Origin of the sequence: Muricoccus roseus (assembly GCF_900141905.1) — a bacterium.
Lineage (GTDB): Bacteria > Pseudomonadota > Alphaproteobacteria > Acetobacterales > Acetobacteraceae > Roseomonas > Roseomonas rosea.
The window spans coordinates 1-55,174 of sequence record NZ_FQZF01000023.1 but is presented as its reverse complement, the minus strand read 5'-3'; the positions used below and the strand labels follow the sequence as shown (position 1 = coordinate 55,174).

Annotated in this window: 53 protein-coding genes and 1 pseudogene (1 of these 54 cut by a window edge); 33 read left to right on the top strand and 21 right to left on the bottom strand. The window is 72.0% G+C overall.

The genetic code is table 11. The features are described from left to right. The 5 genes from BUB97_RS17945 to BUB97_RS17920 form a co-directional block, all read left to right on the top strand. A protein-coding gene (locus BUB97_RS17945) for a mechanosensitive ion channel domain-containing protein (RefSeq protein WP_073137255.1) crosses the window boundary here: on the top strand, positions 1–478 show its end. 1,880 nt of this gene lie to the left of the window's left edge; only the last 478 of its 2,358 coding nucleotides appear in the window; the start codon falls outside the window, past its left edge; its stop codon occupies positions 476–478. Positions 479–737: 259 nt separating this feature from the next. Further along, positions 738–1,064, top strand: coding sequence for a hypothetical protein (locus BUB97_RS17940; RefSeq protein ID WP_245818353.1), 327 nt, complete (start codon positions 738–740; stop codon positions 1,062–1,064). Positions 1,065–1,699: 635 nt separating this feature from the next. Continuing rightward, positions 1,700–3,289: a cytochrome ubiquinol oxidase subunit I gene (locus tag BUB97_RS26935; protein WP_245818352.1), complete on the top strand. Its 1,590-nt coding sequence runs from the start codon at positions 1,700–1,702 to the stop codon at positions 3,287–3,289. A 5-nt stretch (positions 3,290–3,294) separates the two neighbouring features. Continuing rightward, a complete protein-coding gene (gene cydB, locus BUB97_RS17925) occupies positions 3,295–4,350 on the top strand; it encodes a cytochrome d ubiquinol oxidase subunit II (RefSeq protein WP_245818351.1) in 1,056 nt (351 codons plus the stop codon). Position 4,351: 1 nt separating this feature from the next. Beyond that, positions 4,352–4,456, top strand: coding sequence for a DUF2474 family protein (locus tag BUB97_RS17920; protein WP_073137253.1), 105 nt, complete (start codon positions 4,352–4,354; stop codon positions 4,454–4,456). 258 nt (positions 4,457–4,714) lie between these two features. On the opposite strand, the gene BUB97_RS17915 is transcribed toward BUB97_RS17920, so the two are convergent. Both BUB97_RS17915 and BUB97_RS17910 read right to left on the bottom strand, forming a co-directional pair. After that, entirely contained in the window at positions 4,715–6,808 is a 2,094-nt protein-coding gene (locus BUB97_RS17915; protein WP_073137251.1) for a DUF4214 domain-containing protein, read from the bottom strand. 101 nt (positions 6,809–6,909) lie between these two features. After that, positions 6,910–7,137, bottom strand: coding sequence for a DUF4170 domain-containing protein (locus tag BUB97_RS17910; protein ID WP_073137249.1), 228 nt, complete (start codon positions 7,135–7,137; stop codon positions 6,910–6,912). A gap of 158 nt (positions 7,138–7,295) precedes the next feature. On the opposite strand from BUB97_RS17910, the gene BUB97_RS17905 reads away from it, so the two are divergent. Then, complete coding sequence (locus BUB97_RS17905; protein ID WP_217659703.1) at positions 7,296–8,639, top strand: putative DNA modification/repair radical SAM protein; 1,344 nt, start codon at positions 7,296–7,298, stop codon at positions 8,637–8,639. A 59-nt stretch (positions 8,640–8,698) separates the two neighbouring features. On the opposite strand, the gene BUB97_RS17900 is transcribed toward BUB97_RS17905, so the two are convergent. Then, positions 8,699–8,980: a glycine zipper domain-containing protein gene (locus BUB97_RS17900; protein WP_086062311.1), complete on the bottom strand. Its 282-nt coding sequence runs from the start codon at positions 8,978–8,980 to the stop codon at positions 8,699–8,701. A gap of 13 nt (positions 8,981–8,993) precedes the next feature. After that, positions 8,994–9,446 carry a Rap1a/Tai family immunity protein gene (locus tag BUB97_RS17895; protein ID WP_073137243.1) on the bottom strand — a complete coding sequence of 151 codons (453 nt, stop codon included), beginning with the start codon at positions 9,444–9,446 and terminating at the stop codon, positions 8,994–8,996. 198 nt (positions 9,447–9,644) lie between these two features. On the opposite strand from BUB97_RS17895, the gene BUB97_RS17890 reads away from it, so the two are divergent. Beyond that, the gene (locus tag BUB97_RS17890; RefSeq protein WP_245818350.1) at positions 9,645–11,339 is read left to right on the top strand and encodes a UdgX family uracil-DNA binding protein; all 1,695 of its coding nucleotides are present in this window, start codon (positions 9,645–9,647) and stop codon (positions 11,337–11,339) included. A 37-nt stretch (positions 11,340–11,376) separates the two neighbouring features. Here BUB97_RS17890 and BUB97_RS17885 read toward each other — a convergent pair whose 3' ends face one another. Genes BUB97_RS17885 through BUB97_RS17875 form a run of 3 tightly spaced genes read right to left on the bottom strand, consistent with a single transcriptional unit; the run spans position 11,377 to position 14,003 of the window. Beyond that, a complete protein-coding gene (locus tag BUB97_RS17885) occupies positions 11,377–12,186 on the bottom strand; it encodes an alpha/beta fold hydrolase (RefSeq protein ID WP_073137239.1) in 810 nt (269 codons plus the stop codon). A gap of 9 nt (positions 12,187–12,195) precedes the next feature. Continuing rightward, entirely contained in the window at positions 12,196–13,158 is a 963-nt protein-coding gene (locus BUB97_RS17880; RefSeq protein ID WP_073137237.1) for a Bug family tripartite tricarboxylate transporter substrate binding protein, read from the bottom strand. Next, positions 13,158–14,003 (bottom strand): alpha/beta fold hydrolase, encoded by an 846-nt coding sequence (locus BUB97_RS17875; RefSeq protein WP_073137235.1) that lies wholly within the window; start codon positions 14,001–14,003, stop codon positions 13,158–13,160. Before BUB97_RS17875 ends, BUB97_RS17880 begins: the two co-directional genes overlap by 1 nt. A 226-nt stretch (positions 14,004–14,229) precedes the next feature. On the opposite strand from BUB97_RS17875, the gene BUB97_RS27275 reads away from it, so the two are divergent. The 14 genes from BUB97_RS27275 to BUB97_RS17810 all read left to right on the top strand — a co-directional run bounded on the left by BUB97_RS27275 (position 14,230) and on the right by BUB97_RS17810 (position 27,612). Then, positions 14,230–14,352 carry a hypothetical protein gene (locus BUB97_RS27275; RefSeq protein WP_277614039.1) on the top strand — a complete coding sequence of 41 codons (123 nt, stop codon included), beginning with the start codon at positions 14,230–14,232 and terminating at the stop codon, positions 14,350–14,352. Positions 14,353–14,374: 22 nt separating this feature from the next. Beyond that, positions 14,375–15,244, top strand: a complete 870-nt coding sequence (locus tag BUB97_RS17870) for a fumarate hydratase (protein WP_175562675.1) — start codon at positions 14,375–14,377, stop codon at positions 15,242–15,244. 8 nt (positions 15,245–15,252) lie between these two features. Beyond that, a complete protein-coding gene (locus tag BUB97_RS17865) occupies positions 15,253–15,897 on the top strand; it encodes a fumarate hydratase C-terminal domain-containing protein (protein WP_086062310.1) in 645 nt (214 codons plus the stop codon). After that, a complete protein-coding gene (locus BUB97_RS17860) occupies positions 15,894–16,808 on the top strand; it encodes an NAD(P)-dependent oxidoreductase (protein ID WP_073137233.1) in 915 nt (304 codons plus the stop codon). The genes BUB97_RS17865 and BUB97_RS17860 overlap by 4 nt, the downstream gene beginning before the upstream one ends. Before the next feature lie 63 nt (positions 16,809–16,871). After that, complete coding sequence (locus BUB97_RS17855; protein ID WP_086062309.1) at positions 16,872–17,612, top strand: GntR family transcriptional regulator; 741 nt, start codon at positions 16,872–16,874, stop codon at positions 17,610–17,612. Positions 17,613–17,725: 113 nt separating this feature from the next. Further along, a complete protein-coding gene (locus BUB97_RS17850) occupies positions 17,726–18,334 on the top strand; it encodes a glutathione S-transferase family protein (RefSeq protein ID WP_073137231.1) in 609 nt (202 codons plus the stop codon). Continuing rightward, on the top strand, positions 18,327–19,565 hold the full coding sequence (locus BUB97_RS17845) for a CaiB/BaiF CoA transferase family protein (RefSeq protein WP_073137229.1): 1,239 nt from the start codon (positions 18,327–18,329) through the stop codon (positions 19,563–19,565). The genes BUB97_RS17850 and BUB97_RS17845 overlap by 8 nt, the downstream gene beginning before the upstream one ends. Positions 19,566–19,576: 11 nt before the next feature. Further along, the gene (locus tag BUB97_RS17840; protein ID WP_073137227.1) at positions 19,577–20,185 is read left to right on the top strand and encodes a carboxymuconolactone decarboxylase family protein; all 609 of its coding nucleotides are present in this window, start codon (positions 19,577–19,579) and stop codon (positions 20,183–20,185) included. Positions 20,186–20,197: 12 nt separating this feature from the next. After that, the gene (locus tag BUB97_RS17835; RefSeq protein ID WP_073137225.1) at positions 20,198–20,986 is read left to right on the top strand and encodes an enoyl-CoA hydratase/isomerase family protein; all 789 of its coding nucleotides are present in this window, start codon (positions 20,198–20,200) and stop codon (positions 20,984–20,986) included. A 2-nt stretch (positions 20,987–20,988) separates the two neighbouring features. Then, a complete protein-coding gene (locus tag BUB97_RS17830; protein ID WP_073137223.1) occupies positions 20,989–22,152 on the top strand; it encodes an acyl-CoA dehydrogenase family protein in 1,164 nt (387 codons plus the stop codon). After that, positions 22,149–23,348 (top strand): CaiB/BaiF CoA transferase family protein, encoded by a 1,200-nt coding sequence (locus BUB97_RS17825; RefSeq protein WP_073137221.1) that lies wholly within the window; start codon positions 22,149–22,151, stop codon positions 23,346–23,348. The genes BUB97_RS17830 and BUB97_RS17825 overlap by 4 nt, the downstream gene beginning before the upstream one ends. Next, positions 23,315–25,501, top strand: a complete 2,187-nt coding sequence (locus BUB97_RS17820) for an acetate--CoA ligase family protein (protein WP_073137219.1) — start codon at positions 23,315–23,317, stop codon at positions 25,499–25,501. Before BUB97_RS17825 ends, BUB97_RS17820 begins: the two co-directional genes overlap by 34 nt. 67 nt (positions 25,502–25,568) lie before the next feature. Continuing rightward, the gene (locus BUB97_RS17815; protein WP_073137217.1) at positions 25,569–26,546 is read left to right on the top strand and encodes a Bug family tripartite tricarboxylate transporter substrate binding protein; all 978 of its coding nucleotides are present in this window, start codon (positions 25,569–25,571) and stop codon (positions 26,544–26,546) included. Positions 26,547–26,550: 4 nt separating this feature from the next. Continuing rightward, positions 26,551–27,612 carry an acyl-CoA dehydrogenase family protein gene (locus tag BUB97_RS17810; protein ID WP_073137215.1) on the top strand — a complete coding sequence of 354 codons (1,062 nt, stop codon included), beginning with the start codon at positions 26,551–26,553 and terminating at the stop codon, positions 27,610–27,612. 60 nt (positions 27,613–27,672) lie between these two features. Here the strand turns inward: BUB97_RS17810 and hslV are convergent, their stop codons facing one another. After that, the gene (hslV, locus tag BUB97_RS17805) at positions 27,673–28,236 is read right to left on the bottom strand and encodes an ATP-dependent protease subunit HslV (RefSeq protein WP_086062314.1); all 564 of its coding nucleotides are present in this window, start codon (positions 28,234–28,236) and stop codon (positions 27,673–27,675) included. Between the two features lie 118 nt (positions 28,237–28,354). Here hslV and BUB97_RS17800 point away from each other — a divergent pair, with 118 nt between their 5' ends. After that, entirely contained in the window at positions 28,355–29,542 is a 1,188-nt protein-coding gene (locus BUB97_RS17800) for an energy transducer TonB (RefSeq protein ID WP_073137213.1), read from the top strand. Between the two features lie 267 nt (positions 29,543–29,809). Here BUB97_RS17800 and BUB97_RS17795 read toward each other — a convergent pair whose 3' ends face one another. The 3 genes from BUB97_RS17795 to BUB97_RS17785 form a co-directional block, all read right to left on the bottom strand. Continuing rightward, complete coding sequence (locus BUB97_RS17795) at positions 29,810–31,495, bottom strand: stimulus-sensing domain-containing protein (protein ID WP_073137211.1); 1,686 nt, start codon at positions 31,493–31,495, stop codon at positions 29,810–29,812. A gap of 190 nt (positions 31,496–31,685) precedes the next feature. Beyond that, complete coding sequence (locus tag BUB97_RS17790; RefSeq protein ID WP_073137209.1) at positions 31,686–31,910, bottom strand: hypothetical protein; 225 nt, start codon at positions 31,908–31,910, stop codon at positions 31,686–31,688. Between the two features lie 160 nt (positions 31,911–32,070). After that, positions 32,071–32,772: a response regulator transcription factor gene (locus BUB97_RS17785; protein ID WP_073137207.1), complete on the bottom strand. Its 702-nt coding sequence runs from the start codon at positions 32,770–32,772 to the stop codon at positions 32,071–32,073. 69 nt (positions 32,773–32,841) lie between these two features. Between BUB97_RS17785 and BUB97_RS17780 the strand changes: the two genes are divergently transcribed. Together BUB97_RS17780 and BUB97_RS17775 are read left to right on the top strand one after the other, a co-directional pair. Then, positions 32,842–33,417, top strand: a complete 576-nt coding sequence (locus BUB97_RS17780; protein ID WP_073137205.1) for a HugZ family pyridoxamine 5'-phosphate oxidase — start codon at positions 32,842–32,844, stop codon at positions 33,415–33,417. Next, positions 33,414–33,869 carry a DUF3237 domain-containing protein gene (locus tag BUB97_RS17775; protein ID WP_073137203.1) on the top strand — a complete coding sequence of 152 codons (456 nt, stop codon included), beginning with the start codon at positions 33,414–33,416 and terminating at the stop codon, positions 33,867–33,869. Before BUB97_RS17780 ends, BUB97_RS17775 begins: the two co-directional genes overlap by 4 nt. A gap of 39 nt (positions 33,870–33,908) precedes the next feature. On the opposite strand, the gene BUB97_RS17770 is transcribed toward BUB97_RS17775, so the two are convergent. Further along, positions 33,909–34,874, bottom strand: coding sequence for a Bug family tripartite tricarboxylate transporter substrate binding protein (locus BUB97_RS17770; RefSeq protein ID WP_086062307.1), 966 nt, complete (start codon positions 34,872–34,874; stop codon positions 33,909–33,911). A gap of 227 nt (positions 34,875–35,101) precedes the next feature. On the opposite strand from BUB97_RS17770, the gene pckA reads away from it, so the two are divergent. Together pckA and BUB97_RS17760 are read left to right on the top strand one after the other, a co-directional pair. Beyond that, positions 35,102–36,706: a phosphoenolpyruvate carboxykinase (ATP) gene (gene pckA, locus BUB97_RS17765; protein ID WP_073137201.1), complete on the top strand. Its 1,605-nt coding sequence runs from the start codon at positions 35,102–35,104 to the stop codon at positions 36,704–36,706. 227 nt (positions 36,707–36,933) lie between these two features. Continuing rightward, on the top strand, positions 36,934–37,830 hold the full coding sequence (locus BUB97_RS17760; protein ID WP_073137199.1) for a phytanoyl-CoA dioxygenase family protein: 897 nt from the start codon (positions 36,934–36,936) through the stop codon (positions 37,828–37,830). A 280-nt stretch (positions 37,831–38,110) separates the two neighbouring features. Here BUB97_RS17760 and BUB97_RS17755 read toward each other — a convergent pair whose 3' ends face one another. Then, positions 38,111–39,070, bottom strand: a complete 960-nt coding sequence (locus BUB97_RS17755; protein WP_073137197.1) for a Bug family tripartite tricarboxylate transporter substrate binding protein — start codon at positions 39,068–39,070, stop codon at positions 38,111–38,113. 161 nt (positions 39,071–39,231) lie between these two features. On the opposite strand from BUB97_RS17755, the gene guaD reads away from it, so the two are divergent. After that, positions 39,232–40,539, top strand: a complete 1,308-nt coding sequence (gene guaD / locus BUB97_RS17750; protein ID WP_073137195.1) for a guanine deaminase — start codon at positions 39,232–39,234, stop codon at positions 40,537–40,539. Between the two features lie 41 nt (positions 40,540–40,580). On the opposite strand, the gene BUB97_RS17745 is transcribed toward guaD, so the two are convergent. From BUB97_RS17745 to BUB97_RS17730, 4 genes are all read right to left on the bottom strand, one after another. Further along, positions 40,581–40,871 carry a hypothetical protein gene (locus BUB97_RS17745; protein ID WP_073137193.1) on the bottom strand — a complete coding sequence of 97 codons (291 nt, stop codon included), beginning with the start codon at positions 40,869–40,871 and terminating at the stop codon, positions 40,581–40,583. A gap of 158 nt (positions 40,872–41,029) precedes the next feature. After that, positions 41,030–41,884: an MBL fold metallo-hydrolase gene (locus BUB97_RS17740; RefSeq protein ID WP_073137191.1), complete on the bottom strand. Its 855-nt coding sequence runs from the start codon at positions 41,882–41,884 to the stop codon at positions 41,030–41,032. Between the two features lie 2 nt (positions 41,885–41,886). After that, positions 41,887–42,873 carry a Bug family tripartite tricarboxylate transporter substrate binding protein gene (locus BUB97_RS17735; RefSeq protein WP_175562674.1) on the bottom strand — a complete coding sequence of 329 codons (987 nt, stop codon included), beginning with the start codon at positions 42,871–42,873 and terminating at the stop codon, positions 41,887–41,889. Then, entirely contained in the window at positions 42,870–46,595 is a 3,726-nt protein-coding gene (locus BUB97_RS17730; RefSeq protein WP_086062305.1) for a hydantoinase B/oxoprolinase family protein, read from the bottom strand. The genes BUB97_RS17735 and BUB97_RS17730 overlap by 4 nt, the downstream gene beginning before the upstream one ends. A gap of 152 nt (positions 46,596–46,747) precedes the next feature. Between BUB97_RS17730 and BUB97_RS17725 the strand changes: the two genes are divergently transcribed. After that, on the top strand, positions 46,748–46,969 hold the full coding sequence (locus BUB97_RS17725) for a hypothetical protein (RefSeq protein ID WP_073137189.1): 222 nt from the start codon (positions 46,748–46,750) through the stop codon (positions 46,967–46,969). Between the two features lie 66 nt (positions 46,970–47,035). On the opposite strand, the gene hydA is transcribed toward BUB97_RS17725, so the two are convergent. Beyond that, positions 47,036–48,424 (bottom strand): dihydropyrimidinase, encoded by a 1,389-nt coding sequence (gene hydA, locus BUB97_RS17720; RefSeq protein WP_073137187.1) that lies wholly within the window; start codon positions 48,422–48,424, stop codon positions 47,036–47,038. 50 nt (positions 48,425–48,474) lie between these two features. Next, positions 48,475–49,194: an ATP-binding protein gene (locus BUB97_RS17715; protein WP_073137185.1), complete on the bottom strand. Its 720-nt coding sequence runs from the start codon at positions 49,192–49,194 to the stop codon at positions 48,475–48,477. A gap of 101 nt (positions 49,195–49,295) precedes the next feature. Here BUB97_RS17715 and BUB97_RS17710 point away from each other — a divergent pair, with 101 nt between their 5' ends. The 4 genes from BUB97_RS17710 (at position 49,296) to BUB97_RS17695 (ending at position 54,108) form a co-directional block, all read left to right on the top strand. After that, positions 49,296–50,141 (top strand): DUF6502 family protein, encoded by an 846-nt coding sequence (locus BUB97_RS17710; protein ID WP_073137183.1) that lies wholly within the window; start codon positions 49,296–49,298, stop codon positions 50,139–50,141. A 6-nt stretch (positions 50,142–50,147) separates the two neighbouring features. Further along, the gene (locus BUB97_RS17705) at positions 50,148–51,473 is read left to right on the top strand and encodes a DUF5666 domain-containing protein (RefSeq protein WP_139281380.1); all 1,326 of its coding nucleotides are present in this window, start codon (positions 50,148–50,150) and stop codon (positions 51,471–51,473) included. 297 nt (positions 51,474–51,770) lie between these two features. Then, entirely contained in the window at positions 51,771–52,340 is a 570-nt protein-coding gene (locus tag BUB97_RS17700; protein ID WP_245818349.1) for a metallophosphoesterase, read from the top strand. A 10-nt stretch (positions 52,341–52,350) separates the two neighbouring features. Next, positions 52,351–54,108: an ABC transporter transmembrane domain-containing protein gene (locus tag BUB97_RS17695; RefSeq protein WP_086062304.1), complete on the top strand. Its 1,758-nt coding sequence runs from the start codon at positions 52,351–52,353 to the stop codon at positions 54,106–54,108. A gap of 43 nt (positions 54,109–54,151) precedes the next feature. On the opposite strand, the gene BUB97_RS26300 is transcribed toward BUB97_RS17695, so the two are convergent. Both BUB97_RS26300 and BUB97_RS17690 read right to left on the bottom strand, forming a co-directional pair. Further along, positions 54,152–54,298, bottom strand: coding sequence for a hypothetical protein (locus BUB97_RS26300; RefSeq protein ID WP_175562673.1), 147 nt, complete (start codon positions 54,296–54,298; stop codon positions 54,152–54,154). 132 nt (positions 54,299–54,430) lie between these two features. Then, on the bottom strand, positions 54,431–54,814 hold the full coding sequence (locus BUB97_RS17690; protein WP_245818348.1) for a polysaccharide biosynthesis/export family protein: 384 nt from the start codon (positions 54,812–54,814) through the stop codon (positions 54,431–54,433). A gap of 121 nt (positions 54,815–54,935) precedes the next feature. On the opposite strand from BUB97_RS17690, the pseudogene BUB97_RS17685 reads away from it, so the two are divergent. Further along, a pseudogene (locus tag BUB97_RS17685) lies at positions 54,936–55,174 on the top strand (IS21 family transposase); the annotation flags it as partial.

The window sequence follows — 55,174 nt, the reverse complement described above, 5'->3', positions numbered from 1 at the left end:
GCTGGGCATGCCGCAGATGACGGGGGTGGTGGAGCAGCTCTCCATCCGGTCCATCCGGCTGCGGGCGCTGGATGGGGCGGTGCATATCGTGCCCTTCAGCGCCGTGACCTCGGTGACGAACATGACGCGGGACTTCGCCTTCGCGGTGGTCGACATCGCCCTGCCCTATGGCGAGGACACGGACCAGGTGGGCAAGGTGCTGAAGGAGATCTCGGCCGAGATGCGGCAGGAGCCGCGCTGGGCCTCCGCCACGCGTGACGAGATCGACGTGATGGGCGTGGACAAGCTGCTGGAGACGGGCGTGGTGGTGCGGGCGCGGATGAAGACCGACCCGTCCCAGCGCTGGCCGGTGACGCGGGAGCTGAACCGCCGGATCCAGGCGCGCTTCGAGGCCGAGGGGATCAAGATCAACTCGCCCTGGCGGAAGACGGCGGAGGAGGAGGCCGCGGAGGCGGAGGCCAAGGCGGCCGCGGCGTAGCACCGCCCCGGCCTCTGACGCCTGCGGGGAGGTCGGCCAAGCGCGGGGCGCATGGCTGCCCCTCGTCTGGGGGCTTGCGTTGCGGTTTCCGGCCCCTACTGTGCTGGGCATGTCGTTCTTCCGAACCTCATGCGGGCGCCGAATGCGCCGAATTACCCGCCCGGTCGTCTGACCGGCGCGCGGGCTTTGGGCCTGCGCCGCGCGGGCGGGCGGCCGGGCACGCTGCCCCGCCCACCCTTCGGAAGAAAAGAGTTCCCCGATGTTCGATGCTGTTCCCGGTGCCGTTCTGGCGCCTGTCTCCGCTGCCCTTTGCCCCGCCGCCGAGGAGGAGGGGGAGCGTGTTCTCTGCGTGCGCTACTTGCTGAAGGCGGAGCCCTCGCCGGGCCTGTTGCCGCGGCTGCTCCAGCCCCTCGCCAAGCGGGACTTGGTGCCGGACCGGCTGCGGGCCGGGCGCGAGGGGGCGGCGATGCGGGTGGAGATCGCGGTGACGCTGCCGGAGGGCATGGTGCATCTGGTGGCGGGCAATCTCCGCTCGGTCGTCGGCGTGGTGCGGCTGGAGGTGGAGCATGGGCGGGTGACCGGCTGAGCCGGGCCTTTTCCATGCAATCCCGCGGCATTGTCCGCGGGCAATCTGGTTGAGGGCTCCGGTGACGGGCCGCCATATCCGGGCAGGGGCGCGATGGCCCCGCGGATGGGATGGCGGTGATGGACCAGGACATGTCGCGGCTCGCCGAAGGGCGTTCCCCCTTCGCGCTCGGGGTGCGCGGGCTCTGCCCGTATTGCGGCGAGGGGCATCTTTTCTCCGGCTCCTGTGGCTGCGCCCGGCCTTCTTCGTGATGTCCACCGTGGCGGTGCCGGTGACGGTCTTCGCGGGCTGGCTGGTCTGCTCGCAGTTCATCCACAACGCGGAGGAGCGCCGGCCCGTGATGCGGGCCGGTTCCTGAGCCGGACGATCCGCCGGTATTGTCTGGCGATGGCCGGATGGCTGGCGCTTGGGGCCGACGGACCGGGCCGGGCTGCGGCATTCGCTGGAGATGGTGGCGGCCGTGCTGCGCGAGGATTCGCGCACCTATGCGGGCGTGGTGTGACATGCGTTCCGGCATGCGGGATCTCATGAACCTCGTTCCGGTCAACAGCGCGTGCGAAGCCCGTGCCGGCATTGGCGAATGGATGCTTGCGCCACAAGGTGAGCATCGGGAATGCCTGGGGGTCCCCTGACCGATGATCGACGCCCTTTTGCCGAGCGCGCTGGATCTCGCGCGCTTCCAGTTCGCCTTCGTGGTGGTCTGGCATTTCCTGTTTCCCGCCTTCACCATCGGGCTTGCCAGCTACCTCGCGGTGCTGGAGGGGCTTTGGCTCTGGACGGGGAAGGCGGTCTATCTCGACACCTTCCGCTACTGGCTGAAGATCTTCGCGGTGGCTTTCGCGATGGGCGTCGTGTCGGGGATCGTGATGTCGTACCAGTTCGGCACGAACTGGTCGGTCCTGTCGGACAAGGCGGGGCCGGTGATCGGGCCGCTGATGGGATACGAGGTGCTGACGGCCTTCTTCCTGGAGGCAGGATTCCTCGGCGTGATGCTGTTCGGGCTGAACCGGGTGGGGAAGGGGCTGCACATGCTCGCCACTTCGCTCGTGGCGATCGGCACCTTCTTCTCCGCTTTCTGGATCCTCTCGGCGAATTCCTGGATGCACACGCCGGCCGGCTTCTCGGTGACGCCGGATGGGCGCTTCATACCGGAGGACTGGTGGGCAATCATCTTCAACCCGTCCTTTCCCTTCCGCCTCGCGCATACGGTGACGGGCGCGTATCTGACGACAGCGCTGATCGTCGGCGCGGTGGGCGCGTGGCACCTGCTGCGGGAGCGGCGCGGCGAGGAGCCGGTGCGCGACGCGGGGATGGATTCGGGCACGGCGGCGCGCTTCCATGATCCGGGCCAGGCGCTGGTGGAGGGTGCCGAGGCGCCGAACCGGCCCAGCCCCGGCAGCGCGGGCGAGGAGCGCGGCACGGAGGAGAGCGAGCGCGGGCTGAACCCGCGCGCGAAGCTCATGTTCTCCATGGCGATGTGGATGCTGCTGGTCGTCGCGCCCATCCAGGCGGTGCTGGGGGACCTGCACGGCACCAACACCTATGAGCACCAGCCCGCCAAGGTGGCGGCGATGGAAGGGCATTTCGAGACGGAGCGCGGCGCGCCCTCCATCCTCTTCGGCATTCCGGACGCGGAGCAGGAGCGGACGCGGATGGCGATCGGGATTCCGAATTTCGCCAGCCTCTATCTCACCCATTCCTGGGATGGCGAGGTGCGCGGGCTGAAGGACATTCCGCGCGAGTTCTGGCCCACCAACATCCCGCTGGTCTTCTTCGCCTTCCGCGTGATGGTGGGGCTGGGGCTGCTGATGATCGGGCTGGGGCTGGCCAGCGGCTTCATGCGGTTGCGCGGGCGGCTGTACGACACGCCCTGGCTGCTGCGCGCGGCGGTGGCGATGGGGCCGGCGGGGCTGGTGGCGGTGACGGCGGGGTGGATCGTGACGGAGGCGGGGCGGCAGCCCTTCACCGTCTATGGGCATCTGCGCACGGCGGACAGCGTCTCGCCCATCGGGTTGCCGGCGGTGGCGACCTCGCTTGCGGCCTTTGTGGTGGTGTATTTCGTCGTCTTCGGGGCAGGGATCTGGTTCCTGTTCAAGCTCTTCTCGCAGACGCCGCGGCACCATGAGGGCGAGCCGCCCCAAGGACAGCCGATCCGCACGGCCGGCGTGACGCCGGCGCCTTCGGTCGCGGCCGGTGCCGCGCCCGGCCCGCAGCCGGCGGAGTAGGGACCATGGAGCAGGCGATGGAGCTGACGGGCTGGGCCTTCTGGCTGCCGCTGATCTGGGCGGTGCTGATCGCGCTCGCGGTGTTCTTCTACGTGTGCATGGACGGGTTCGACCTGGGGATCGGGATCCTGTTTCCCTTCATGCGGGAGAAGGCGGAGCGGGACGTGGCGGTGAATTCCGTCGCGCCCGTCTGGGACGGGAACGAGACCTGGCTGGTGCTGGGGGGCGGCGGGCTGCTGGCGGTGTTTCCGCTGGCCTATGCGGTGGTGCTGCCCGCGCTCTACATGCCGCTGATCCTGATGCTGCTCGCGCTCATCTTCCGGGGCGTCGCCTTCGAGATGCGCTTCCGGGCGGAGAACGACACGCAGCAGATGTGGTGGGACCGCTCCTTCTCCTGGGGCTCCACCGTCGCGGCCTTCATGCAGGGCATCGCGCTCGGGGCCTTCGTGCAGGGGATCGAGGTGCAGGGGCGCGCCTATGCCGGCGGGTGGTGGGACTGGCTTTCGCCCTTCTCGCTGCTGACCGGGGTGGCGCTGGTCATCGGCTACGGGCTGCTGGGGGCCTGCTGGCTGCTGTGGAAGACGGAAGGGGCGCTGCATCGCCGCGCGGTGGACCTGGCCTGGCCCTTCGCGGTGGGAACCGTGGCGGCGATCGGGCTGGTCTCGGCGGTGATGCCCTTCCTGCAGCCGGCCTTCGCCGCGCGCTGGCTGACCTTTCCGCACCTGATCTACGCGCTGCCCGTGCCGATCCTCGTCGCGGTGTTCGTGTGGCGCTTCTTCCACGCGCTCTCGCAGGATACGGGGCGCGGGGGGATGGCGGATGTGCGGCCCTTCCTGCTGGCGCTCGGGCTGTTCGCGCTGGCCTATATCGGGCTGGGCGTTTCCATGTGGCCGATGATCGTGCCGCCGGCTTTCGATATCTGGCAGGCCGCGGCGCCGCCGGCCTCGCAGGGCTTTCTGCTGGTGGGGGCGGCGGTGCTGATCCCGATCATCCTGGCCTATACGGGCTATGTGTACTGGCTGTTCCGCGGGAAGGTGACGGGCGAGACCGGATACCACTGAGATGTGGGGACGGCGGATGCTCTGGTTCGTGGGGCTCTGGGGCGCCAGCATCCTGGTGCTGGGGGCGATCGCGATGGTGCTGCGATATGTGCTGAAGGCGGTGTGAGGGGGGGGACCGCTTCGAGGCTCTGCCCTCGACCCGCCAAGGGCCTGAGGCCCTTGGAACCCCGTCTGACTGCCGTGGATGCCCCGGATGGGTGGGTCTCTGGTTCCGCGTGCTTTTCCTGCGTCTGCAGTCGCCTCGGGTCGATGACCCGAGGCGCATCGTCAGCCCGGTGATTCTAAACGGATAGAAAAAGAAGAAGGTGAGGGGTCCGGGGAGAGGAAGAATTCTTTCTTCCTCTCCCCGGGACAGAGCGTCCGATCAGGCGAAGAGGATCCCGTAGTGTTCCGGGTTCTCGCTGCGGATGGTTTCGGTGGTGACCATGCGCAGTTCCTCGGCTTCGGTGAAGCCGAGCACGACGCCGGCGCGGGTGCCGCCGGTTTCGAGGTAGTTCACCCAGCCGGTGAGGCCTTCCGCCTCGGCCTCGCGGCCCAGGGCGTTGCGGTAGAGGCTTTGGATGAAGGTCTGGTTGTCCGTCCCGCCGTAGAGGGCGTTGTATTCGGCGGAATCGATGAAGCGGGAGACGAGGTCGAGCTCCGCGGCGCCGCTTTCGGCGTAGCTGCGCCAGCCGGTGAGGCCGGTGACCTCGGGGGCGCGGTCCAGGGCGACGGTGTAGAGGCGGGCGACGAAATCCGCCGTCTCGTCCAGGTCCCAAAGGCCGGCGGTGAGGATGCTGGCGGTGGCGTTGCGTGCGTCCGTGTCCTCGGCGAGGGAGGAGACGAACTGGGCGCGGCTGATGCCGGCGTCGAGATTGCCGATCCAGAAGGCGCGGTTCGTGGCATCGGCCGTGTAGCCGAAGAGGTTGGTGTAGATCAGATCCACGAAGGCGTCGTTCGCCAGGTTCGCGCCGAAGCGGCTGGCGAATTCCGTGCTGGAGAGGATGGTGTTGGCGACGTCCATCAGCGTGGTGCCATGGGCCATGGCGTTCACATGGCCGTTCAGCCCTTCCTGGTCCAGGTTGCGGTCCAGCGTGGCGGCGTAGAGGCGCATGATCTGGGCGGCGGCGTCGTTCGCGTCGAAGACCATGCGGCCGTCGGCGTAGAGGGCGACTTCGAGGGTCTGCCACTCGTCCGTGCCGGTGGCGTGTTCGCGCTCGGTGGTGGTGCCCGCGGCGGAGAAGGATTCGCCACGCCGGCCCTGGTCGCGCAGGTCCACCGTGTCGTAGCCGTCGCCGCCGTTCAGCCGGTTGTCGCCCGCGCCGCCGTTCATCGTGTCGTTGCCGGCTTCGCCATACAGGGCGTCATCCCCGTCCAGCCCGATGAGGATGTCGTCGCCCGCCCCGCCGGAGAGGAAGTTGTCGACCGCGTTGCCGGTCATGTGGTCCTGGCCGGAGCCGCCGATCGCGTCCTCGATCTCCGCGCCGAAGGCGATGGCGAGGTTGCCGGCGAGGCCGCCGACATCGCTGTAGGCGCCCTCCCGCAGGTCGATCCGCTGGTTCGCGGAGAAGCCGGAGAGGTCGATCGTGTCGCGGCCGTCGGCGTCCCAGATTGCGATGATCGGCGTGGTGTTGACGGAGAAGTCATAGACGCTGCGGCCGGCGGTGCTGTTGAAGCCGTAGACCGTGTCGTCCACGCGGGTGGTCATGTCCGCGCCGTAGATCGACTGGATGGTGGCGATGTCATAGAGCATCGGCGTGGATGGGTAGCGCGGCACGCCATCCGGCCCGATATGGCGGGCGCCGGAGCCGTCCAGCCCTGCGTTGAAGTAGGACATCAGCGTGTACTGGCGCGTGTCCTGCGCGAAGACGGCGTCATGCTCGTAGGTGATGCTGCGGCCGGGCGTCGCGTTGTACAGGCCGGGATGGGAGAGGCCGAGGGAATGGCCGAGCTCGTGGATGAGCGTGGTCAGGCCGTAGCGCGAGTCCTGGAAGCCGGGATCGGAATTGGTGGCCCAGTTGGCCGAGAGCCAGACCTGTGAGGGCTTCATGGCGTAGGAGCCGGGCCCGGCCGGCAAGGTGGCCACCTCGACGGTCGCGTAGGTGCCGTCGTTCTGGGTCAGGCGGGAGCGGCCGATGACGATCTGGGCGGATTCGTCGGCGATTTCCGTGAGGGAGGGGGCGATCAGGTCGTCCCAGAGCTCGGCGGCGAGGCGTGCCTGGCGGAGCATGACGGCGCTGGGCGGCAGCCAGCCCACATCCTCCTCTCCCGCGGATTCGTAGCGGAAGGTGGGGATGGAATAGGTGATCTCGCCGCCGGTGGCGGGCTGGAAGAGGTGGACCCCCGTCCATTGTGGGCCGCTGCCGAAGATCTGCAGCTGCTCGATGACCTGTTCCGTGGTGAAGACTGGCTTGCCCGAGGAAGCCGAGGCGAGGCTCGCCAGGATGAAGGCGGCGCTGCTTTCCTCAACCGAACTCACGTCTGATGACCTCCCTGTCGTTTCGCACTGGGAGGATCATTCAGGGCAGCCCCGGGCACAACCGGGGCGTGCGGGATTCCGGGCGCCGTGGCGCCTTTGCCTCAGCCGGCCTTGGCGCCGCCGGGGCGGGGGACGGAGATGACGAAGAGGCGGTGGTTCGCGATGTCGATGTTGCGGCGGGCCTTCTCGTTCCAGACGCGGTCGGCGGTTTTCGCGTCGTGGTAGGGGCCGTAGCTTTCCTCGGTGCCGGGCTCGAGGGTGGAGAAGGACGCGTCGGTGAAGACGCCGCCCCAGATGAAGTGGAGCTGGGGGTAGGAGTTGTCGGGCATTCGACTCGGCTCGGCTGCTGGTGCGACGCAGCACATAATCCTGCGCTGTTGATTTCCCAAGGGTAAGCGGGGCTGGGGCGGAGCATTCCCCTGCGGCGTTCATTTTCTGTTCTTGCGGTATCCGATTCCCGGGCCATATCGGCGGGCCAGCGGAAGAGGTGGCCATGGAGCTGCGGGAGAAGCTCGAGATCCTGGCGGATGCGGCGAAGTACGATGCCTCCTGCGCCTCATCGGGCACGGAGAAGCGGGACAGCCGGGATGGGGGTCTGGGCAGCACGGAGGGCATGGGGATCTGCCATGCCTATGCGCCGGATGGGCGCTGCATCTCGCTGCTGAAGGTGCTGCTGACGAACGCCTGCGTGTTCGACTGCGCCTATTGCATCAACCGGGCGAGCTCGAACGTGCGGCGGGCGCGGTTCTCCGTGCGGGAGATCGTGGAGCTGACGCTCGATTTCTACCGGCGGAACTACATCGAGGGGCTGTTCCTCTCCTCCGGCATCATCCGTTCGCCGGACTACACGATGGAGCAGATCGTGCGGGTGGCGCGGGAGCTGCGGGAGACGCATGGCTTCAAGGGCTACATCCACCTCAAGACCATTCCCGATGCCGACCCGGCGCTGCTGGCGGAGGCGGGGCGGCATGCGGACCGGCTTTCGATCAATGTGGAGCTGCCGGATGCGGGCAGCCTGAAGACCTTGGCGCCGGAGAAGGATGGCGGGCAGATCCGGGTGGCGATGGCGGGGCTGCGCGCGCGGATCGACGAGGCGAAGGAGGCGCGGGACGAGGCCGCGCGGGTGCGGGTGGCGATGGCGGGGGGCCGCCGGGCCGCGGCGCCGCGCTTCGCGCCCGCCGGGCAGTCCACGCAGATGATCGTCGGCGCGGATTCCTCCACCGACGAGACGGTGCTGAACACCAGCGCGGCGCTCTACGGGTCCTACCGGCTGAGGCGCGTGTATTTCTCGGCCTATTCGCCCATTCCGGATGCGGCGGCGATCCTGCCGCCGGTGGCGCCGCCGCTGGTGCGGGAGCACCGGCTGTACCAGGCGGACTGGCTGCTGCGCTTCTACGGCTTCACGGCGCCGGAGGTGATGGCGGGCGGCGAGGGCGGGATGCTGGACCTGGAGCTGGACCCGAAGCTGGCCTGGGCGCTGAAGCACCGGGCCGCCTTTCCCGTGGATGTGAACCGGGCGGAGCGGGAGATGCTGCTGCGCGTGCCGGGGCTGGGCGCGAAGACGGTGGAGAAGATCGTGGCCGCGCGGCGCGTGCGGTCTTTCCGCATGGCGGATCTGGCGCGGCTGCGGGTGAACCTGCGGAAGGTGGGGCCCTTCATCACGGCGGTGGACCATCATCCGCGCGGCGGGCTGCTGGACCGGGCGGATTTGCGGGCGATGCTGGTGCCGCGCGACGGGCTGGCGGAGCGGGCGGGGGTTCTGCCCGCGGGGATGGCGGCGGGGATGCGGGCTGGGCGGGCGGTGCAGCTGCCGCTGTTCGGGGCGGCGTGATGCGGCGGGGTGGCGGGGGCGGGCGCGGGCCTCTCCGGCCACGCCGCGCCCCGGCCGGTTCAGCGGCGATAGCGCCGGCTGTCCTGCCGGCCCTGCCAGTAGGCGCGGTCCTGCGCGCGCTGGGACTGTTCGTAGAGGTAGCCGGCGCCCGCGCCGCCCGCGCCGCCGATCAGCGCGCCCCAACCGGCATTGCCGGAGAAGGAGCCGATGATGCCGCCGAGCGCCGCGCCGCCGAGCGCGCCGGTGCCGACATTGCGCTCGGTGCGCGTGGCATCGGCGCAGGCGCCGAGGGAGAGGGTGGCGAGGAGGGGGAGGGCCAGGCGGGCGGCACGGAGGGTCATGGTCGTCCTCATCTCAGCGGGCCGTGCGGGCGCCGCGCGCGGGTGCGGCGGGCTGGTCGGGGCAGGGATAGGTGGCCTGGGCCCAGCGGAGCAGGCCGTCGGCCGCGGGTTCGTTGGCGTGTTGCGGGTTCCCCTTCGCCCAGTTGGCGAAGGCGATGGCGGATTGGGCGACGCTGGGCGCCGGGCTGGGCGGGCAGAAGAGCGGCGGGACGCGGCCGCCGGCCGGGTGCAGCATGGCGTGGTACTGGCCGATGGCCGTCACGTAGCCCTGGCAATAGGCGATGGCTTCCAGCCGCTGCACGCCCGTGGTGGCGGGCAGGCAGATGGCCGCGAGATCGGCGGTGGTGGACACCGCGGTGGGAGTTCCGGCGGCCGGGGCCGGGGTTTGGGCTTCGGCGCCGGGCGCGGCGAGCAGCGCGGCGATGGGCAGGGCCGCCAGGGCGGCGTTCCGGAGGATGCTCTGCATGGGCGTGATGTCTCTCCTCACCGGTCCCGGCCGGGGGCGGCTTGGGGCCGCCATCCCGGCCTGGCGGGACCATGGTGCGCCCGGTTGGGCGCCCCGCCCTTTTCGGCCCGGGGGCGGGGGGGCCGCAACCGGCGGGGCGGGCCGGGGCGATCAAGAATGGGGGCGCGGGGCGGGCCGCATTCCGGTGGGGGGCATGGGATGAGCGGTTTCTGCGTGACCCTGGCGGAGGCGGATGATTTCGAGGGCTGGCGGGCGGCCGCGCGGGCGCTGGTGATGGCCGGGGTGGCACCCGCCGAGGTGGCCTGGCGGGTCGAGGGCGACCCGGTGCCGCTCTTCGGGGGCGGGCCGCCGCCCGTGCCGCCGCCGGATGCGCCCCCGCCGCGCGTGCCGCGCGACTTCCCGGAACTGGCGCGGCTGGTGTGCCGCCACCGCGATGCGGAGCGCTTCGCGCTGCTGCACGGGCTGCTGCACCGGCTGCAGGCCGAGCGGGGGCTGCTGGAGGATGCGGTGGACGCCGCCGTGGCGCGGGCGCAGGCCATGGCGCGGGCGGTGCGGCGGGACGCGCACAAGATGCATGCCTTCCTGAGGTTCCGCGAGGTGCGGGTGGAGGATGGGGTGCCAGCCGCGCCGCTGCCGCCCCCGCCCGCCCTGCCCACCGCCTCCGGCGCCCCCGGCGCGGCCGGCGACCCGGCGCTGCCGCGCGAGGCGCGGAGCGTGGCGCTGGCGCTGCGGGACATGGGGGTGCTGGAGGAGGCGGAGGACGCCCTGCCGGAGGAGGCGGTGGCGGCTGTGCCTTCCGCCGTGCCGGAGTCGCGCTTCGTCGCCTGGTTCGAGCCGGAGCATCACATCCTGCGCGCGGAGGCGGGGTTCTTCGTGCGGCGCTTCGCCAGCCTGCGCTGGTCCATCCTGACGCCCGGGCTTTCGGCGCATTGGGATGGGGATGCGGTGCGCTTCGGGCCGGGGGCGCGGCGGGCGGATGCGCCGGCGGAGGATGCGGCGGAGGGGCTGTGGCGGGCCTATTTCGCCGCCGTGTTCAACCCCGCGCGGCTGAAGCCGGATGCGATGCGCGCGGAGATGCCGAAGAAGTACTGGCGCAACCTGCCGGAGGCGCGGGAGATTCCGCGGCTGATGGCCGAGGCGCCGAAGCGGGTGGCGGAGATGGTGGCGCGGGGCGCGACCGCGCCGGCCGGGCGCCGGCAGCGGCCGGTGCACCTGCCCGCGCATCTGCGCCCGCCGCCGGACGTTCACCCGGACATGGCTGCCGACCTGCTGCACGACACTGCCGACTTCGCCGAGGCCCAGGCCGCGCTGCGGCGGGACCTGCTGGCGCGCAACGACCTGCCGCCCTGGGTGGCGAACGCGACCCAGCCCGTGATGGGGGAGGGGCCGCGGAACCCGCTGCTGATGTTCATCGGCGAGCAGCCGGGGGATGAGGAGGACATCGCGGGGCGGCCCTTCGTGGGCCCCGCCGGGCGGCTCTGGAACAAGGCTCTGGAGGAGGCGGGGGTTCCGCGCGACGAGGCTTATGTCACCAATGCGGTGAAGCACTTCAAGTTCACGCCCCGGGGCAAGCGGCGGCTGCACCAGTCGCCGGATGCGGGGGATATCGCATTCTACCGGCCCTTCCTGCTGCGCGAGATCGGGCTGGTGCAGCCGCGGCTGGTGGTGACGCTGGGGGCGACGGCGCTGCGGGCGGTTTCGGGGCGGGTGATGCCGGTGACGAAGGCGCGGGGCTCGCTGCTGCGGGATGCGGAGGGGCGGCCCTTCCTCCCGACCGTGCACCCCTCCTACCTCCTGCGGATTCCCGACCCGGCGGGGAAGGCGCGGGAGTATGACCGCTTCGTCGAGGATCTGGGGCAGGCGGCGGCGACGGCGCGGGGGCTGGCGGGGTGAGGCCTGGCCTCCCCGCCACGCGCCGGGAAGGCCCCCGCTAAACCTGGCCGAGGTGAAGGCCGCGCAGGCCTTCCAGCGCCGCGTTGAAGGCGTCGGGCGTCTCGATGCAGGGCAGGTGGCCGGCATCGGGGATTTCGACGAAGCGGGCGTTCGGGATCACCTCCGCCATGCCGCGCATCGTCTGCGGCATGGCGCCGTCCGCGGCGCCGGCGACCAGGAGCACGGGCTGCCGCAGGTGGGGAAGCTCCGCGCGGATGTCATAGGCCTGGAGCGCGCGGGCGCAGGCCACGAAGCCGGCTTCCGGGGTGGCCTGGATCATCTCCCGCACGCGGGCGATGGCCGGGTTGCCGCTGGCCGTGGAGGCGGGGGAGAACCAGCGCCTGAGCGTGGCCTCGGCAAAGGCGGGCATGCCGTTCTCGCGGGCGAGGTCGATCCGTTCCTGCCAGGCCTGGGCGCCGCCGGGTGCCGTCGCGGCCTGGCCGTCCGAGGCGAGGACGGCGGCGACCAGCTCCGGCGCCCGCGCCGCGAGGCACAGCGCCGTGGCCGCGCCCATGGACACGCCGACGAAGGTGGTGCCGGCGAGGCCGAAATGGCGCAGCAGCGCCGCCGCATCCTCGGTCAGCCGGTCGAGCGTGGCGGGCTCGGGCGGCACCTCGGTTCCGCCATGGCCACGCTGGTCGTAGCGCAGGATGCGGTACCGGCCGGCGAAGGCCGCGACCTGCGCGTCCCACAGCGTCAGGTCCGTGAGGAGCGAGTTGCTGAAGACCAGCGCGGGCGCGCCCTCCGGCCCGTCCAGGCGGCAGCGGAAGGACAGGCCGTTGACCCGGACGAATTGCTCTGACGCCACGTGTTGCTCCTACTCGATGGACAGGCCCGTCTCGCGCACGAAGGTGGCGAAGCGGGTGGTTTCCTCGGCCATGTAGCGGGCGAACTCGTCCGGGCTGGAAGGGGAGGGCTCCAGCCCGTTCTCCTCGCACCAGCGCTTCGTCGAGGCGTCGGCCAGCACGGCGCGCAGGTCGCGGTTGATGCGGTCCCGGATATCCGGCGCGAGGCCGGCCGGGGCGAGGAGGCCCAGCCAGGTGAGGAAGACATATCCGGCCAGCCCGGCTTCGGCCAGGGTGGGCACCTCCGGCAGGAGGGCCGCGCGCTGGCGGCCGGTGACGGCCAGGGCGCGCACGCCGCCGGCGCGGATGTTCGGCACCGCGGTGATCAGCGTGTCGAACATGCCCTGGATCTTGCCGCCGAGCAGGTCGGTGTTGGATTGCGCCGCGCCGCGATAGGGGACGTGCAGGATGTCCACCCCCGCCATGGCCTTGTACATCTCGAGCGCGCGATGGGATGCGCCGCCATTGCCGGAGGAGCCGAAGGCGAGCTGGCCCGGATGCGACTTCGCATGGGCGGTCAGCTCCGCGAGGCTGCACACCGGCAGGGAGGGATGGACCGTGAGCGCGAGCGGCGATTCGATGATCAGCGAGATCGGCGTGAAGTCCGCCACCGGGTCGTAGCCGAGGTTGCGGTACAGGCTGACATTCATCGCGTGGGTGCCGGCGAAGCCCACATAGAGCGTGTTGCCATCCGGCGCCGCGCGGGCGGCCATGGTGGCGGCGATGTTGCCGCCGGCGCCGGGGCGGTTGTCCACCACGACGGGCCTTCCCCAGAGGGTGCCCAGCCCTTCGGCCACCTTGCGCGCGACCAGGTCCGTGATGCCGCCGGGCGGGTAGGGCACGATGAGGCGCATGTTGCGGCCGGGGAACTCGGCACGGGCCGGGCGCGCCAGGAGCGCGGCGGCGGCGGCGCCGAGGAGGGGGCGGCGGAGCATCAGGGCAGCCCCCGCGCGAAGGCGATCAGCGCCGCGGCCACCGCCTCCGGCTGTTCCGGCACCAGGGCGTGGCCCGCCCGTTCCACCACCACCCGAGTCACCTGCGGGCCGAGGGATGCGCGCAGCTCCTCCAGCGAGGGCGGGGCGGCGATCGCGTCCTCTGCCGCGGCGACATAGAGGAGCGGGTGGCGATCCGCCGCGCGCAGCCAGGCCTTGTCCGTGGTGGCGGCCGCGGCGGCGCGCTGGGCCATGGAGACCTGGGGGTGCCAGCCCGGGAGCCAGACCCGCGCGTCGTTGCCCGGCGCGAAATAGGCGCGGCGCAGGTGGCTCAGCCGTTCCTCCTCGGGGAGGGAGAGGGTGAAGCTCGCCGTGATGGAGCGGCGGATCTCGGGGTCTATCTCGGTGCCGGTCACCGCTGCCAGCAGGGCCACGCCGCGCACGAGTTCCGGCCGGTCATGCGCGAGGACGCGGGCGACCCAGTTGCCGGCCGCGTGGCCGGCCACGAGCGCCGGTGCCGCCTTCTCCGCCTCGATCGCGGCGGCGACGTCGGCGGCCATGTCGTGCAGGGTGGCGCCGGATGCGAGCGGGCTGGCCCCGCCGATGCCGCGCGGTTCCGGCCGCAGCACGCGGAAGCCGGCCGTGGCGAGGCGGGGGGCGATGTCGTCGAAATCCTCCTGGCCGCGGCCGAGGGAGGGAAGCAGGACGATGCAGGGGCCCTGGCCCTCCGCCAGCAGCTCGATCGTCACCGGGCCCCGTTCAAGACGCTTGCGCTCCACGGTCGTCGCTCCTGCCATCCAGGGCGAAAGGACCATCGGCATCAGTGCCATCGCCGTCCGGCGTCGCATGGGCTTCCTCCGCTGTGCTTGCTTGCGGCGACGATGCCAGCCGGGCCGCCCGATGTCAAAAGGTCAGCCTATTGACTTATTGAGGAGCGGCCCGGCAGAGTGGATGCAGAAGCGGCCGCGGCCCGTTGCCGTCAGGCCGTCACCAGGGAACGTTCAGAGGAGGTCAGCCTGATGGCCACTCGCATCGCGCGGCGCATGGCGCTGTCCCTGCTCGGCGGGGGTGGCCATGGCGGCGCGACCGCGCTTCCTTGCGGTGCCGGCGGGCGAGGCGGAGGGGTTGTGCGTCTTCCACCGCGACGTCCACCTGCGTGGCGGCGCGGAGGAGGGGACGCCGTTCCTCGAGGATTGACCTCGCGCCGGAAGGGATCGCGGTGCCCATCACCTATGACATGATGAAGCGCGCCACGGCGCAGCTCTACGAGTGGTCGCTCCGCAAGGTGCCGGACGATACGCTGGAGGCGCTGCGCCGCGCGCGGGAGACGGAGACGAACGAGGTGGCCCGCAGGACGCTGGGCATCCTGCTCCGCAGCGCGGAGATGGCCGAGACGCAGGACCGGCTCGTCTGCTCCGATTCCGGGGTGCCGAACTTCGTCATCGGCATCGGCACGGGCGTGCGGCTGGAGGGGGATATCAAGCGCGCCGTCTCGGACGGTTTCGACGAGCTGGTGGCCACGACCAACCCGCCGCTGCTGAAGCATGTCACCAATCCGCTGACGAACGAGCGCAGCTACCGCGGCAAGGAGATGCCGCTCGTCACCTGGGACCTGATCGACGGCGCGGAGCATGTGGACATCACCTGCCAGCCCAAGGCGCTCGGCTCCGGCCGCTGGGCGGCGATGGAGATCTTCACCTTTCCGACGCTGGAGCAGATCGAGCGCTATGTCATGGATTGCGTGCTGAAGGCCGGTTCCCAGCACTGCCCGCCGGTGAATATCGGCGTCGGCATCGGCGGCACCTTCGACTACTGCGCGAAGCTCGCGGCGCGCGCGACGCTGCGGCCCTATGGCACGACGAACCCGGAGCCGATCCTGGCGGCGATGGAGGAGCGGCTGCTGAAGGCGGTGAACGCCACCGGCTTCGGCCCCATGGGCACGGGCGGGGATACCACCGCGCTGGGCGTGCATGTGGAATACGCGGCCGGGCATGGGTTCACCCCCGTGGCGGTTGCGTTCAACTGCTGGATCAACCGCCGCACCCGCGCCCGCCTCTATGGCGACGGCCGGCTGGAGCGGGTGGAGTAGGGGCGGCGATGGAGGAGGAGATCCGGCGGCTGCGGATGCCGCTCTCGGCGGAGGACGCGCTTTCCCTGCGGGCCGGCGACATGGTGCTGCTGGACGGGGAGATCACCATCACCGCCGGGCTGCCGACGCATCACCGGATCATCGAGGTTGCCGAGGGGAGACGCGAGGCGCCGCGGGACCTGCATGGGGGAGGCCTGTTCCATCTTGGCTCCTATTCGCGCGAGACGGCGGAGGGCGGGTTCGAGGTGCTCTATATGAACCCGACCACCAGCACCCGCTTCAACGGGTTGATGCCCGGGCTGATCCGCCATTTCGGCCTGCGCGCGGTGGGCGGGAAGGGAGGGCTGGATGCCGGCTGCGTGGAGGCGATGCGGGAGGTGGGCTGCGTCTACCTCTCCTTTGTCGGCGGCGGGGCGCCGCTTCTCTCGGATGCGATCCGCGCGGTGGTCTCGGTGGATTGGAACGACCTGGTTTCGCATTACCGGCTAGTCACCCTGCGGGTGGAGGCGCTGGGGCCCGTCACGGTCGGGATCGACGCGCATGGCAACAGCCTCTACGGCAGCCTCAGCGAGACGGCGGCGGCGCGGATGCCGCGGATCATGGACGATCTGGCGCGGGCGCGGGCGCAGGACGGGGCGGAAGAGGTGACATGACGCGCGAGACGATCCTGACCCTGGCGACCCTGCCCAAGGACCTGCGCGACGCGCTCTCGGCCGAGTATGCGCTGGTGGAGCGTGGCGCGCCGGAGGCGCGGGAGGCGCGGATTGCCGTGACGACGGGGATGGTGGGCGTGGATGCGGCCGCCATGGAAGCCCTGCCGGGGCTGCGGATGATCACCTCCATGGGCGTGGGGCTGGATCGCATCGACCTGGAGGCGGCGCGGCGCCGGGGTGTCGCGGTCGCGCATACGCCTGACGAGCTGACGGAGGACGTCGCCGATTTCGCGATCGGCCTGCTCTATGCCGCGGCCCGCCGCATTGCGGAGGCCGACCGCTTCGTCCGCGCCGGGCGCTGGTCGCGCGAGCGGATGAGCCCGGGCATCAGCCTTCACCGGAAGCGGGCGGGGGTGGTCGGCCTCGGGCGGATCGGCGCGGCCATCGCCCGCCGCGCGGCGGGTATCGGGATGGAGGTGGCCTGGACCGGCCCGCGCCCCAAGCCCGAGGCGTCCTGGCCCTTCCTGCCGGACGTGCCGGCCCTGGCCGGGTGGGCGGATGTGCTGATCCTTTCCGCGCCGGGCGGGGTGGAGACCCGGCATCTGGTGGGTGGGCCGGTGCTGGAGGCGCTCGGGCCCCGCGGGATCCTGGTGAACATCGCCCGGGGTTCGGTGGTGGATGAGGAGGCGCTGCTGGCGGCGCTGGAGGGTGGGCGCATCGCCGGGGCGGGGCTGGATGTCTTCGCCAGCGAGCCGGGGCTGGACCCGCGCTTCCTGGCGCTGGAGAACGTCGCCCTGGCGCCCCACTACGCCTCCCTGACGCTGGAGACGCGGGCCGCGATCATCGCGCGGATGCTGCGCGACATCGCCGCCTTCCGGGACGGGCAGCCCTTCTTCGATGCCGCGGCCTGAGATGCAGTTTGCTCAGATGCGGGGAGGCTCGCGCAACGGCCCCTGCCCGTGCGAGAAGGCGGCATGAATGCCCCTACCGGCAAGCTCGACCTGAGCCGCAGCGCCGTTCCGCGCTACCTCCAGCTCGCCACCCTGTTCCGTCGCCGGATCGAGCAGGGGGTCTGGAAGCTCGGGCAGCAGATTCCGACGGTGGATGAGCTGGCGGCCGAGTGCAGCGTGGCCCGCGCCACCATTCGCCAGGCGCTGGACGACCTGGAGCAGGAGGGGCTGATCGAGCGCTTCCGCGCGAAGGGCACCTTCGTCCGCAAGACCCCCGCGAACCGGCTGTGGTGCGATGTGGAGGCGGACTGGAACGGGCTGCTTCGCTCCCGCGAGGGCGCCGAGATCGAGATCCTGGGGGATGCCGACGGGATTCCCGGTGCGGCCATTCCGGACAGCATCGGCGAGCCGGCGCCGTTCTACCGGCATATCCGCCGGCGGCACTGGCGGGATGGGCAGCCCTTCCTGCTGGCGGATGTCTATCTGGACTCGCGCCTCTCGCCGCTCGTCACGGCGGAGGATCTTTCCACCAAGACCGCCCTTCGCCTCGTCTCGGGGCTGAAGGGGGTGAAGGTGGTGGATGCGCGGCAGACGCTGACGATCGGTGTGGCGGATGTGGAGAGCGCGGAGGCGTTGCAGCTGCCGCTGAACGCGCCGGTGGCGCTGGTTCACCGCGCGGCGGTGGATGCGAAGGGGACGCTGGTGCTGGTGGCGGACGGCATCTATCGCGGCGATGTGGTGCGGATCGACATCAAGCTGAAGTAGGGCCGTGTGGGGCTGGACGCGGGCATGGCCGCGCGGCATAAAGGTCATATAGCTGGTTTAAAGGGTCAAAGGGGAAACGCCATGCATCACCCGGCTATCGCGGCGCGCGCGGCATGAAGCTCCATTGGTCGCCGCGCTCCCCCTTCGTGCGCAAGGTGATGATCGCCGCCCATGAGCTGGGCCTGGCGGACCGCATCCGGACGGTTCGCACCGTGGTGCGGATGGGCAAGCCGAATGAGGCGCTGCTGCCGGACAACCCGCTCAGCAAGATTCCGACGCTGGTGCTGGACGATGGCCGCGTGCTCTTCGACAGCCTGACGATCATCGAATATCTCGACCATCTCGCCGGCGGCCGGCTGTTCCCCGCGGGCGAGGCGCGCTTCGGGGCGCTGACGCGCCACGCGCTCGGCAATGGCTTTCTCGACCTGCTCATCCTGTTCCGCAACGAGCGGGACAAGCCGGCGGAGCGGCAGACGGCGGAGTGGCTGGAGAGCTTCGCCGCCAAGGTGCGCGCGACGCTGGACCATCTGGAGCGCGAGGCGCCCGCGCTTTCGGCCGCGCCCTTCGATGTGGGGCATGTCGCGATCGGCTGCGCGCTCTCCTATCTCGATTTCCGCTTCGCGGATCTTCCCTGGCGCGAGGGGCGGCCCGGCATCGCGGCGTGGCATGCCGGCTTTGCCGCGCGGCCCTCGGCCCGCGCCACGGAGGCGGTGGATGACTGACGCGGCGCAGCGGCAGGGGCCGCTTTCGCATGTTCGCGTGCTGGATCTCAGCCGGATCATGGCCGCGCCCTGGGCCACGCAGATCCTGGCGGATCTCGGCGCCGACGTGATCAAGGTGGAGCGGCCCGGCGCGGGCGACGACACGCGCAGCTGGGGACCGCCCTTCCTGAAGGACCGCGACGGGAAGCCGACGAAGGACGCCGGCTACTTCCTGGCGGTGAACCGCGGCAAGCGTTCCGTCACCGTGGACATGTCCAGGCCGGAGGGGCAGGAGGTCATCCGCCGCCTGGCCGAGGGCGCGGATATCGTGCTGGAGAACTTCAAGGCCGGCGCGCTCGCGAAATACGGGCTGGATGCCGCCGCACTGCGCGCCGTGAACCCGCGGCTGATCTATTGCTCCGTCACCGGCTTCGGGCAGGACGGGCCGCGCGCGGACCAGGCGGCCTATGACTTCGCGATCCAGGCGATGGGCGGCCTGATGTCCGTCACGGGCGAGCGGGACGACGCGCCGGGCGGCGGGCCGCAGAAGGTTGGGGTACCCATCGTCGACCTGATGACCGGCATGTATGCGGCCGTGGCCGTGCTCGCCGCTCTTGCGCGACGGGGCGAGACGGGGAAGGGCGAGACCATCGACCTGGCCATGCTGGACGTGCAGGCCGCCTTCCTGGCGAACCAGGCGACGAACTGGCTGCTCTCCGGCCGCACGCCGAAGCGGGGCGGCAACCGGCACCCGAACATCCAGCCGCAGGACGTGTTCCCCTGCGCGGACGGCTTCTTCGTCCTCGCCGTGGGGAATGACGGGCAGTTCCGCAAGCTGTGCGAGGCGATCGGCCGGCCGGAATGGGGGGTGGACGAGCGCTTCGCGACCAATGCCGCGCGCGTGACGAACAACCCGGCGCTGACGCCGCTGCTGACGGAGTGCTTCCGGGCCTTCCGGCGCGATGCGCTGATGCAGGCGCTGGACGCGGCGGGCGTGCCCTGCGCGCCGATCAACGACATCCCGCAGGTTTTCGAGGACCCGCAGATCCGCCACCGGCAGATGCTGCGCAAGCTGCCCCACCCCGTCGCCGGCACGGTGCCGCAGGTGGTCAGCCCGCTGCGCTTCGCGGAGAGCCCGCTGCGCTTCGACCGCGCCCCGCCCACCCTCGGCCAGCACACGGCGGAGGTCCTGGCCGAGCTGGGGCTGGACGAGGCTTCCGTTGCCGACCTCGCCGGACGCGGCGTGATCTGAGGAGCCGAGCCATGGCCCGTATTTCCCTTCCCTCGCCCGAGGAGATGTCCCCGGAGCAGCGGCGCGTGCATGACCAGGTGGTGGCCGGCCCGCGCGGGCAGGTGATCGGGCCGTTGCGCGCCGTGATCCACAGCCCCGATCTCGCGGCCCGCTGGTCCAGCCTGGGCGAGATCCTGCGCTTCGGCACCTGCCTGCCCCGGCGGCTGAACGAGCTGGCCATTATCGTCACCGGCCGGCGCTGGTCCAGCCAGGTGGAGTGGTGGGTTCATGCGCGCGCCGCGGCGGAGGCCGGCATTCCGCAGGTGGCGATCGACGCGATCCAGCGCGGCGAATCCCCGGCATTCGAGGAGGCCGACGACGCGCTGGTCTATGAGTTCGCGCGCGCGCTGCAGACCTCTGGCCAGGTGCCGCCCGGCCTTTACGGCGAGGTGCTGGGCCGCTGGGGGGAGCGCGGCGTCGTCGAGCTCACGGCGGTCATCGGCTACTACACCATGGTTTCGATGACGCTGAACGCGCATGAGATTCCACTTCCCGACGGCGTGGCCCCCGTGCTGCAAGCCCCGGAGGCGGGGCTGGCGCCGCTCCCGCCCGCCCGCAACGTCGCCCGCGCCGCGGAATAGAGGAGGCCCGCCATGATCCCCGGTCTTGAAGGCATCGAGCGTTTCCGCGTGGAGCTGGCCGACCATGTGGCCACGGTCACCATCACCGCGCCGCCCGTGAACGCGCAGGACCGCCGCTTCCGCGAGGAGATCGTGCGCGTGTTCGACGTGCTGCACGACACGGCCGAGGTGCGCGCGATCGTCCTCACCGGCGAGGGGCGCGCCTTCTCGGCCGGCGCGGACCTGCGGGAGCGGCCGAACCTGGCGGAGGAGCCCGGCGCCTATCCCCGGCACAACCGGCTCGTCCGCGCCTCCTTTGACGCGGTGATGGAATGCGGCAAGCCCGTCATCGCGGCCGTGAACGGCGCGGCGATCGGCGCGGGGTGCGTGCTGGCGCTGTGCTGCGACATCCTGGTGGTGGCGGAGGAGGCCTTCCTCTCCATGACGGAGGTGGATGTGGGCTTGGCCGGCGGGGTCCGCCATGTGCTGCGCTTCTTCGGGCCGTCCGATGCGCGGCTGATGATCCTCACCGCGCGGCGCATCACCGGGCCGGAGCTGCTGCGGATGAACGCGGCCTCGGTCTGCGTCCCGCGCGAGCGGCTGGTGGAGGAGGCGACGGCGATCGCACGCGAGATCGCGGGCAAGGCGCCGCTGGCGGTGCAGGCGGCGAAGCGCTCCTTCAACCTGACCGAGGAGATGCCGCTGCGGGACGGCTACCGCTACGAGCAGAGCCAGACCGTGGCCCTGGCCCGCACCGAGGACACGAAGGAGGCGCAGCGCGCCTTCGCCGAGAAGCGCAAGCCGGTGTTCCAGGGGCGTTGAGCATGGTGGACGAGCTTTCGCTCGACGAGCTGGTTGTCCTCGACGAGGAGGCCTTCCGGCTGCATGTGCGGGGATGGATCGAGGCGAACTATCCGCTCTCCGTCCGCTATTCCACGCGGCGGCTGCACTGGCACGAGAACAAGCCCTGGTACATGGCCCTCTCCCGCAAGGGCTGGCTGGCGCCGGGATGGCCGCGCGAATATGGCGGGATGGGGCTGGATGCCGCCCGCCAGCTCATCATGATCGAGGAGATGGAGCGCTTCGGCGCCGCGCGCGTGAACGACATGGGGCTGATCATGCTCGGCCCGATGCTCATCCGCTACGCGAGCGAGGAGCAGAAGCGCCGCTTCCTGCCGCGCATCCTCTCGGGCGAGGACATCTGGTGCCAGGGCTATTCGGAGCCGAATGCGGGTTCCGACCTCGCGGCGCTGCGGCTGGACGCGGCGGATGGGGGCGACCACTGGGTGCTGAACGGGCAGAAGACCTGGATCACCCTGGCGAACGACGCCAACTGGATCTTCGTCCTCGCGCGTACAAGCAAGACGGGGAAGAAGCAGGAGGGCATCTCCTTCCTGCTGCTGCCGATGGGCAGCCCCGGCGTCTCGGTGCGCCCGATCATCAATCTCGACCTGCATGACGAGTTCTGCGAGGTCTTCTTCGACCAGGTCCGCGTGCCCAAGGACATGGTGGTGGGCGAGGTGGACAAGGGCTGGAGCTATGCCAAGGCGCTGCTCGGCTTCGAGCGCATCGCCATCGGCTCCCCCAAGCTTTCCTCCAACGGGCTGGCCCGGCTGCGGCAGCTGGCCGTGGCGGTGGGGAAGGAGGAGGACCCGGCCTTCCTCGACGGCTATGCGCGGTTCAGCATGGAGCTGGCCGATCTGAAGGCCCTCTACGAGGCCTATGTCGAGCGGCTGAAGCGGGGCGAGCCGATCGGGCCGGATGTGTCGATCCTGAAGATCGTGCAGACGGAGCTGTTCCAGCGCATCACCGATGCCATGCTGGAGATCGCGGGCGGGCATGCGGGGCTGCTCGAGCCGATGCCGGGCGAGGGCGGGCTGCATCCCGCCGGTTCCTTCCTCCTGGCCCGTCCCTCCACCATCTTCGGCGGCTCCTCGGAGATCCTGCGGAACATCCTTGCCCGGAACGTGCTGGAGCTTCCGGCGTGAGCGGGGCGCTGCCCCGCATCCGCGTGCTGGACATGACGCGGGTCTTCGCCGGCCCCTGGGCGGCGCAGATCCTCGCGGATTTCGGCGCGGAGGTGGTGAAGGTGGAGCATCCCCGCGGTGGCGACGACGTGCGCCGCATGGGGTTCCCGCAAACGGACGCGGAGGGGAGGGAGACGGGCGAGACCTCCTCCTTCCTCGCGATGAACCGCGGAAAGCGTTCCGTCGCGCTGGATATCGCGACGCCCGAGGGGCAGGCGACGCTGCGCGCGCTGGCGGCCGAGGCCGATGTCTTCATCGAGAACTTCAAGGCGGGCGGGCTGGCGCGCTACGGGCTCGACCATGCCTCGCTCGCGGCGCTGAATCCGCGCCTGGTCTATTGCTCCATCACCGGATACGGGCAGGACGGGCCCTATGCGGCGCTTCCCGGCTACGACCCCATCTTCCAGGCCATGAGCGGGCTGATGAGCGTGACGGGCGTGCCGGACGGGCAGCCGGGCGCCGGGCCCAACCTCGTCGGCTACAGCGTCTCCGACATCAATGCGGGGTTCTATGCCTGCATCGCCATCCTGGCGGCGCTGCATCACCGCGACACGGTCTCGGGACGCGGGCAGCATATCGACCTCGCGCTGCTGGACGCGCAGCTCGCCGCGCATTCGCACATCGCGATGAACTACCTCGTTTCCGGCCGGATGCCGGTGCGCGCGGGTACGGCTTCCCAGATCAATACGCCCTGGCAGAGCTTCGACACCGCCGACCGGCCGCTCATGGTCGCGGTCGGGAACGACCGGCAGTTCGCGCAGTTCTGCGAGGCGCTGGGCTTGCCGGAGCTGGCGGAGGACCCGCGCTTCGCCACCAACCGCGAGCGCATGGCGCACAAGCCGGCGCTGCTGCCGCTGCTGCAGGGCGCGCTGATGCGCCGCCGGGCGGGCGAGTGGGTGGAGATCCTCAACGCCGCCGGCATCTCCTCCGGCCCGCTGAATGATTTCGGCGCGGCGCGGGAGGATCCGCAGCTGAACCACCGGGGCATGTGGCGGGAGATGCCGCATCCCCGGGCCGGCACGATGCCCTTCGTCGCCAACCCCGTGCGCTTCTCCGAGACGCCCGTCACCTATGGCCGCGTGCCGCCGCGCCTGGGCGAGCATACGGAGGAGGTGCTGGCGGAATGGTTGGGCGGCCGGGCCCCGGCCGCGCCGTGACGCGGCCGCTGGCCTCGCGCGAGGCGCTCCGCCGCTTCCTGTGCCCGGCCAGCATCGCGGTGGTCGGCGCCAGCGAGCGGCGCGGCGCCTTCGGGGCGCGGGTGCTGGAGAACCTCGCCGGCTTCGCGGGCGCGGTCTGGCCGGTGAACCCGCGCTACCGGGAACTGGCCGGGCGGGCCTGCTACCCCTCTCTCGAGGCGCTGCCGGGCGTGCCGGATTGCGTGGCGCTCGCCACCCCGCGCGAGGGGGCGGCGGCCGTGCTACGCGGGGCCGCGGCGCTGGGCGCGGGCGGTGCGGTGGTCTTCGCGGCGGGCTTCGCCGAGACGGGGATGGCGGAGCGCGTAGCCGAGCAGGCGGCGCTGGTGGAGGCGGCGGGGGCCATGCCGCTGCTGGGGCCCAACTGCCTCGGCTTCACGGATTTCGGGTCCCGGGCCGGGGTCACCTTTTCCGCCGGGCCGCGGGCTCTCTCGCCCGAAGGACCCGCCATCGGGATCGTCAGCCAGTCCGGCGCGCTCGGCTATGCGCTGGCCCAGGCAGTGGAGCGCGGGGTGGCGGTGAGCCATGTCCTGAGCGCGGGGAATGCCGCCGGGCTGGATGCGGCGGATCTCATCGCCTTCCTGGCGGAGGAGCCGGGCTGCCGGGCGATCGCCTGCGTGATCGAGGGGCTGGCGGAGCCGCGCCGGCTGCTGGCGGCGGCGGCGCTGGCCGCGCGCGCCGGCAAGCCCCTGTTGCTGCACAAGATGGCGACGGGCGCGCAGGGCGCCGCCGCGGCGCTGTCGCATACCGGGGCGGTGGCGGGCGGGCATGCCGTGTGGCGGGCCGCGCTGCGGGAGGCGGGCGTGGTCCTCGTCGAGGATTTCGCCGCGCTGGCGGAGATGGCGGCCTTCTTCGCCAAGGCTCCGGCCGCGCCGCGCGCGGGGGGCGTGGCGGTCGTTTCCACCTCCGGCGGGGCGGGCATCCTGGCGGCGGATGCGGCGGAGCGGCATGGCGTGCCGCTGCCCCAGCCCGGCGCGGAGGCCGGGGCGGTGCTCGCGGCGCGCATCCCGGAATATGGCGCGGCCGGTAACCCCTGCGACCTCACGGCGCAGGTGCTGAACGATGCCGAGGCGCTGGTGGCCTGCACGACGGCGCTCGCCACCGATCCAGCCTTCGGGGCGCTGCTCTACCCCAACACCCATGCCTATGCCTTCTCGGCGGAGCGGATTCCGGTGATGGCCGGCATCGCGGCGCGGCATGGCGGCTTTCTCTGCGTGCCCTGGCTGGCGGAGTGGCGGGAGAACCCGGTGGCCCGGGAGGCGCAGGCGGTGCCCGGGGCCGCCCTCTTCTCCTCCATGGAGCGCTGCTTCGCGGCGCTCGCGGCCTGGCGGGCGCGGGCGGAGCACGCCGCGCGGCCGGCCGAGCCGGTGGCGGGGCTGGATGCAAATGCCCCGGATGCCGGTGCCCTGGCGCGGGTGGCTGCGGTGATCGGGGCGGCGCCGGGGGCCGTGCTGACGGAATCCCGCGCGAAGGCGCTTCTTGCTGCCATCGGCATTCCCGTCGTGCCGGAGCGGCTGGTGGGGGATGGGGAGGCGGCGGTGCGGGCGGCCGCGGCGCTCGGCTACCCCGTGGTGCTGAAGGCCGAGAGCCCGGACCTGCCGCACAAGACCGAGGCGGGCGCCGTCCGGCTGAACCTGGGGGATGCGGAGGCGCTGCGCGCGGCCTGCGACGAAATGCTCGGCCGGCTCGCGCGGCGGGACCCGCCGCCGAGGCTGGAGGGGCTTCTCGTGCAGCCCATGCTGCCGCGCGGCCTGGAGGTGATCATCGGCGGGCATCGCGACCCGCTCTTCGGCCCCGTGGTGGCGGTGGGGCTGGGTGGCGTTCTCGTGGAGCTGCTGGGCGACATGGAGGTGGCGCTGGCGCCGGTCGGCCCGATGCAGGCGCTGAGGATGCTGCGGCGCCTGCGCGGGGCGGCGCTGTTCGCGGGCTTCCGGGGGGAGCCCGAGGTGGATCTGGAGGCGCTGGCCGGGATCGTCAGCCGGGTTTCCGCCCTCCTCGCGGCGGAGCCGCGCATCGCCGAGCTCGACATCAACCCCGTGATCTGTGGCGGGGGCGGCGTGGTGGCGGTGGATGGGCTTGTCACCCTCGGCATGGACTGCGATGGCGGCAGGCGGTAAAAGGCCATTAAGCTATACTATAAGATATAGACCCCGCTCGTCCGGCGGGCCAAAGGAGGAAAAAACGGTGCTCACCCGTCGCCAAAGCCTTGCCCTGCTCTCGGCCGCACCCGGCCTGCGGGTCCTTCCCGCGCTGGCCCAGCCGGGCTTTCCGGACCAGCCGGTGCGGATGATCGTTCCCTTCGCCGCGGGCGGGCCGGCGGACATCATCGCCCGCCTGCTCGGGCCCGTGATGGGCGCGACGCTCCGCCAGCCCGTGGTGGTGGACAGCCGCTCGGGCGCCGGCGGCATGGTGGGGGTGGAGGCGGCGGCGCGGAGCCGGCCGGACGGGCTGACCACCGTGCTTGCCTCCACCGGTGCCCTGGTGGTGCTGCCGCAGCTGATGCCGCGCATGGCCTATGACGTGCAGAAGGACCTGGCGCCGATCACCCATGTCCTCTCCGTGCCGCAGGTGCTGGTGGTCAGCCCGAAGCTGGGGGTGAAGTCGGTGGCGGAGCTGGTGGCGCTGGCGAAGCGCCAGCCGGGCAAGCTGACCTATGGCTCCGCCGGCAATGGCAGCTCCCTGCATCTGGCGGGCGAGCTGTTCCGCCTGCGCACGGGCATCGACATCGTCCATGTTCCCTATCGTGGCGCGGCCCCGGCGGTGACGGACCTGCTGGGCGGGACGATCGACATGCTGCTGGCCGATGTGCCCGTCGTGGTCTCCCACGTGCGCGGCGGCGCGCTGCCGGCGCTGGCCATCACGGCGGAGCGGCGGCTTCCCTCCCTGCCCGAGGTGCCGACCATGGCCGAGGCCGGCGCGCGGGAGGTGATCTCGGAGACCTGGTACGCGCTCTTCGCCCCGGCCGGCACGCCGCCGGACCGCATCGCCACCCTGCACGCGGCGGCGGTGGCGGCGCTGCGGGATGCCGAGACGCGGCGCAACCTGGCGGACCAGGGCGGCATCGTCGCCGGGGGCTCGCCGGAGGAGCTGGCGGCCTTCATCCGCTCGGAGACGACCAAGTGGGGTGAGATCATCCGCCTCGCCAACATCCGGATCGACTAGGGCGATGTCCGGCACGGCGATGGAGGAGAGGGCGGAATCCCTCCGCATGATCCGCGACAGCGCGGCGGCGGTGATGCCGGGGGATGGCGGGCTCGGCCGCATCCGCGCCCTGCGCTTCACCCTTCCGGGAATCGATCCCGGCATCTGGCAGGCCATGGGGAGCATGGGCTGGGTCGGGCTGCGCCTGCCCGAGGAAGCCGGGGGGATCGGGCTCGGCATGGCCGAAGCCTGCGCCCTGCAGGAGGAGCTGGGGCGCGCCCTGGTGCCGGAGCCGCTGGTCGCGGGCGCGCTTTCGGCCCGCCTCCTGGCCGCGGCGGGGGATGCGCTGCTGCTGCCGGGCCTCCTTTCCGGCGAAAACCTGGTGCTGACGGGCTGGCAGGAGGCTCCTGACAGCCTGGAGGCGCCCGGGAGCCCCGCCGCGCCGCGCCTCTTCATCCCCATGGCCGCGGCGGCCGATGCCTTTCTCCTCCCCGTGCGGGAGGCGGGCGGGCTCGCGCTTCATCTCCTGGAGGCGGCGCGGCCGGAGGTGCTGAAGACCGGGGATGGAGGCCATGTCGGGACCGTGGTGCCGGAGCTGACGGGGAGCCGCCGGCTCGCCGGGGATGTCGCGGAGGCGATGGAGCTTGGCCTCGACGAGGCGGCGCTCGGTACGGCCGCCTATCTGCTCGGCCTGATGGAGCGCTGCTTCGAGCTGACGCTCGACTACCTGCGGACGCGCCAGCAGTTCGGCCGGCCGCTCGGCAGCTTCCAGGCGCTGCAGCACCGCGCGGCCGATCTGAAGATCCAGCTCGTGCTGACCCGCGCCAGCATTGAGGGGGCGGCGGCGGATCTCGATGCCGGAGCCCCGGCCGCCTTGCGCCGGGCCGTCGTCTCGCGGGCCAAGGCCCGTGCCTCCGAGGCGGCGATGCGCGTCACGCGGGAGGCCGTGCAGCTGCACGGCGCGATCGGCTACACGGATGAATCCGATATCGGGCTGTTCCTGCGCAAGGTCATGGCCACGGCGAACCAGTTCGGTTCCGCCGCGCTGCACCGCGCGCGCTACATGAGGCACGCCGCCCCGGCGTGACCGGGTGCGGCGGCTTGGCACGGCGGGGGAGGGAGGGTTGCCGCTCCCTCCCGGTTCGGCTCAGAGCGTTTCGAGCACGAAGCGCCCGTTGGTGTAGACGCAGATATCGCCCGCGATGGTCATGGCGCGGCGGGCGATCTCCTCGGCGGTGAGGTCGTCCACCGTCATCAGGGCGCGGGCGGCGGCGAGGGCGTAGTTGCCGCCGGAGCCGATGCCGATGATGCCGTCCTCGGGGTCCATCACGTCGCCCTGGCCGGTGATGAGGAGGGAGCGGTCCTTGTCGGCCACGGCGAGCAGGGCTTCGAGGCGGCGGAGGTAGCGGTCGGTCCGCCAGTCCTTGGCGAGCTCGACGGCCGCGCGCTCCAGCTGGTCGGGGAAGCGTTCCAGCTTGGCTTCCAGGCGCTCGAGGAGGGTGAAGGCGTCGGCGGTGGCGCCGGCGAAGCCGGTGATCACCTTGCCGCCGGCGATGCGGCGCACCTTGCGGGCGTTGTTCTTGACGACGGTCTGGCCCATGGAGACCTGGCCGTCGCCGGCCATGGCGACCTGCCCGTTCTTGCGCACGCAGAGGATGGTGGTGCCGTGCCAGCCCAGGGGGTCGTGGGAAGAGGTGGTATTCAGGTTCATGATGGCGCGATGTGGCGATGCATGATGCGCCGCGCAATCCGGGCGGTTCCACCCGGGCGCATGGCTCCCCATCTGCCGCCTCATTGATGGTTCTGGGCGGGGCATGAGCGCAGCGGAGTTGTCCGCAACGGGGCCGGTTCTGCCGCGCGTGCCGCGGGCCGCGCGGCCGGGCGGGGTGCGGCCCGGCGCTTCCGTCACGCGGGGCTGGCGCGGGGTGGCGCTGGCGGTTTCGTTGCTGCTGCACCTGGCGGTGGGGTGGTGGCTGCTGTTCGGCGTGGAGCGCCGGGCGGTGGAGGAGCCGGTGGCGCCCTCGGCCATGGATGTGGTGTTCGAGGGCGGGGCGCCGGAGGAGGCGCCGGGGCCGCCGCCCGAGGCCGTGCCCGCGCCGCTGGAGCCGCCCGGCTCGGAGGCGGCCCTGCCGCAGCCGCCCGCACCGGTGCCGCGCATGGCGGAGCCGGAGCCCTCGCCCGTGCCTCCCGTGGCGGAGGCGCCGCCCGTGCCGATGCCCGCGCCGCCGCTGCCCCGGCCGCCCGCGCCGCCGCCGGTGGCGCAGGCGCCCGTCCCGGTTCCGCCGCCGCCTGCCCCGCCACCCGTGGTGCCACCGCTCGCTCAGGCGCCGCCGCTGCCCCTGCCGCCCGCGGGGGCGCCTTCCGACTTCGTGCTGCCGCCGCCTCCGCCGGCCGCCGAGGTGCCGCGCCAGACGGAGATGGCGGCGCTGCCCCTGCCGCCGCCGCCCGCGCCTACGCCGCCGGCCGCACCGCCGGAGCCGGCCGTGGCGCGCCCCGTGCCGCCGCAGCGGCCGCAGCAGGCGCCCGCCCGGCCACGCCCGGCGGCGCCGGCCAATCCCTTCGCGGGGGCGCTCGACCTCAGCCAGTCCGGGCCGGTGACGCTGGGGCGGCCGGCGCCCGCGCAGCCTTCCTCGCCCGGGGTGCGGCGGGAGCGGGAGCCGGCGGCGGCTTCCTCGGGCGGGAGTTCGGATGCGCCGAACGCGCAGCTCCGGATCCGCGGCGCGCAGCTGGGGGCGGACTGGCGGGCGGCCTTCATGGCCTGGCTGCGGCAGCACGGCTACTACCCGCGCCAGGCCGCCGAGGCGGGGGAGGACGGCACCGCGGTGGTGCGCTTCAACGTGGACCGGAGCGGGCGGGTGAGCGGGCTGCAGCTGATCGGGCGGTCCGGTTCCATCTGGCTGGACGCCGGGGCGCAGGCGCTGCTGCGCGGGCAGACCGTGCCGCCCTTTCCGCCGGGGACGCGGGACGACAGCGCGGAGATCGACCTGACGATCAATTACGTGCTGCGGCGGCGGTGAGGGTTCTGGGCTGTTCGGTCTGTCCCGGGGAGAGGAAGAAGGAATTCTTCCTCTCCCCGGACCCCTCACCTTCTTCTTTTTTGAAAGTTTGGAATCACTCGGCTGACGGTGCGCCTCGGGTCCATGACCCGAGGCGACTGCAAGGGCAGGAAGTGCGCCCTTAGCGAGAGACCCCTTTGATCATCGTATCCACGGCAGTCCGATGGGGTTCCAAGGGCCTCAGGCCCTTGGCGGGTGGAGGGCGGAGCCCTCCCTGGGACGCTCCGATCAGACCACCGGAAGCCGCACCACGAAGCGGGCGCCGGCGACGCTGCCATCCGGGTTGCGGCGGTTCTCGGCCATGATTCGTCCGCCCAGCCCTTCGACGATCTGGCGGGAGATGGAGAGGCCGAGGCCGGAGTGCTGGCCGAAGCGTTCGCCGCTCGGGCGTTCGGTGTAGAAGCGGTCGAAGATGCCTTCGAGCTTGGCCTCGGGGATGCCGGGGCCTTCGTCCTCGATGGAGATTTCCGCCACGCCGCCGGTGGGCTTGGCCCGCACGCGGACGAGGCCGCTGGGCGGGGAGAAGGAGACGGCGTTGCCGAGCAGGTTGCGGAAGACCTGCACCAGCCGCCCTTCCACACCCCGCACGACGAGATGGGCCGGGGCCTCGATCTCCATGCGCGGGTCGCCCTCGCCATGGGTGGTGTTGTGCAGCTCCACCAGCGTCGCGAGGATCGGGCCGATATCCACCGGCTCGGCGACCGAGCGTGAGAGCTCGGCATCGACGCGGGAGCTGTCGGAGATGTCGCCGATCAGGCGGTCCATCCGCACTGCGTCCTCGGCGATGATGGCCAGGAGCCGCTTCTGCTGGTCCGGCTTCTCCACGCGCCGCAGCGTCTCGATGGCGGAGCGGACAGAGGTGAGCGGGTTGCGCAGCTCATGCGCCACATCGGCCGCGAAGCGCTCATTCGCATCCACCCGGGCCCAGAGCGCGTTGGTGCCGCTCTGCAGCGCGCGGGCGAGGATGCCGATCTCGTCCTGGCGCTGCATCAACGGGGCAGGCACGGAGCCGCCGCGGCCCTTGCCGGCGCGCATGGAGGCGGCCGAGGCGGCGAGTTCCAGCATCGGCGAGGCGAGGGTGCGGGCGAGGTAGACGGACAGCGCGACGGTGAGCGCGAGGGCCATGACGAAGAGGACGAGGACGGAGCCGCGGATTTCCATCACGCGCTGGTCCACCTCCCGCGCCTCCCGCGTCAGGAGGACGATTCCGACGGGCTGGTTGGCGCGGCGGGCCGGCTCGGCCACGGAGACGAGGAGGCGGCCGTCGGCGGTGCGGCGGACATAGGGGTTCACCCCGCCTTCCAGCGCCAGGCGCAGCTCCTCGCGCCGGTCGGGGCCGAGATCGGGCTGCCAGTCGAAGGAGGGGGCGTCGGGCGCCTCGTCCACCACCACGGCGGGGCCGCGCACGCGGGGGCGGGGGAACCAGTCCAGCACCTTCTCGTAGAGGCGGCCGAGGGTGCTGGCCACCGGGCCGGGCTGGCTGGGCGGGGGCAGGGGCTCGGCCACGATGGCGCCGCCCGGGCCTTCCCGCACACGGCTGTCGGCCACCAGCAGGCCGTTGTTGTCGAAGAGCTTGGCCTGGGTGCCGGCCGTCGGTTCGGTCAGGCGGCGCAGCAGGGGGCGGGCGACCTCGGGGACGAGGGTGGCGCGGTCGTCCTGGATCCGCACCCCGGCCTCGGCGATGCCGTTGGCGTAGATGCGGGCCTGGGTCCGCAGGCCCTGGACCTCGGCGGCCAGCAGCCCGTCCTGGTACTGGTCCAGGTAGAGGAGGGTGGCCGCCAGCAGGAAGGGCGGCAGCATGTTCACCAGGAGGATCCGGCGCAGGAGCGGCGAGATGCGCCGGTTCGTGCCGCGCCGTTCCACGGGGACGGTCGGGGGAGTCTCGGTCGTGACGGGACCGCTGGCATCCGGCATGGGCCCAGCATAAGCCGGTTTCCGTGCCGGGCGTGAGGCCGGGTGATGGCGATGGTGGGGCGAGGGCCCCGGATATGGGCACCCGGATGCGAAAAGGGCCGCCGGCGGTCCGGCGGCCCCTTCAGGTCCTGATTCCAGCCCCGGGCTTCACGCCCGGGGGCGCGGCCCGCGAGGGGCCGCGCGGTGCGGCTTACTGGTGCTGGCCGCCATTGCCCGTGGCGCCGGAGCGCTCGAGGAAGTTCTGGGCGGCGCTGCCCTGGCGCATGCCGGAGCTCGCGAGCGGGGTGCGGCTGTCACCCTGGCTCCAGGCCGGCACGGCGGTCGGGCCGGCCACGTAGAAGCCCTCGGCGAAGGAGGGAGCGGCGGCGCCGGCGAGCAGGGCGGCGGCGAGGGCGAGGGTCTTGATCTTCGACATTGTTTTATCTTCCGTATGAATGGCGCCGGCAGCTCGCTGCCGGTGTTGGGGGGTATATGTCCCCTGCCACCCACGGACTCCACCTCGTATGACAGATTGCTGACATTCGTCCGGTGAATAGAGAAGCCCTTTTTCTCCCGCCGATGTGACGAGGCCGGGGCTAGTTTTCCTTGTAGCGGTAGCCAATGCCGTAGAGCGTCTCAATCTGGCCGAAGCTGTCATCCACGGCCCGGAACTTCTTACGCACGCGCTTCACATGGCTGTCGATGGTCCGGTCGTCGACATAGATGTTCTCGCCATAGGCGGCGTCGATCAGCTGGTCCCGGTTCTTCACCATGCCCGGGCGGACGGCGAGCGCCTTGACCAGCAGGAACTCCGTGACGGTCAGCTGCACCGGCCTGCCCTTCCAGGTGCAGGTGTGCTTCGTCTCGTCCAGCACCAGGTCGCCCCGGGCGATGACGCCGCCCTGGGGGACGCCGGAGCCCTCGGCCCGGCTGGCCTCGTTGCGGCGGAGGAGGGTGCGGATGCGCTCCAGCAGGAGGCGCTGGGAGAAGGGCTTGGTGATGTAGTCGTCCGCGCCGAGGCGCAGGCCCATCAGCTCGTCCAGCTCGTCATCCTTGCTGGTGAGGAAGATGACCGGCATGCCGCTGCGCTGGCGCAGGCGCTGCAGCAGCTCCATCCCGTCCATGCGGGGCATCTTGATGTCGAGCACCGCCAGGTCCACCGGCCGCGCGAGCAGGCCCTGCAGGGCGCTTTCCCCATCCGTGTAGGTGCGGACGGTGAAGCCCTCCGCCTCCAGCGTCATGGAGACGGAGGTGAGGATGTTGCGGTCGTCATCCACCAGGGCGATGGTGTGGGGCATCGGGCGTCCCTCAAGCGTTCTCGGATGGCAGTGACGGGGCGTCGCACCCGAATATGGCGGGAGGATGCCATGACCGAGCCCGAGGGGGGAGAGCGGCCCGCCCCCGAATTGGAGGCAGAACTGGAGGCGGAACCGGGGGCGGCAGCGGAGCAGGATGAGGTGGTAGCCGCCGCCGAGGCCCGCCGCGCCGGGCTGGCGCGGGAGGCGCGCGGGCTGATGCGGGCCGCGGCCTCGGCCATGCTGGCCACGCTGGGCAAGGACGGGCACCCCCATGCCGCCCTGGTGACCCCGGCCATCGCGCCGGACGGGGCGGTGCTGCTCTGGCTCTCTACCCTGTCCGAGCACACGCGGCAGCTGGCGCGGGATGGGCGCTGCTCCCTCCTGTTCCAGGGGCCGCCCGCGGAGGAGAACCCCCAGACCACGCCGCGGGTGAGCGTCAGCGGCACGGCCGAGCGGGTGGAGGACGAGGCGCTGAAGGCGGTCTGGCTGGCGCGCCACCCCTATGCGGAGGCCTATGCCGGCTTCGCGGATTTCTCCCTCTGGCGGATCGTGCCGCGCGCGGCGCTGATGGTGCTGGGCTTCGGCCGGGCGCACCGGCTGCGGGGCGTGGACCTGGTGCCGCCGCCGGGCGAGGCGGGGGCATGAGCGGGCCCCCGCTGGATTTCGTGGGGCAGGTGGATGTGGCGGTGGCGGCGCCGGTGCTGGTCGGGGCGGGGCCGATGGGGGAACGGCGGGTGATCCCCATCCTCGGCGGGCGCGTCTCCGGGCCGCGGCTGGCGGGCGAGGTGCTGCCGGGCGGGGCGGACTACCAGCTGATCCGCCCGGACGGGGTGGCGGAGATCGAGGCGCGCTACACCATCCGGCTGGAAGGCGGCGCCCTCGTCTATGTGGTGAATCGGGGCCTGCGCCATGCGGCACCGGAGGACATGGCCCGGCTGCTCAGGGGGGAGCCGGTGCCGCCGGAGCGCGTCTATTTCCGCACGGCACCGAGTTTCGAGACCGCCTCTCCGGACCATGCCTGGCTGCAGCGGAGCCTGTTCGTCGGCTTCGGGGAAAGGCAGCCCGGGGCGGTGCGGGTGCGGATCTTCTCCGTGTGAGGGCGGCCCGGGCGTGGGGGCCGCCCCTGCCCGGGGGCGTCACTCGATCGCCCGGAACCCTGTGGCGCGCACCACCTCGGCCCAGCGCGCCGTCTCCTCCCGCATGAGGGTGCCGAAGGCGGCCTGGCCGTTCCCGGCCGGGCGGAACCCGGCCTCCTGCATGCGGGACTGGAGGGTGGGGCCGCGGAGGGCGCCCAGGGCCAGGCGCTCCAGCTCGTCGCGCAGCGGGCCGGGGGTGGCGGCCGGGGCCACGAGGCCGAACCAGGCGCTGAAGGCGAGGTCGGGGCGGTTCAGCTCCGCCACGCTCGGCACGCCGGGCAGCAGGGGGGAGCGGGCCGGGCCGGTGACGGCGAGGGCCTTCAGCCGCCCGTCCCGGACTTGGGGCGCGACGAGGGCGACCGTGCCGAACATGCCCTGGACATTGCCGTTGAGCACGGCAGACATGGCGTCGCCGGTGGAGCGGAAATGGACCGCCTCGGCCTGGAAGCCGCCGCCCGTGGCGAGAATGGCCGCGCCGAAATGGCCGGGCGTCCCGGCCCCGAAGGTGCCCAGGAAGACGGAGGGGCGGGATTTCGCCCAGGCCCGGTATTCGGCGAAGTTCGCGGCGGGAACCGCGGCGGGAACGACGAAGGCGAAGTCGGCGGCGGCGACCTCGGCGATCGGGGCGAAGTCGCGCGCGGGGTCATAGGGCAGGCGGGCATAGGTGCTGGGCGCCATGGCGAGCTGCCCGACCTCGCCCAGGAGGAGGGTGGTGCCGTCCGGTGCGGCGCGGGCTACCTCCTGCGCGGCGATCGCGCCGGCGGCGCCGGGCTTGTTATCCACCACCACCCCGGCCGGGAGCACCTCCTTTAGCCCATCGGCGACCAGCCGGGCCACGAGGTCCGGGCCGCTGCCGGGCGGGAAGCCGAGGACGAGGCGGAGAGGGCGGTCGGGCAGCGCGGCGCGGGCCGGGGCGGGGAGAAGGGCGGCGGCGGCAAGAATCCCGCGGCGGGTGGCGATTGGCATGGACGGCCTCCTTTGTTTCTTGTCATCATTGTCCAGCCGTACCGGGTTGGCCATGACGGGCTTGCGACGGGCCTCCCGGCCAACAAATGTTAAGTAACCAATTGGTTATTTTTGCGGGCATGTCCGATTCAGCCTTAATTTTGCTCCCAGCCTCAGCGACATTCCGCCCATTCCAGGGGGTTCTCTGTGTTCAGGGGGCTCCGCCAGCCGGAGGCAGACACTTAGCAATGACCGATACGACCCAGGCCCGCGCCCTGTCCGGCACTGGCGTGTCCACGCAGTCCAAGGTGCATGCGAACCTGACCGCGCCGGGGCTGACGACGCAGGCGCTCCGCCGTGGCGAGGGCCGGCTCTCGGCGGATGGCGCCTTCATCGCGGTGACCGGCCAGCACACCGGCCGCTCCGTGCAGGACAAGTTCGTGGCGGACGACCCCGAGGTCACGAAGGAGATCTGGTGGGGCAAGGTCAACCAGAAGCTCGATCCCGCGAAGTTCGAGGCCTTCACCACCGATGTCCGCCAGTGGCTGGGCGCGCGTGACGAGCTGTTCACCCAGGACCTCTATGCCGGCGCGGACCCCGCCTACCGCATCAAGGTGCGGCTGGTGACCACCAATGCCTGGCACGCCATGTTCGCCCGCAACATGTTCATCCGCCCGCCGGTGGAGGAGCTGGAGGGCTTCGAGCCGGACTACGTGATCCTGCACGCGCCGGAGATGGACGCGAAGGCCGCGCATGGCGGGCGTGCGAACTCCTCCACGCTCATCGCGCTCTCCTTCGCGAAGAAGATCATCGCGATCGCCGGCACCTCCTACGCTGGCGAGATCAAGAAGAGCATCTTCACCGTGATGAACTGGCTGCTGCCGGCCCAGGGCGTGCTGCCGATGCACTGCTCGGCCAATGTCGGCAAGGCGGGCGACACGGCGCTGTTCTTCGGCCTCTCCGGCACGGGCAAGACGACCCTTTCCTCGGATCCCGAGCGCGCGCTCATCGGCGATGACGAACATGGCTGGACCAAGACGGGCGTCTTCAACTTCGAGGGCGGCTGCTACGCAAAGGTCATCAAGCTCAGCCAGGAGGCCGAGCCGCAGATCTGGAACGCCTCGCACCGTTTCGGCGCCGTGCTGGAGAACGTGATCGCCGACGAGCGCGGCAATCTCGACCTCGACGACGGCTCGCTGACCGAGAACACCCGCTCCTGCTACCCGATCGAATTCATCCCGAACACGCAGCCGGGCGGCCAGGGCGGCCTGCCGAAGAACGTGGTGATGCTGACGGCCGACGCCTTCGGCGTGCTGCCCCCGATCAGCAAGCTGACGCCGGCGCAGGCCATGTACCACTTCATGTCCGGCTACACGGCGAAGGTGGCGGGCACGGAGAAGGGGCTGGGCAAGGAGCCGCAGGCGACCTTCTCCACCTGCTTCGGCGCGCCCTTCCTGCCGCGGCACCCCGAGGTGTACGGCAAGATGCTGGCCGAGCTGATCGAACGCGACGGCGCGCAGGTGTGGCTGGTGAACACCGGCTGGACCGGCGGCGCCTATGGCACGGGCCAGCGCATGTCCATCAAGCACACGCGCGCCCTGCTGCGGGCCGCGCTGGATGGCAGCCTGGCAAAGGGCGAGTTCGTGCAGGAGCCGTTCTTCGGCCTGGCGATCCCCAAGGCGCTGGAGGGCGTGCCCGCCGAGGTGCTGAACCCGCGCGAGAGCTGGGCGGACAAGGCGGCCTATGACAAGACCGCCAAGGATCTGCAGTCCCGCTTCGAGGCGAATTTCGAGACCTTCGCGGGTGCGGTCAGCGACGAGGTGAAGAAGGCGGCGATCAAGGCCGCGGCCTGATCACCGGCGCGGGCGGCCCGGTTCTCCGGGCTCCCGCTTCCTGAATGCGCATGGGAGGGGCCTCCGGCGGCGAGCCGGAGGCCCCTTTCTTCGTGCGATTCAACCTGGAAGGATCGCGGAGGGAGCCGGTTCCGGAACCGGGAACAGCACCGCCGTGGCAGGGCACGAGTTTCCTTTTGCCGCCGCGCACCGGGGCATGGTTCCTCCAAAACGGGGGAAGCGGTCCGATGATCAGCTATGCCCAGCTGCAGCCGGGACGCGGCTTCGAGGCTCGGCGTGCCGCCCTCTACTACGCCCAGCGCCTCGCCACGCCGCGCCGGTTCCGCCAGCTCATCTGCCGGGCGCTCGCCGCCGCGATCCGGCGGCGCCATGGGCGGTGTGGCGCTCAGGGCACCCCCGAGGCACGGCACGCGGCGAAGGCCCTCGACCGGGACGGGCTGGCGATGCTGGAACCGCTCTTCGCGCCGCCGGCCTTGCAGTCCATCCGGGCGTTCCTGCGCCACGAGCCGGTGGTCGGCCCCGACGGGCGCCCCGCCTGGCTCGAGGCGCTGCCCCAGGGCACGCGGACGGCCGCCTATCCGCTCCCGCGTGTCCTCGCTTGCCCCGGCCTGATCGAGGCAATCAACGCGCCCGCCATCCTGCGCATCGCCTCCGACTACCTCGGCTGCAAGCCCACCCTGTCGAGCCTCGGGATCCGCTGGTCCCTGCCCTCCGAAGCGCAGCCCCTGGAGACGCAGCTCTTCCACCGCGATCCCGACGACTGGCGGTTCCTGAAACTGTTCGTCTACCTCACCGACGTGGACGAGAGGACCGGGCCGCATGTCTTCGTCACCGGCTCCCACCGCACGGCGGCGACGTTGCGGGCGCGGCCCTTCTCGCGCGCGGCGCTGGAGCGGGACTACGGCGCCGACCGGATCCGCATGATCACCGGCCCGGGCGGCACCACCTTCATCGCCGACACCCACGGCATCCACATGGGCATGCCGCCGGTCCGTGCGCCGCGGCTGGTGCTGCAGGTGCAGTACTCCCTGCTGCCCATCTTCGCCTTCCGCTACGAGCCGGTGGCGCTGGCCGCGCGGCCCCGGGCGCTGGACCCCTATGTGAACCGCCTGATCGCCGCCTGATGCCGTCCTTCTGAGGAGGGCTCCGCCCTCCACCCGCCAAGGGCCTGAGGCCCTTGGAACCCCGTCTGACTGCCGTGGATACCCCGGATCGGTGGGGTTTCTGGTTGAGGGGGCTTTTCCTGCCCTTGCAGTCGCCTCGGGTCATCGACCCGAGGCGCACCGTCAGCCCCGTGATTCCAAACTCCTAGAAAAAGATGATGGTGAGGGGGCCGGGGAGAGGAAGAATTCCTCCTTCCTCTCCCCGGGACAGACCGAACAGATCAGAAGAGACGCAGAGCGGCTATTCCGCCTTCAGGTCCAGCTCCCGAGCCTTCTTGCCCCAGAACTCGTATTCCGTCTGGATTTCGCGCGCGAACTCCGCGCGCGGCCGTTCGGCGGCCAGTTCCAGCCCGTCGCGCTCCAGGCTGCGGCTGAAGCGCGGGTCTCGGATGGCCTGGTTCGCGGCGGCTTCGAGCCGGGACATCTCCGCTTCCGGCACGCCGGCGGGCGCGAAGATGCCGTGCCAGCCGAGGATGACGATGCCGGGCAGCCCGGCCTCGGACAGGGTAGGCACCTCGGGCAGGGAGGGGAGGCGGCGCTCGCCGGTCACCGCGATGGCGCGCAGCCGTCCGTCCCGCGTGAGCGGCACGGCGGGCGGCGGGGAGGAGAAGTTCATGGTGACGCGGCCCGCGACCACGTCCTGGAGCGCGGGGGCCGTGCCGCGATAGGAGATGTGCTCCATCTCCACCCCGGCGGCCTCGGCGAAGAGCAGGCCGGCGAGGTGGTTGTTCGAGCCGACGCCGCCGGAGGAATAGGTGAAGCCCGCATTCGGGCGCTTCCCGGCCGCGATCAGTTCCTGCAGCGTGGTGGCCTGCACCTTGGGGTCGATGACGAGGACATATTGGTAGGAGCTGGCCTTGGCGACGGGCGCGAGGGCGGTGGAGAGGTTGATCCGGTCGTTCCGCTGGAGATGCGGGTTGACCACGATGTTGGTGGAGACGGCGAAGAGCAGCGTGGTGCCGTCGGGCCTGGCGCGGGTGACGGAGACGGCGCCGACATGGCCCGCCGCGCCGCCGCGGTTCTCCACGATCACGTTCTGGCCCGTCGTTTCCATCAGGATCGGCGCCAGTTCCCGCGCCACGATGTCCGTGCCGCCGCCGGCCGCATAGGGCACGACGAGGGTGATGGGGCGCCCCTGAGCCTGGGCGCGGGTGATGAGGGCGGGGGCCGCGAGGAGCGGCAGGAAGTGGCGGCGCTGCATGGTCGTTTCCGTCCCGGGTTGTGGCGAAGGAGGCCATGCCGGCGCAGCGGCCGCAAGCGGCTTCACCCCAGGCCGGAGGATGCCATGATGGGGCGGCGGGCAGGGAGTGGCGCTTGAAGGACGGATCACCCAGCGGATCACCCGCCGGATCGCCCACCGGATTGCTCGGCCTGCGCGGGCCTGCCTTCACCTTCCGGCACGACCCCTTCCTGGGCGATGCGGACGAGGCGCTGGTCCATTGGCCCGATGCGCTGGTGGTGATGCGCGACGGGGTGATCACGGGCTTCGGCGACCATGCGGCGGAGCGCCCGCGCCATCCGGACAGGCTGGAGGTGCATCACTACCCCGAGGGCCTTATCGGGCCGGGCTTCGTGGACGCGCATGTCCACTACCCCCAGATGGAGATGACCGGCGCCTTCGGGGAGACGCTGCTGGACTGGCTGCAGCGCTACACCTACCCCACCGAGGCGCGCTTCGCGGATGCGGCGCATGCCGCCCGCATTGCCGCCCTCTTCCTCCGCGCGCTGCTGCGGGCGGGCACCACGACGGCCGCGGTCTATGGCACCGTGCACGAGCATTCCGCCGATGCGCTCTTCGCCGGGGCGGAGGGGCTGGGCATGCGGCTCATCGCGGGTAAGGTGCTGATGGACCGCCACGCGCCCGATGCGCTGCTGGACGGCGAGGACCACGGCATTCCGGCGACGCGGCGGCTGATCGCGCGCTGGCATGGGCGCGGGCGGCTGCTCTACGCCATTACGCCGCGCTTCGCGCCCGCCTGCACGGATGAGGCGCTGCAGGCCGCCGGGCGCCTGTGGTGCGACCATCCCGGCACCTATGTGCAGACGCATCTCTGCGAAACCGAGGCGGAGATCGCCTGGGTGCGGGAGCTGTTCCCCGCCGCCGCCTCCTATCTGGATGTCTATGTCCGGGCCGGGCTGGTCGGGCCGCGCGCGGTGATGGGCCATGCGGTGCATGTGACCGAGGGCGACATCGCCGGGCTGCGGGAGAGCGGCTGCGGCGTGGCGCATTGCCCCAGTTCCAACCTGTTCCTCGGCAGTGGGCTGTTCCGGCTGCATGACCTGGCGGAGGCCGGGGTGCGGGTGGCGTTGGGCAGCGATGTGGGGGCGGGCACCAGCCTCTCCACCCTTCGCACGCTGGGGGATGGCTACAAGATGGCGCGGCTGCGCGGGGCGCGGCTGCACCCGGCCCAGGCCTTCTGGCTGGCGACGCGGGGCGGAGCGGCGGCGCTGCGGCTGGAGGACCGGATCGGGTCCCTGGAGCCGGGGATGGAGGCGGACCTGGTGGTGCTGGACCCGCGGGCGACGCCGGAGCTGGCGTTACGGACCGAGGGAGGCGCGGAGCTGGCCGACCGGCTTTTCGCGCTGATGACGCTGGGCGACGAGCGGGCAGTGCGGGCGACCTATGTCGGCGGCCGCCTGGTGCATGACCGGGAGAAGGCGCCGGCCTGAGGCGGCGCCGGCCCGCGCGGAGGCGGGCCGGCGGCCGGGGTTCAGCGCGCGCGGCGGCTGGCCGGGGCGGAGCGGCTCGGGGCCGGGGCGGGCGCGGGCTCGGGCGCCGGGGCGGCGCTGGCCGGGGTCGCGCCGCGGGAGCGGTCCAGCTCCTCGAACATGCACTTCTTCAGGCCGAACTCCGTCGCATTGGCGAAGCGCTGCTGGCAGACGGGGCGGAAGGCCTCTTCCGGCGGCGGGGCCACGGCGGGCGGGGGCGGCGGGGCGGCGGTGCAGGCCGCCATCAGGGCCAGCGACGGGAGCAGCGCGGCCTTCAGGATCGTCTTGGTCACTGGTTCGTCCTTGGGATCAGTACCCCGGTGGGCGGGGCGGTGGTCTTCTAAGGCGGCGCGCGGCGCGCGTCACCGGCCTTTTCCGGCACTTGCGGGGCGGAATTGCGGCGGGGCGTGAGGTGTGTCGCAGGTGCTGCCCTATCGGGCGGCACCGGCCGCTAGATGGCCACCTCCATCCCATCCGCCCCGATCAGCAGGCGGCCGGAGAAGTCGCGCGCCACCTCCTCGGCCAGCACATCCAGCATGGCGGGGTCCCGGCGCGGGCGATGATGGGTGAGGACGAGGGTCTTCACGCCGCATTCGGCCGCGATCTTTCCCACCGTGTCGCCACAGGCGAGGGTGTGGCGGGAGAGGCGGCGGAGATGCTCGGTGGTGAGCTCGGCGGAGGCGGCCCAGCAGCATTGGACCAGCACATCGGCCCCCTGGGCCAGCTCCCGCAGGCCGGGGCAGTCCACCGTGTCGCCGGAGAAGGCGAAGACCCGGCCGCCGATCTCGAAGCGGTAGCCGTAGCAGATCCAGCGGCGGAGGAAGGCCTCCGGAAGGGTGCCGAGGCCGTTGCCGTGCAGCACCTCCCGCGCGGTCGCGCGCCAGCCATGGCCCTCGATCCACTCGCCCGGCGCGAGGTCCTCGGCCTCCACCGGGGCCCAGCCGCCGAAGGTGGGCTCGCCGAGGCCGCGCCAGGTGTGGTCCTTGTCATAGACCTGGGTGAGCAGGGCCTCTGTGATGCGCTGCGTGTCGGGCGGGCCCTGGATGAGCAGGGGGTGCTTGCGGCCCTCGAACCAGGTGGTCAGCGCCACGTCGTAGAGGTCGCCGATATGGTCGAAATGGTGGTGCGTGATCAGGAGGCGCGACAGCCGGCCGAGATCCGCCCCGGCCTCCGCCAGCCCCTGCACGCAGCCCCGCCCGGCATCGATCAGCACCTCCTCCTCCCCCGTGCGGAGGAGAAGGGCGGCGCAGTGGCGGGCGGGGTCGATGCGCGGGCCGCCCGTGCCGAGGAGGGTGACGCTGGCCATGGCTAGTTGTTCACGGTGAAGCCGGAGGCGCGGATCACCGGCTCCCAGCGCGCAGCATCGGCGGCGATGACGGCGCCGAATTCGGCGGGGGTCATCGGGCGGGGGGTGAGGTCCATGTCCAGCAGGCGTGCGGCGGTGGCGGCCTCACGCAGGATGCCGCCCAGCACGGTGGCCCAGCGGTTCCGCGTCTCCTCCGGCGTGCGCCCCGGGGCGTAGACCCCGTACCAGAACTCCGCGGCCGCCATCTCGGCCAGCGGCGGGCCGGCTTCGGCGAAGGAGGGCACCTCGGGCAGGGTGGCCGTGCGCGTGGCGCCGGTGACCGCCAGCGCGCGCATGGCGCCGTCCCGCAGCTGGCCGAGCGTGCTGGCCGTGGTGTCGAAGGCGCAATGCACCTCCCCTGCCAGCAGGGCGGCCTGGAGCGGGGAGGAGCCGCGATAGGGCACATGGGTCATCGCCGTGCCCGCGATGCGGTTGAACAGCACGCCGAGGAAGTGGGAGGGCGTGCCCGGGGAGATGGAGCCGACATTCACCGACGTCCCGCGCGCCCGCGCCCATTCAACGAATTCCCCGAGGTTCCGGGCCGGATGGTCGCCGCGGACGACGAGGGCGAAGTTGAAGGTGCCGATCATGGTGACCGGCGCCAGGTCCTTCAGCGGGTCGAAGCTCAGGCGCTGGTGGATGAAGGGAAAGAAGGCCGAGACCACGATGGGCGCGGCCATCAGCACCGTGCCGTCCGGCGGGGACTGGGCCAGGGCCTCGGCGGCCACGAGGCTGCCCGCGCCGGGGCGGTTCTCCACCACCACGGGCTGGCCGGTGGCGTTCAGGCGTGAGGCCAGGAGGCGGGCGATGACGTCCAGCCCGCCGCCCGGGGGAAAGCCGACGAGAAGGCGCGTGGTGCGCCCCTCCTGCGCCGCCGCGGCATCCAGCCCGGAGAGGGTCAGGGCCGGCCAGGCGAGGCCTGCGCCGAGCAGCGTGCGGCGATCGATCATTCCCGGGCCTTTTCGTTCTTGCGCTCGTTCCATGGCCCAAAACCGCCGCCCGTGGGAGTGATGATCGTGACGGCCTCCCCCGCCCGGAGTGCAGAGCGGGCGCAGCCTGGCAGGGTCTCGATGCGGCCGTCCAGGCGGCGCACCAGGTTCTGCCCGCGCTCCCCCGGTTCCCCGCCGAAAAGGCCGGGCGGCGGCACCTCCCGGTGGCCGGCGAGGATGGCGACCTCCATCTCCTCCAGGAAGCGGATGGTGCGGCGGGTGCCGTCTCCCGCGCACCACTTGCCCTTCCCGCCGGAGCCTGGGCGGATGGAGAATTCCTCCAGCACCACGGGGAAGCGGGTCTCCAGGATCTCGGGATCGGTCAGGCGGGAATTGGTCATGTGCGTCTGCACGCCCGGCGCGCCGTCGAAGCCTTCGCCCGCCGGGGCGCCGGAGCAGATGGTCTCGTAATACTGGTAGGTGTCGTTGCCGAAGGTGAGATTGTTCATCGTGCTCTGCGCCGGCGCGAGGGAGCCCGTGGCGGCGAGCAGCGCGGAGGTGACGGCCTGCGACACCTCCACATTGCCGGCAACGACCGCGGCCGGCCATTGCGGGGAGAGCATGGAAGCTTCCGGCACGACGATGCGGATGGGGCGGAGGCAACCGGCATTCATCGGGATGTCGGAATCCACCAGCAGGCGGAAGCAGTAGAGCACGGCCGCGCGGGTGACGGGGCGGGGCGCGTTGAAGTTGTCCGGCTGCTGCGCGGAGGTTCCGGTGAAGTCCACCGTGGCCTCCCGCGCCGCGCGGTCCACGGTGATGCGCACGCGCACGCGGCGGCCGGAATCCATCGCGTAGTCGAAGGAGGAATCCTCCGGCAGCCGGTCCAGCACGCGGCGCACGCTTTCGGCCGCGTTGTCCTGCACATGGGCCATGTAGGCGTGCACGACATCCGCGCCGAAGCTTTCCACGGCACGCAGCAGCTCCGCCGCGCCGCGGGCATTGGCGGCGACCTGGGCCTTGAGGTCCGCGATGTTCTGCGGCGGGTTGCGGGCGGGGTAGGTCGCGCCGGTCAGCAGCGCCAGCGCGGCCCCCTCGCGGAAGCGCCCCTGCTCCACGAGGTGGAGGTTGTCGATATAGACGCCCTCCTGCTCGATCGTCCTCGCATCGGGTGACATGGAGCCAGGGGCGGTGCCGCCGATATCGGCATGGTGCCCGCGCGAGGCGACCCAGAAGATCACCGCGCCATCCTTCCCGAACACGGGGGTGCAGACGGTGATGTCGGGCAGGTGGGTGCCGCCGTTATAGGGGGCGTTGATGGCCCAGACATCGCCGGGCCTGGGGTTCGGGTTCGCGCGGATGACGCTCTCCACGCTGCCATCCATCGAGCCGAGATGGACGGGGATGTGCGGCGCGTTGGAGACGAGCCCGCCCTTCGCGTCGAAGACCGCGCAGGAGAAGTCCAGCCGCTCCTTGATGTTCACGGAGCTGGCGGTGTTCTGCAGCGCCACGCCCATCTGCTCGGCGATGGAGCGGAAGAGGTTGTTGAAGATCTCCAGCATCACCGGGTCCGCCTCGGTGCCCAGCGCCGCGGTGCGGGGCAGGGGCTCCACGCGGTCCAGCACGAGGTGGTCGGCGGGGGTGAGCACCACGGACCAGCCGGGTTCCACCACCACGGTCTGGTTCGCCTCGATGATCAGCGCGGGGCCGGGGATGGGCTGGGCGGGGCGCAGGGATTCACGCCGATAGACCGCGGCCTCGTGCCAGGTGCCGTTGGAGAAGAGGCGGGTGGTGCGCAGGGGCTCGGCCATGGCGCCTTCGGCCGCGCGCGCGGCGGGAGCGGCGGAAGCGCCGCCGCCCGCGGCCTCGGCCAGGGCGGCTTCGACCACCACGGCTCGTGAGGGATCGGTGAAGCCGAAGCGGGCGAGATGCGCGGCCTCGAAGGCTTCGCGCAGGGCATCGGCGCGTAGCGTGCCGGCGGCCTGGGCCACGTCCTCCTCACCCGGGATGTCCAGGGCGGGGATTTCGAGGGGCGTGTCGGTGCCGGCGTAGCGGAGCTGGAGGACGATGCGGGTGGCGAGCGACGCGGCCTCCACGCCCTGCCCAAGAACCTCCGTGCGCGCCTCGGCGGCGAGGGACTGGATGGCGGGCGCGCTCCGGCCCAGCGCCTCATCCGCCAGCGGCTGGTCCAGCGTGCGCTGGCGCACCGCGCGGATATCGGCGAGCCCCATGCCATAGGCCGAGAGAAGGCCGGAGAAGGGGTGGATAAGCACGCGCGTCACCGCCAGCGCATCCGCCACCAGGCAGGCATGCTGGCCGGAGGCGCCGCCGAAGGCGTTCAGCACGTATTTGGTGATGTCGTAGCCGCGCTGGACGGAGATGGTCTTGATGGCCTCCGCCATGCCGGCGACCGCGATGCGCAACGCGCCGTCGGCGACCGATTCCGGCGAGCGGTGCCCGCCCAGCTCGGCCGCCAGCGCCGCGAAGCCCGCGCGCACGGCGTCCACGTCCAGCGGCTGGTCCTGGTTCGGCCCGAAGATGGAGGGGAAGAGGTCGGGCAGCAGCTTGCCCGTCATCACGTTGCAGTCGGTGACGGTGAGCGGGCCGCCGCGACGGTAGCAGGCCGGGCCAGGATTGGCGCCCGCGCTTTCCGGGCCGACGCGCAGGCGGCCATCGGCATAGCGCACGATGCTGCCGCCGCCGGCCGCCACGGTATGGATCAGCATCATCGGCGCGCGCATCCGCACGCCCGCCACTTCCGTCTCCAGCGCGCGCTCGAACTGGCCGGCGTAATGGGCGACATCGGTGGAGGTGCCGCCCATGTCGAAGCCGATGACCTTGTCGAAGCCGGCCTCCGCCCCCGTGCGCGCCAGCGCCACCACGCCGCCGGCCGGGCCGGAGAGGATGGCGTCGCGCCCCTGGAAGAGGGAGGCGGCGGTGAGGCCGCCGGCGGAGGTCATGAACATCACCCGCGCGCCGGTGCGGGCCACGTCCAGCTCCTCCTCCACCTGCGCGACGTAGCGGCGCAGCACGGGGGAGAGATAGGCGTCCACCACCGTGGTGTCGCCGCGCCCCACCAGCTTGATCAGCGGCCCGACCTCATGGCTGGCCGAAACCTGGGCGAAGCCCATCTCCCGCGCCATGGCAGCGGCGCGGGCCTCGTGCTCCGGGAAGTTCCAGGCGTGAAGGAAGACGATGGCGAGCGACTGGAAGCCATCGGCCTTCAGTGCCTCCAGCGTAACGCGCAGCGCGGCCTCGTCGAGCGCGGCCTCCACCGTGCCGTCGGCGCGGACGCGCCCGCCGATCTCCTCCACGCGGGCATAGAGCAGCTCGGGCTTCACCACGCGGCGGGCGAAGATGTCGCGGCGGGCCTGGTGGCCGATGGCGAGGGCATCGCGGAAGCCCTGCGTCGTGATCAGTGCCGTGCGTTCGCCCTTGCGCTCCAGCAAGGCGTTGGTGGCCACCGTGGTGCCCATCCGCACCTCGCCGACCGCGCCGGCGGGGATGGGGGCCCCGGCCGCCAGGCCGAGATGCAGGCGAATGCCCTGCACGGCGGCGTCCCGATAGGCGCCGGGATTCTCGGAGAGAACCTTGCGGGCGTGCAGCCGCCCTTCCGGGTCGCGCCCGATGACATCGGTGAAGGTGCCGCCACGGTCCACCCAGAAGTCCCAGGCGCCCTGGGACGCGCCCTGGGACGCCCCCTGGGACGCCCCCTGGGACGCGGTGCGGGTGGAAGCGGACATGCGGAACCCCTTGCTGCGGCGCGGCGATGATTAGCCTGCGGCCCCCTGGGCGGAAAGCGTATCGCGGGCAAACCAGGGCCGGGGCGGGGGCGTTGCCTGGAGAACCCGGCGGCCGCCACACGGCCCGCCATCAGGGCAGAGGACGAAATCCGATGATCAAGCCGCGCGCCATCCTGGGAATGATCGTTCTGGCCGGCGGGCTCAGCCTCGTCTCGGCCTGCTCACAGGGCGTTCCCGCCGGGAGCCGGGGACCTTCCGTGGGAGCCGGGACCGGGCAGCCGGCACAGGGCTCGGGCCCGATCATCCGCGGCAACCCCGGCACGGGCGCCGGGCAGCAGATCGTGCCCGGGGACAATCGCGGGCCCGCCTTCTAAGCGGATCAGGGCTGGTGGGCTGTCCCGGGGAGAGGAAGAAGGAATTCTTCCTCTCCCCGGACCCGTTCAGCCCACGCCCGGCCCGCGTGGCAGCCACTGGCCGGAGCCTGGCCGGGCCGTCACCACGCCGTCCCGCATTACCAGTTCGCCGCGCCGGATGGTGGCGGCGGGCCAGCCTGTCACCTGCATTCCCTCATAGGGCGTGTAGTCGATGGCGTGCTGCATGAGGGCGTTGGTGAGGGTGACGGGGCGGTTCGCGTCCCACAGCACCAGGTCGGCGTCGCTGCCCACCGCGAGGATGCCCTTGCGGGGGTAGAGGCCGGCGATGCGGGCGGGGTTTTCGGCCACCAGCTTGGCGAAGGTCGGCAGGTCGATGCGGCGCTTGGCGACGCCTTCGGAGAAGATGATGGGCAGGCGGGCGGCGAGGCCGGGGATGCCGTTGGGGATGGCGTCGAAGGCGGCGTCGCGGCCGTTCTTCCCCTTCCCGCGGTCGCCTTCGTAGGAAAAGCCGCAATGGTCCGAGGTCACGACGTCGAGCACGCCGCGGCGGATCATGGCCCAGATGCCCTCATGGTCCGCGGCGCGGCGCGGGGCGGGGCTGCACATGAACTTCGCGCCCTCGAAGCCCGGGCGGTCCATGTCGTCCGCGGTCAGCGTCACGTATTGCGGGCAGGTCTCGCCTTTCACCGCCAGGCCGCGGGCCTGGGCGCGGGCGATTTCCTCGGCCACCTCGGCGCAGGAGACGTGAAAGACCTGGATGGGCTGGCCCACCAGCTCGGCCAGGGCGATGGCGCGGCCGGTCGCCTCGCGTTCCACCAAGGGTGGGCGGGAGGTGGCGTGGTATTTCGGCGCGGTGCAGCCGGCGGCGATCAGCGTCTCGGTGGCGAGGCGGATGGCGTCGTAGTTCTCGCAATGCACATGCACCATCAGCCCGTGCCGGCGCGCGGCCTGCAGGACGCGCAGGAAGGCCGCGTCGTCCAGATGCAGGGCGTCATAGGTCATGAAGGCCTTGAGGCTTCCCACGCCGTCGGCGACGAGGGCGGGGATTTCCGAGAGCGCGGCGTCGGAGGGATCGGCGATGATCTGGTGAAAGCCGTAGTCGATCATCGCATGGGCGGCACGGGCGCGGGCGGCCCGGTGCTGTTCCACGAGCAGCCCGCCCTTGAACTGCGGCGTATGGGCGACGACGGAGGTGGTGCCGCCCGCCAGGGCGGAGCGCGAGGCGCTTTCCCAGCTTTCCTCCTGGTGGCCGCCTTCGGGGAAGGGCTCCTCGACATGGCAATGCGTGTCCACGCCGCCGGGGAGGACGAGGAGGCCGGACGCATCGATCACCTGGCGCGCGGCATCGATGCGGTCCGCGATGGCGGCGATGCGGCCGCCGGTGACGCCGATGTCGCAGCGGACCACCGCATCGCCCAACACGGCCGTGCCGCCGCGGATGGCCAGGTCGTACATGCCCGAATCCCTCGATGTCCCGGCCAGGGTAGGAGAGGGGGGCAGCGCCGTCAGCCCATGGGCAGGGGCTGGGGGCCATGGGGCAGGTCCATGGTGGCGCGGGTGCCGTCCTGGATGCGCTGGAGGGTGGTGGTGCCTTCATGCAGGGCGGCGAGCGCCCGCAGCAGCCCCAGCCCCTCGCCGCCGTCGCGCGCGCCGGCATAGCCCCAGCCATCATCCTCCACCGCCAGCCCGGTCCAGGCCGCGTCGCTGGTGAGGCGGATGCGGATATGGCCGAGCAGGCGGGCATGCATCCCGTGCTTCACGGCATTGCCCACCATCTCATGCGCGGCCCGCAGCACGGTGCCGCGCAGGGCGGCGGGGCACTCGCCCTCTACCACCACCTCCAGCCGCAGGATCTGGTCGGGATCGGCCATCAGCTCCACCGTCGCCTCGCAGACCGAGCGCAGCCGGTCCTCCATGCCGCCCGGCGCATGGGTGAGGCCGAACAGGGCATTGGATAGGGCGGCGCTCAGCATCACGCGGCGCTCCAGCTCCGCCATCACGCGGTGGCCGTCCCGCGTTTCCTCCAGCCCGCGCACCTTGGACACCTCGGCGAGGATGCGCTGGAGGGCGTTCTTCGTGTGGTGCCGCAGCAGGCCGATGGAGATCGTCTCCGCTTCCTGACCCCCATGGCGCGGCAGCGGCGACCAGGGTGCGGCCGGATGGAGGGAGCGGGCGGAGAGATAGGTCATGCGGGAGAGGTCCTGCTGGGGAGCCGTGCGGGGCATGGCCAGACACTATGTGGGAAAATTTCCCACGTCAATCGGGTGTGGGACTTCTTCCCACGCGGCGAGCGTGTTAAGGGTTCCACACGCATCGTCCGGTCTCCATGCCCCTCTCGCCTCCCCCGGCGGACGCCCTCCTCCGCCCCCTCCGCCGCCTGCTGCGGCCGCTCCTGCGACTGCTCATCCGGGCCGGCCTCACCTTCCCGGTGTTCGCCGAGCTGCTGCGCGGCCTCTATGTGGAGGTGGCGGCGAGCATGGCGGAGGATGCGCGCGGGCGGACCGACAGCCGGATCAGCCTGCTCACGGGGGTGCACCGCAAGGAGCTGCGGCGCCTGCGCGAGGCCTCGCCCGAGCCGGACGAGGTGCCGGAGGTGGTGACGCTGGGCAGCCAGGTGATCTCCCGCTGGCTCGGCCTGCCCGGCTATTCCGACGCGCAGGGACCCTTGCCGCTGCCGCGCACGGCGCCGCCGGGCGAGCCCTCCTTCGATGCGCTGGTGGCCTCCGTCACCACCGATGTGCGGCCCCGGGCCGTGCTGGATGGCTGGGTGGAGCAGGGGATCGTCTCGATCGGGGCGGATGAGCGCGTGCGGCTGGACGCCACGGCCTTCCTGCCGAACCGGCACCTGGAGGGGCAGCTCTTCTACTTCGCGCGCAACCTGCACGACCATCTGGCGGCCGCCTCGGCCAATATCTCGGCCGCCTCGGCACCGCCCTTCCTGGATCGCAGCCTGCATTACGACCGGCTGCGGCCCGAGGCCGCCGCGCGGCTGGAGACGGCGGGGCGCGAGGGCGCGCAGCGGCTGCTGCTGGAGATGAACCGCCTCGCCCTTTCCCTGCTGGAGGAGGGGGAGGCGGAGCCGGGCGCGCCCACGCGGCGCGTTAATCTGGGCGTCTATCTCTATGCCGAGGACGAACCGCCGGCGCCGCCGCCGGTCACGTCCGGGGCCTGAGCGCCGATGCGCCGCCCCGACCGCCGGCCTGACCACCGGCCTGACCACCGGCCGCCCGCCGGCCTGCTCGCCAGCCTCGCCGCGGCGGGACTACTCGCCGCCTGTGCACAGGGCTCGCCGGAGGCACCGCCCGCCGCCGCGCCCGCCGCCGCCCAACCCGGCTTGTGCCGCATCGGCCCGGATGGCGGTCCCCCGGTGCTGGCCGAGGGCGAGCGCGGCATCGGCGGCACGGGCGTCCTCGCCGCCGCGGAGGCTCCGGAGGGGGAGCGCGGCATTGGCGGCACGGGGATCGTCGGCGTGGTCACGGGCTTCGCCAGCATCTGCGTGAACGGGCTGCACGTGGCCTATGACCCCGGCATGCCGGTGGACTTCGTCGATGGGGTGGCGACGCCCGCGGCGCTGCGTGTGGGGCAGGTGGTGGTGGTGCGGGCCGAGGGGCCGGAAGCCGACCTGCGGGCCCGCCGGATTGCGGTGCGCCACGAACTGGGCGGCGTGGTGGAGGCGGCGGAGGAGGGGGCGATCCGCGTGGCGGGGCAGCGCGTCTCCACGGCCGGGGCCTGGCCGGCGGGCCGGGCCTGGGCGGTGGGGGAGGCGGTGCTGGTCAGCGGCCTGTGGGCGCCGGATGGCAGCCTGACGGCCACCCGCATCGACCCCCGCCCGGCCGGCGGCGCGAGCCTGGTGATGGGCCGGCTCACGCGCGGCGCGGGCGGGCCGCGCATCGGCAACCTGCGGCTGCGGCTGATGCCGGGCCTGGCCCTGCCGCCGGATGGGCCGGTGGTGGCGCGGGGGCGGATGGAGGATGGCCTGCTGGTGGCCGATTCGGTGGAACCGGACCGGCTGATGCGCGACCCGCCCGGCTTCCTCGGCACCGCCCGCGTGCTGATGGAGGCGCAGATCGGCTTCGGGGGCGGGCGGATGCTGCTGGGGCCCGGCCTCTCGGTTTCCGCCGGGCCTGGCATGGGGCCGGGCGCAGCCGGGCGGCGCGTGGTGGAGCTGCGCGGGGGGGCGGGCCGTTCGCTCTCGGCCGCCGGGTTGCGCGGCGGGGGGGATCCCCCGGGCCCCGCTTCGGGCCGCGTTTCCGGCCTTGGTGCGGCGCCTGGCGGTGCGGCGCGCGGGGAGCCGGCGCCGGTGCCGGATCGTCGCTTCGAATCCCGGCGGGGCATGGAGCGCGACGGGGCCGGGCGCTGGAACGGCGGCGACCGGCGCGGCGGCGCGGCGCGGCGGGAGGGCGGAGCGCCCGATCCGAGAGGCGCGGATGCGCCGCGGGGCGACGGCACCCTGCCTGGGCGCCTGCCGGATGGGGCGGCGCAGGGACCGGGCCGGTTCCGCTGAGCGCGGCGCGAAGAATTCTGCGCGACCGTCGGCCACTTCGCCGGGCGTGGCGTGTTGTTGGACCGGCTTGTTGGACTGGCTTGTTGGACTGGCCGGGGCCCCGATACGCCGGCCAGGCCGGCCGGCGGGGGCTCAACGGTGGGGGCGCGGCGTCGCGGACCGGGCGATGGCCCGCGCCGCGGGGCCGGCGGCCTGCGAGGCACGAGAAGGAACTCTCGATTGGCGAATGACATCGCGCGGCGTGCCAACGCCGGGAATGGGGCGGATTATGCCGCGGCGTTCTGACGAAGCGCCTGCATGCCCCGCGCGGCACCGGGGCTGAGGGAGGCGCGCGTGCCCGTCTGGTTCACCGCCGACACGCATTTCGGCCATGGCGCCTTGCGCGCCCTGATGCGCCGCCCCTTCGCTACCACCGCCGCCATGGACGCAGCGCTGGTGGAGGGCTGGAACGCGGCGGTCGGGCCGGCGGACGAGGTCTGGCATCTCGGGGATTTCGCCATCGGGCATCGTGACCCGGCGGGGCTGCTGGAATCGCTGCATGGGGAGAAGCATCTGGTCTGGGGCAACAACGACCCGCCGGCGATCCGCGCCCTTCCGGGCTGGGTCAGCGTGCAACCCTATGTGGAGCTGGAGCGGGAGGGACAGGCGCTCGTACTGTGTCATTATCCATTCCGAAGTTGGAACGGACAGGGCAAGGGGGCGTGGAACCTGCACGGCCATTCGCATGGACGGCTGAAGCCGCTGGCACGGCAGTTCGACGTGGGCGTGGATCCGCGTGGCTTCCGGCCGGTGGGGCTCTCTGGCCTGCGCGCGGCGCCGCGCGGCATGGCGGGTGCTAAGCCCGAGGGCACTGCCCCGGATGCGTGAGCCCCGACGCATGAACCGCCTGCCCGCGCTGCGGATCGTCCTGCCCCTTTTACGGCCGCACGCTCTCCGCGTGGCGGGCGCGGTGCTGGCCATGGCCACGGCGGCGGGGCTGATGCTGCTGCTCGGCCAGGGGCTGCGGCGGATCGTCGATGACGGCTTCTCCGGCACGGGCGGCACCTCCAGCCTGGACCACCACGCGCTGCTGATCTTTGGCCTGGTGGTGCTGCTGGGCGTCAGCACCGCCAGCCGCTTCTTCCTCGTCTCCTGGCTGGGGGAGCATGTGGGTTCGGCGCTGCGGCGCCGCGTCTTCGCCCATGCGCTGCGATTGCCGCCGAGCCATTACGAGCAGCGCCGGACGGGCGACGTGCTGACGCTGCTGACCGCCGATACCGAGATCCTGCGCGGGCTGGTGGGCGCCGCGGTCTCGCAATGGCTGCGCGCGCTGATCACGGCGCTGGGCGCGCTGGGGATGCTGTTCTTCACCAGCGCGCGGCTGAGCCTGCTGGTCGTCGCCGTCACGCCGCTGATCGTGCTGCCGCTGGTCGTCTTCGGCCGGCGCGAGCGGCGGCTGAGCCGCGTGGCGCAGGAGCGCGTGGCCGATCTCGGCGCCCAGGCCGAGGAGACGCTGAACGCCATGGCGACCGTGCAGGCCCATGGGCATGAGGCGGCCGACCTGCGCCACTTCGCCGAGCGCGCGGGCCAGAGCGTCGCCGCCTCGCTCGCGCGCGTGCGGGTGCGGGCCTTCCTGATGCTGTCGATCATCCTGCTCGGCTTCGGCGCCATCACGCTCAGCCTCTGGGTGGGCGGGCATGCAGTGCTGTCGGGGCGGCTGACGGGCGGCGAGCTTTCGGCCTTCGTCTTCTATGCCGTGCTGCTCGCCACCTCCGTCACCTCGCTCTCGGAGCTGTGGAGCGAGGTGCAGCGGGCGGCCGGGGCGGCGGAGCGCGTGGGCGAGTTCCTGGACGTGGAGCCGGAGATCCGCCCGCCGGCCGAGCCGGTTCCCCTGCCGGCGCCGGCGCCGGGCCGCCCGGTGGGACGGCTTGCTTTCGAGGATGTGCGGCTGCGCTATCCCAGCCGCCCGGAGGTTCCGGCGCTGGATGGCGTTTCCCTGGTGGTGGAGCCGGGGGAGACGGTGGCGCTGGTCGGGCCTTCGGGGGCGGGAAAGACGACGCTCTTCCAGCTCGCGCTCCGCTTCCGCGACCCGGATTCCGGCGGGGTGACGCTGGACGGCGTCGACCTGCGCGCGGCCGATCCCGCCGCCATCCGCGCGCGGATCGGCCTGGTGCCGCAGGACCCCGTGATCTTCAGCGCCGATGTGCGGGAGAACATCCGCTACGGCCGCCCCGACGCCGCGGAGGAGGACATCCGCGCCGCCGCGGAGGCCGCCGATGCCGCCGGCTTCATCGAGGCGCTTCCGCAGGGATACGGCACCTTCCTCGGGGAGAAGGGCGTACGACTTTCCGGCGGGCAGCGGCAGCGCATCGCGATCGCCCGCGCCGTGCTCTGCGACCCGCCGCTGCTGCTGCTGGACGAGGCGACGAGCGCGCTGGACGCGGAGAGCGAGGCGGCGGTGCAGGCGGCCATCGCCCGCCTCTCGCGCGGGCGGGCGGTGCTGGTCATCGCGCATCGCCTGGCCACGGTGCGGCGGGCGGACCGGATCGTGGTGATGGAGGACGGGCGCGTGGTGGCCGAGGGGCGGCACGAGCAGTTGGTGGAGGAAGGCGGGCTCTATGCCCGGCTGGCGCGGCTGCAATTCGCCAGCAGCTGAAGGAGAGCCCCGGGGGATGCGTCGGCCGCCCCCGGGGGATCGCTCACTCCCCGTTCCGGCGGAAGGCGATGGGCCAGTCGATCGCGTATTCGAGCAGAACGAACAGGATCACCAGGGCCAGGGTGAGCACGGTGAGGCCCAGATTAGGCGTGGCATGCGGCCCGCGCAGCCAATGCGAGAGGGAGTCCATGGCGGCCTCCAGGGTTGATCGGACAGGGATGCCCGGTCGCCGGCCGCGCAGGGGATTCCTGACCGGCTGCGGAGCCGTCCGGAAGGGCAGGGTATCACCCCCGCCCCGGCGGGCGCCACGAAATGCGCCGCCCTACTTCGCCTGCCGCGCGATCACGGCAAGCGCCGCCGAGCTGATCGAGATCTGCCCGAGGACGGAGGTGAGGTCCCGGATGAAGCCCCAGGTCTCGTAGGGCGAGGGGTCCTGCGGCACGACGACGAGGCTGCCGGGCGGGATGGGCGGGCCACCCGCCTGCCAGCTGCCGAGGCCGGCCGGCACGCTCTGCCCGTTCGGCAGCACGATGAAGGCGCGGGAGACATCGGCGAAACGCTGCTCGCCGCCGGCGGCGCGCACGTATTGGGAAGCCTTCCAGCCCGTTGCGAATTGCAGGCTGCCCGGGTTCAGCACGGCGCCGACCACCGTGACCTCGTTCGGGCGCTTGGGGATGACGATGAGGTCGCCCGGTTCCAGCAGCACGTCCAGTTCCTGTTGATTTGCACTGAGAGCTGACCCTGTAGGAGCCGAAGTTTTCGCTGAGAAATGACCCGTGTCTGTTCACCTCCCCGGCCGGATGGCCGGGGTTATCGGAGTGATCGACATGGAGTTGTTGAGCGTGATCCGCCGGTGGCACCACCGGGACCGCATCCCGATCCGCGAGATCGAGCGGCGGACGGGCCTGTCGCGGAACACGATCCGCAAGTACCTGCGGTCGGATGCCGTGGAGGTGCGGTTCAAGGTCCCCCAGCGCCCGAGCCGCCTGGACCCGTTCGCCGACAAGCTGTCGGAGTGGCTGAGGGTGGAGGCGGGCAAGGGCCGCAAGGGGAGGCGGACGGTGCG

Excerpts from the sequence above, each read along its gene's own strand:
- BUB97_RS17795 (WP_073137211.1), bottom strand. The coding sequence starts at position 31,495 with ATGCCGGATGCCAGCGGTCCCGTCACGACCGAGACTCCCCCGACCGTC.
- BUB97_RS17820 (WP_073137219.1), top strand. The coding sequence starts at position 23,315 with ATGGTTGGGCGGCCGGGCCCCGGCCGCGCCGTGACGCGGCCGCTGGCC.
- BUB97_RS17790 (WP_073137209.1), bottom strand. The coding sequence starts at position 31,910 with ATGTCGAAGATCAAGACCCTCGCCCTCGCCGCCGCCCTGCTCGCCGGC.
- BUB97_RS17775 (WP_073137203.1), top strand. The coding sequence starts at position 33,414 with ATGAGCGGGCCCCCGCTGGATTTCGTGGGGCAGGTGGATGTGGCGGTG.
- BUB97_RS17845 (WP_073137229.1), top strand. The coding sequence starts at position 18,327 with ATGACTGACGCGGCGCAGCGGCAGGGGCCGCTTTCGCATGTTCGCGTG.
- BUB97_RS17900 (WP_086062311.1), bottom strand. The coding sequence starts at position 8,980 with ATGACCCTCCGTGCCGCCCGCCTGGCCCTCCCCCTCCTCGCCACCCTC.
- BUB97_RS17880 (WP_073137237.1), bottom strand. The coding sequence starts at position 13,158 with ATGCTCCGCCGCCCCCTCCTCGGCGCCGCCGCCGCCGCGCTCCTGGCG.
- cydB (WP_245818351.1), top strand. The coding sequence starts at position 3,295 with ATGGAGCAGGCGATGGAGCTGACGGGCTGGGCCTTCTGGCTGCCGCTG.
- BUB97_RS27275 (WP_277614039.1), top strand. The coding sequence starts at position 14,230 with ATGGCGGCGCGACCGCGCTTCCTTGCGGTGCCGGCGGGCGAGGCGGAG.
- BUB97_RS17710 (WP_073137183.1), top strand. The coding sequence starts at position 49,296 with ATGCCCCTCTCGCCTCCCCCGGCGGACGCCCTCCTCCGCCCCCTCCGC.
- hydA (WP_073137187.1), bottom strand. The coding sequence starts at position 48,424 with ATGTACGACCTGGCCATCCGCGGCGGCACGGCCGTGTTGGGCGATGCG.
- BUB97_RS17760 (WP_073137199.1), top strand. The coding sequence starts at position 36,934 with ATGATCAGCTATGCCCAGCTGCAGCCGGGACGCGGCTTCGAGGCTCGG.
- pckA (WP_073137201.1), top strand. The coding sequence starts at position 35,102 with ATGACCGATACGACCCAGGCCCGCGCCCTGTCCGGCACTGGCGTGTCC.
- BUB97_RS17695 (WP_086062304.1), top strand. The coding sequence starts at position 52,351 with ATGAACCGCCTGCCCGCGCTGCGGATCGTCCTGCCCCTTTTACGGCCG.
- hslV (WP_086062314.1), bottom strand. The coding sequence starts at position 28,236 with ATGAACCTGAATACCACCTCTTCCCACGACCCCCTGGGCTGGCACGGC.
- BUB97_RS17850 (WP_073137231.1), top strand. The coding sequence starts at position 17,726 with ATGAAGCTCCATTGGTCGCCGCGCTCCCCCTTCGTGCGCAAGGTGATG.
- BUB97_RS17705 (WP_139281380.1), top strand. The coding sequence starts at position 50,148 with ATGCGCCGCCCCGACCGCCGGCCTGACCACCGGCCTGACCACCGGCCG.
- BUB97_RS17700 (WP_245818349.1), top strand. The coding sequence starts at position 51,771 with ATGCCCCGCGCGGCACCGGGGCTGAGGGAGGCGCGCGTGCCCGTCTGG.
- BUB97_RS26935 (WP_245818352.1), top strand. The coding sequence starts at position 1,700 with ATGATCGACGCCCTTTTGCCGAGCGCGCTGGATCTCGCGCGCTTCCAG.
- BUB97_RS26300 (WP_175562673.1), bottom strand. The coding sequence starts at position 54,298 with ATGGACTCCCTCTCGCATTGGCTGCGCGGGCCGCATGCCACGCCTAAT.
- BUB97_RS17830 (WP_073137223.1), top strand. The coding sequence starts at position 20,989 with ATGGTGGACGAGCTTTCGCTCGACGAGCTGGTTGTCCTCGACGAGGAG.
- BUB97_RS17810 (WP_073137215.1), top strand. The coding sequence starts at position 26,551 with ATGTCCGGCACGGCGATGGAGGAGAGGGCGGAATCCCTCCGCATGATC.
- BUB97_RS17865 (WP_086062310.1), top strand. The coding sequence starts at position 15,253 with ATGGAGGAGGAGATCCGGCGGCTGCGGATGCCGCTCTCGGCGGAGGAC.
- BUB97_RS17835 (WP_073137225.1), top strand. The coding sequence starts at position 20,198 with ATGATCCCCGGTCTTGAAGGCATCGAGCGTTTCCGCGTGGAGCTGGCC.
- BUB97_RS17940 (WP_245818353.1), top strand. The coding sequence starts at position 738 with ATGTTCGATGCTGTTCCCGGTGCCGTTCTGGCGCCTGTCTCCGCTGCC.
- BUB97_RS17780 (WP_073137205.1), top strand. The coding sequence starts at position 32,842 with ATGACCGAGCCCGAGGGGGGAGAGCGGCCCGCCCCCGAATTGGAGGCA.
- BUB97_RS17875 (WP_073137235.1), bottom strand. The coding sequence starts at position 14,003 with ATGCGACGCCGGACGGCGATGGCACTGATGCCGATGGTCCTTTCGCCC.
- BUB97_RS17755 (WP_073137197.1), bottom strand. The coding sequence starts at position 39,070 with ATGCAGCGCCGCCACTTCCTGCCGCTCCTCGCGGCCCCCGCCCTCATC.
- BUB97_RS17860 (WP_073137233.1), top strand. The coding sequence starts at position 15,894 with ATGACGCGCGAGACGATCCTGACCCTGGCGACCCTGCCCAAGGACCTG.
- BUB97_RS17890 (WP_245818350.1), top strand. The coding sequence starts at position 9,645 with ATGAGCGGTTTCTGCGTGACCCTGGCGGAGGCGGATGATTTCGAGGGC.
- BUB97_RS17715 (WP_073137185.1), bottom strand. The coding sequence starts at position 49,194 with ATGCCCCGCACGGCTCCCCAGCAGGACCTCTCCCGCATGACCTATCTC.
- BUB97_RS17855 (WP_086062309.1), top strand. The coding sequence starts at position 16,872 with ATGAATGCCCCTACCGGCAAGCTCGACCTGAGCCGCAGCGCCGTTCCG.
- BUB97_RS17895 (WP_073137243.1), bottom strand. The coding sequence starts at position 9,446 with ATGCAGAGCATCCTCCGGAACGCCGCCCTGGCGGCCCTGCCCATCGCC.
- BUB97_RS17770 (WP_086062307.1), bottom strand. The coding sequence starts at position 34,874 with ATGCCAATCGCCACCCGCCGCGGGATTCTTGCCGCCGCCGCCCTTCTC.
- BUB97_RS17740 (WP_073137191.1), bottom strand. The coding sequence starts at position 41,884 with ATGGCCAGCGTCACCCTCCTCGGCACGGGCGGCCCGCGCATCGACCCC.
- BUB97_RS17840 (WP_073137227.1), top strand. The coding sequence starts at position 19,577 with ATGGCCCGTATTTCCCTTCCCTCGCCCGAGGAGATGTCCCCGGAGCAG.
- BUB97_RS17725 (WP_073137189.1), top strand. The coding sequence starts at position 46,748 with ATGATCAAGCCGCGCGCCATCCTGGGAATGATCGTTCTGGCCGGCGGG.
- BUB97_RS17920 (WP_073137253.1), top strand. The coding sequence starts at position 4,352 with ATGTGGGGACGGCGGATGCTCTGGTTCGTGGGGCTCTGGGGCGCCAGC.
- BUB97_RS17910 (WP_073137249.1), bottom strand. The coding sequence starts at position 7,137 with ATGCCCGACAACTCCTACCCCCAGCTCCACTTCATCTGGGGCGGCGTC.
- BUB97_RS17735 (WP_175562674.1), bottom strand. The coding sequence starts at position 42,873 with ATGATCGATCGCCGCACGCTGCTCGGCGCAGGCCTCGCCTGGCCGGCC.
- BUB97_RS17730 (WP_086062305.1), bottom strand. The coding sequence starts at position 46,595 with ATGTCCGCTTCCACCCGCACCGCGTCCCAGGGGGCGTCCCAGGGGGCG.
- BUB97_RS17785 (WP_073137207.1), bottom strand. The coding sequence starts at position 32,772 with ATGCCCCACACCATCGCCCTGGTGGATGACGACCGCAACATCCTCACC.